The organism is Spirillospora albida, assembly GCF_000718255.1.
GTDB lineage: Bacteria > Actinomycetota > Actinomycetes > Streptosporangiales > Streptosporangiaceae > Spirillospora > Spirillospora albida.
This window is the reverse complement of record NZ_JOFJ01000005.1, coordinates 230,687-286,158: the sequence shown is the minus strand read 5'-3', so window position 1 is coordinate 286,158 and position 55,472 is coordinate 230,687. Positions and strand designations below refer to the sequence as shown.

Annotated in this window: 52 protein-coding genes and 2 tRNA genes (2 of these 54 running past the window's edge); 28 read left to right on the top strand and 26 right to left on the bottom strand. The window is 72.7% G+C overall.

Translation table 11 applies throughout. The features are described from left to right. Nucleotides 1–223 carry the beginning of a TIGR02452 family protein gene (locus IE99_RS0109290; protein ID WP_030166751.1) on the bottom strand. 599 nt of this gene lie to the left of the window's left edge, so 223 of the gene's 822 nt are visible here — the first part of the coding sequence; the start codon lies at nt 221–223; its stop codon lies off the left edge, out of view. A gap of 107 nt (nt 224–330) precedes the next feature. Between IE99_RS0109290 and IE99_RS0109285 the strand changes: the two genes are divergently transcribed. The 3 genes from IE99_RS0109285 to IE99_RS0109275 are packed head-to-tail and all read left to right on the top strand — an operon-like array spanning nt 331 to nt 5,141. Next, nucleotides 331–1,254, top strand: a complete 924-nt coding sequence (locus IE99_RS0109285) for a DUF3152 domain-containing protein (protein WP_157610166.1) — start codon at nt 331–333, stop codon at nt 1,252–1,254. A 42-nt stretch (nt 1,255–1,296) separates the two neighbouring features. After that, nucleotides 1,297–2,670 carry a 3' terminal RNA ribose 2'-O-methyltransferase Hen1 gene (locus tag IE99_RS0109280; RefSeq protein ID WP_030166744.1) on the top strand — a complete coding sequence of 458 codons (1,374 nt, stop codon included), beginning with the start codon at nt 1,297–1,299 and terminating at the stop codon, nt 2,668–2,670. Beyond that, a complete protein-coding gene (locus IE99_RS0109275; RefSeq protein WP_030166741.1) occupies nt 2,667–5,141 on the top strand; it encodes a polynucleotide kinase-phosphatase in 2,475 nt (824 codons plus the stop codon). The genes IE99_RS0109280 and IE99_RS0109275 overlap by 4 nt, the downstream gene beginning before the upstream one ends. 124 nt (nt 5,142–5,265) lie before the next feature. Here the strand turns inward: IE99_RS0109275 and IE99_RS0109270 are convergent, their stop codons facing one another. From IE99_RS0109270 to IE99_RS0109255, 4 genes are all read right to left on the bottom strand, one after another. Continuing rightward, nucleotides 5,266–5,532, bottom strand: coding sequence for a TFIIB-type zinc ribbon-containing protein (locus IE99_RS0109270; RefSeq protein WP_084219393.1), 267 nt, complete (start codon nt 5,530–5,532; stop codon nt 5,266–5,268). Nucleotides 5,533–5,599: 67 nt separating this feature from the next. Next, complete coding sequence (locus IE99_RS0109265) at nt 5,600–6,472, bottom strand: phosphotransferase family protein (RefSeq protein WP_030166729.1); 873 nt, start codon at nt 6,470–6,472, stop codon at nt 5,600–5,602. Between the two features lie 41 nt (nt 6,473–6,513). Beyond that, a complete protein-coding gene (locus IE99_RS0109260) occupies nt 6,514–9,138 on the bottom strand; it encodes a PQQ-dependent sugar dehydrogenase (RefSeq protein ID WP_157610164.1) in 2,625 nt (874 codons plus the stop codon). 330 nt (nt 9,139–9,468) lie between these two features. Continuing rightward, nucleotides 9,469–11,076: an AMP-binding protein gene (locus tag IE99_RS0109255; protein ID WP_245623126.1), complete on the bottom strand. Its 1,608-nt coding sequence runs from the start codon at nt 11,074–11,076 to the stop codon at nt 9,469–9,471. Between the two features lie 244 nt (nt 11,077–11,320). On the opposite strand from IE99_RS0109255, the gene IE99_RS0109250 reads away from it, so the two are divergent. Further along, nucleotides 11,321–12,151 (top strand): MBL fold metallo-hydrolase, encoded by an 831-nt coding sequence (locus tag IE99_RS0109250; protein ID WP_030166720.1) that lies wholly within the window; start codon nt 11,321–11,323, stop codon nt 12,149–12,151. A 16-nt stretch (nt 12,152–12,167) separates the two neighbouring features. On the opposite strand, the gene IE99_RS0109245 is transcribed toward IE99_RS0109250, so the two are convergent. Then, nucleotides 12,168–12,737 carry an NADPH-dependent FMN reductase gene (locus tag IE99_RS0109245; RefSeq protein WP_030166717.1) on the bottom strand — a complete coding sequence of 190 codons (570 nt, stop codon included), beginning with the start codon at nt 12,735–12,737 and terminating at the stop codon, nt 12,168–12,170. Nucleotides 12,738–12,858: 121 nt separating this feature from the next. On the opposite strand from IE99_RS0109245, the gene IE99_RS0109240 reads away from it, so the two are divergent. The 6 genes from IE99_RS0109240 (at nt 12,859) to IE99_RS0109220 (ending at nt 14,925) form a co-directional block, all read left to right on the top strand. Then, nucleotides 12,859–13,701: a helix-turn-helix domain-containing protein gene (locus tag IE99_RS0109240; protein ID WP_030166705.1), complete on the top strand. Its 843-nt coding sequence runs from the start codon at nt 12,859–12,861 to the stop codon at nt 13,699–13,701. A 104-nt stretch (nt 13,702–13,805) separates the two neighbouring features. Further along, a complete protein-coding gene (locus IE99_RS0109235; RefSeq protein WP_030166703.1) occupies nt 13,806–14,057 on the top strand; it encodes a sigma factor-like helix-turn-helix DNA-binding protein in 252 nt (83 codons plus the stop codon). 56 nt (nt 14,058–14,113) lie between these two features. After that, nucleotides 14,114–14,186: transfer RNA gene (locus IE99_RS0109230), tRNA-Arg, on the top strand. A 1-nt stretch (nt 14,187) separates the two neighbouring features. Further along, a tRNA-His gene (locus IE99_RS31785) sits at nt 14,188–14,261 on the top strand. Nucleotides 14,262–14,359: 98 nt separating this feature from the next. Then, entirely contained in the window at nt 14,360–14,641 is a 282-nt protein-coding gene (locus IE99_RS0109225) for a hypothetical protein (protein WP_030166700.1), read from the top strand. Further along, the gene (locus IE99_RS0109220; protein ID WP_030166697.1) at nt 14,638–14,925 is read left to right on the top strand and encodes a hypothetical protein; all 288 of its coding nucleotides are present in this window, start codon (nt 14,638–14,640) and stop codon (nt 14,923–14,925) included. Before IE99_RS0109225 ends, IE99_RS0109220 begins: the two co-directional genes overlap by 4 nt. A gap of 55 nt (nt 14,926–14,980) precedes the next feature. On the opposite strand, the gene IE99_RS0109215 is transcribed toward IE99_RS0109220, so the two are convergent. Genes IE99_RS0109215 through pdhA form a run of 5 tightly spaced genes read right to left on the bottom strand, consistent with a single transcriptional unit; the run spans nt 14,981 to nt 20,199 of the window. Next, a complete protein-coding gene (locus tag IE99_RS0109215; RefSeq protein WP_030166694.1) occupies nt 14,981–16,096 on the bottom strand; it encodes an AAA family ATPase in 1,116 nt (371 codons plus the stop codon). Beyond that, nucleotides 16,093–16,737 (bottom strand): nicotinamide riboside transporter PnuC, encoded by a 645-nt coding sequence (gene pnuC / locus IE99_RS0109210; protein WP_030166691.1) that lies wholly within the window; start codon nt 16,735–16,737, stop codon nt 16,093–16,095. Before pnuC ends, IE99_RS0109215 begins: the two co-directional genes overlap by 4 nt. A 54-nt stretch (nt 16,738–16,791) precedes the next feature. Then, nucleotides 16,792–18,003: a dihydrolipoamide acetyltransferase family protein gene (locus IE99_RS0109205; protein WP_030166688.1), complete on the bottom strand. Its 1,212-nt coding sequence runs from the start codon at nt 18,001–18,003 to the stop codon at nt 16,792–16,794. Beyond that, on the bottom strand, nt 18,000–19,013 hold the full coding sequence (locus IE99_RS0109200; protein ID WP_030166685.1) for an alpha-ketoacid dehydrogenase subunit beta: 1,014 nt from the start codon (nt 19,011–19,013) through the stop codon (nt 18,000–18,002). Before IE99_RS0109200 ends, IE99_RS0109205 begins: the two co-directional genes overlap by 4 nt. Nucleotides 19,014–19,023: 10 nt before the next feature. After that, nucleotides 19,024–20,199, bottom strand: a complete 1,176-nt coding sequence (pdhA, locus tag IE99_RS0109195) for a pyruvate dehydrogenase (acetyl-transferring) E1 component subunit alpha (protein ID WP_084219408.1) — start codon at nt 20,197–20,199, stop codon at nt 19,024–19,026. Nucleotides 20,200–20,336: 137 nt separating this feature from the next. Between pdhA and IE99_RS0109190 the strand changes: the two genes are divergently transcribed. From IE99_RS0109190 to IE99_RS0109180, 3 genes are all read left to right on the top strand, one after another. After that, on the top strand, nt 20,337–20,969 hold the full coding sequence (locus IE99_RS0109190) for a GntR family transcriptional regulator (RefSeq protein WP_030166681.1): 633 nt from the start codon (nt 20,337–20,339) through the stop codon (nt 20,967–20,969). An 18-nt stretch (nt 20,970–20,987) separates the two neighbouring features. Further along, nucleotides 20,988–22,346: a protein kinase domain-containing protein gene (locus tag IE99_RS0109185; RefSeq protein ID WP_051712309.1), complete on the top strand. Its 1,359-nt coding sequence runs from the start codon at nt 20,988–20,990 to the stop codon at nt 22,344–22,346. A gap of 61 nt (nt 22,347–22,407) precedes the next feature. Next, a complete protein-coding gene (locus IE99_RS0109180) occupies nt 22,408–23,772 on the top strand; it encodes a GH1 family beta-glucosidase (protein WP_030166677.1) in 1,365 nt (454 codons plus the stop codon). A gap of 43 nt (nt 23,773–23,815) precedes the next feature. On the opposite strand, the gene IE99_RS0109175 is transcribed toward IE99_RS0109180, so the two are convergent. The 10 genes from IE99_RS0109175 to IE99_RS0109130 all read right to left on the bottom strand — a co-directional run bounded on the left by IE99_RS0109175 (nt 23,816) and on the right by IE99_RS0109130 (nt 35,581). Then, nucleotides 23,816–24,826: a LacI family DNA-binding transcriptional regulator gene (locus IE99_RS0109175; RefSeq protein WP_030166676.1), complete on the bottom strand. Its 1,011-nt coding sequence runs from the start codon at nt 24,824–24,826 to the stop codon at nt 23,816–23,818. A 14-nt stretch (nt 24,827–24,840) separates the two neighbouring features. Then, nucleotides 24,841–26,295, bottom strand: coding sequence for a GH1 family beta-glucosidase (locus IE99_RS0109170; RefSeq protein ID WP_051712308.1), 1,455 nt, complete (start codon nt 26,293–26,295; stop codon nt 24,841–24,843). After that, nucleotides 26,292–27,173, bottom strand: coding sequence for a carbohydrate ABC transporter permease (locus IE99_RS0109165; RefSeq protein WP_157610162.1), 882 nt, complete (start codon nt 27,171–27,173; stop codon nt 26,292–26,294). Before IE99_RS0109165 ends, IE99_RS0109170 begins: the two co-directional genes overlap by 4 nt. Continuing rightward, nucleotides 27,170–28,156, bottom strand: coding sequence for a carbohydrate ABC transporter permease (locus tag IE99_RS0109160; RefSeq protein ID WP_051712306.1), 987 nt, complete (start codon nt 28,154–28,156; stop codon nt 27,170–27,172). Before IE99_RS0109160 ends, IE99_RS0109165 begins: the two co-directional genes overlap by 4 nt. A gap of 120 nt (nt 28,157–28,276) precedes the next feature. Next, the gene (locus tag IE99_RS0109155) at nt 28,277–29,566 is read right to left on the bottom strand and encodes an ABC transporter substrate-binding protein (RefSeq protein WP_245623125.1); all 1,290 of its coding nucleotides are present in this window, start codon (nt 29,564–29,566) and stop codon (nt 28,277–28,279) included. 181 nt (nt 29,567–29,747) lie between these two features. After that, complete coding sequence (locus tag IE99_RS0109150) at nt 29,748–30,794, bottom strand: LacI family DNA-binding transcriptional regulator (protein WP_037558946.1); 1,047 nt, start codon at nt 30,792–30,794, stop codon at nt 29,748–29,750. Nucleotides 30,795–30,804: 10 nt separating this feature from the next. After that, the gene (locus tag IE99_RS0109145; protein ID WP_030166657.1) at nt 30,805–32,427 is read right to left on the bottom strand and encodes a glycoside hydrolase family 13 protein; all 1,623 of its coding nucleotides are present in this window, start codon (nt 32,425–32,427) and stop codon (nt 30,805–30,807) included. Nucleotides 32,428–32,460: 33 nt separating this feature from the next. Further along, nucleotides 32,461–33,294, bottom strand: coding sequence for a carbohydrate ABC transporter permease (locus IE99_RS0109140; protein ID WP_030166655.1), 834 nt, complete (start codon nt 33,292–33,294; stop codon nt 32,461–32,463). Then, on the bottom strand, nt 33,291–34,283 hold the full coding sequence (locus tag IE99_RS0109135; protein WP_084219391.1) for a carbohydrate ABC transporter permease: 993 nt from the start codon (nt 34,281–34,283) through the stop codon (nt 33,291–33,293). The genes IE99_RS0109140 and IE99_RS0109135 overlap by 4 nt, the downstream gene beginning before the upstream one ends. After that, a complete protein-coding gene (locus tag IE99_RS0109130; RefSeq protein ID WP_030166648.1) occupies nt 34,280–35,581 on the bottom strand; it encodes an ABC transporter substrate-binding protein in 1,302 nt (433 codons plus the stop codon). The genes IE99_RS0109135 and IE99_RS0109130 overlap by 4 nt, the downstream gene beginning before the upstream one ends. 203 nt (nt 35,582–35,784) lie before the next feature. Between IE99_RS0109130 and IE99_RS0109125 the strand changes: the two genes are divergently transcribed. From IE99_RS0109125 to IE99_RS0109085, 9 genes are all read left to right on the top strand, one after another. Further along, the gene (locus tag IE99_RS0109125; protein ID WP_245623124.1) at nt 35,785–36,474 is read left to right on the top strand and encodes a nucleotidyltransferase domain-containing protein; all 690 of its coding nucleotides are present in this window, start codon (nt 35,785–35,787) and stop codon (nt 36,472–36,474) included. Then, on the top strand, nt 36,468–37,223 hold the full coding sequence (locus IE99_RS0109120; protein ID WP_030166642.1) for a nucleotidyltransferase domain-containing protein: 756 nt from the start codon (nt 36,468–36,470) through the stop codon (nt 37,221–37,223). Before IE99_RS0109125 ends, IE99_RS0109120 begins: the two co-directional genes overlap by 7 nt. Nucleotides 37,224–37,402: 179 nt before the next feature. Beyond that, the gene (locus tag IE99_RS0109115; RefSeq protein ID WP_030166639.1) at nt 37,403–38,029 is read left to right on the top strand and encodes a GTP cyclohydrolase II; all 627 of its coding nucleotides are present in this window, start codon (nt 37,403–37,405) and stop codon (nt 38,027–38,029) included. Beyond that, nucleotides 38,026–38,808, top strand: coding sequence for a CDP-alcohol phosphatidyltransferase family protein (locus tag IE99_RS0109110; protein WP_425423807.1), 783 nt, complete (start codon nt 38,026–38,028; stop codon nt 38,806–38,808). The genes IE99_RS0109115 and IE99_RS0109110 overlap by 4 nt, the downstream gene beginning before the upstream one ends. After that, nucleotides 38,765–39,775 (top strand): zinc-dependent alcohol dehydrogenase, encoded by a 1,011-nt coding sequence (locus IE99_RS0109105; RefSeq protein ID WP_030166633.1) that lies wholly within the window; start codon nt 38,765–38,767, stop codon nt 39,773–39,775. Before IE99_RS0109110 ends, IE99_RS0109105 begins: the two co-directional genes overlap by 44 nt. Further along, on the top strand, nt 39,742–40,140 hold the full coding sequence (locus IE99_RS0109100) for a 6-pyruvoyl trahydropterin synthase family protein (protein WP_030166628.1): 399 nt from the start codon (nt 39,742–39,744) through the stop codon (nt 40,138–40,140). Before IE99_RS0109105 ends, IE99_RS0109100 begins: the two co-directional genes overlap by 34 nt. Continuing rightward, on the top strand, nt 40,137–41,189 hold the full coding sequence (locus IE99_RS0109095) for a glycosyltransferase family 4 protein (RefSeq protein ID WP_342666197.1): 1,053 nt from the start codon (nt 40,137–40,139) through the stop codon (nt 41,187–41,189). The genes IE99_RS0109100 and IE99_RS0109095 overlap by 4 nt, the downstream gene beginning before the upstream one ends. Continuing rightward, nucleotides 41,186–41,947 carry a class I SAM-dependent methyltransferase gene (locus tag IE99_RS0109090; protein ID WP_030166625.1) on the top strand — a complete coding sequence of 254 codons (762 nt, stop codon included), beginning with the start codon at nt 41,186–41,188 and terminating at the stop codon, nt 41,945–41,947. The genes IE99_RS0109095 and IE99_RS0109090 overlap by 4 nt, the downstream gene beginning before the upstream one ends. Next, the gene (locus tag IE99_RS0109085) at nt 41,944–42,918 is read left to right on the top strand and encodes a lysylphosphatidylglycerol synthase transmembrane domain-containing protein (protein ID WP_084219390.1); all 975 of its coding nucleotides are present in this window, start codon (nt 41,944–41,946) and stop codon (nt 42,916–42,918) included. The genes IE99_RS0109090 and IE99_RS0109085 overlap by 4 nt, the downstream gene beginning before the upstream one ends. Here IE99_RS0109085 and IE99_RS0109080 read toward each other — a convergent pair. Beyond that, nucleotides 42,808–43,518: a creatininase family protein gene (locus IE99_RS0109080; protein ID WP_030166622.1), complete on the bottom strand. Its 711-nt coding sequence runs from the start codon at nt 43,516–43,518 to the stop codon at nt 42,808–42,810. The two genes, IE99_RS0109085 and IE99_RS0109080, sit on opposite strands and share 111 nt — an antisense overlap. Beyond that, entirely contained in the window at nt 43,493–44,161 is a 669-nt protein-coding gene (locus tag IE99_RS0109075) for a TetR/AcrR family transcriptional regulator (protein ID WP_084219389.1), read from the bottom strand. The genes IE99_RS0109080 and IE99_RS0109075 overlap by 26 nt, the downstream gene beginning before the upstream one ends. Before the next feature lie 85 nt (nt 44,162–44,246). Here IE99_RS0109075 and IE99_RS0109070 point away from each other — a divergent pair, with 85 nt between their 5' ends. Beyond that, nucleotides 44,247–45,242, top strand: coding sequence for an oxygenase MpaB family protein (locus IE99_RS0109070; protein ID WP_030166620.1), 996 nt, complete (start codon nt 44,247–44,249; stop codon nt 45,240–45,242). Nucleotides 45,243–45,430: 188 nt separating this feature from the next. After that, nucleotides 45,431–46,027: a hypothetical protein gene (locus tag IE99_RS0109065; RefSeq protein ID WP_245623123.1), complete on the top strand. Its 597-nt coding sequence runs from the start codon at nt 45,431–45,433 to the stop codon at nt 46,025–46,027. 18 nt (nt 46,028–46,045) lie between these two features. Here the strand turns inward: IE99_RS0109065 and IE99_RS0109060 are convergent, their stop codons facing one another. Then, a complete protein-coding gene (locus IE99_RS0109060; protein WP_051712305.1) occupies nt 46,046–46,963 on the bottom strand; it encodes a LysR family transcriptional regulator in 918 nt (305 codons plus the stop codon). Nucleotides 46,964–47,034: 71 nt separating this feature from the next. Here IE99_RS0109060 and IE99_RS0109055 point away from each other — a divergent pair, with 71 nt between their 5' ends. Next, nucleotides 47,035–47,442 (top strand): nuclear transport factor 2 family protein, encoded by a 408-nt coding sequence (locus IE99_RS0109055; protein WP_030166613.1) that lies wholly within the window; start codon nt 47,035–47,037, stop codon nt 47,440–47,442. A 15-nt stretch (nt 47,443–47,457) separates the two neighbouring features. Here IE99_RS0109055 and IE99_RS0109050 read toward each other — a convergent pair whose 3' ends face one another. Together IE99_RS0109050 and IE99_RS0109045 are read right to left on the bottom strand one after the other, a co-directional pair. After that, nucleotides 47,458–49,296 carry an ATP-dependent nuclease gene (locus IE99_RS0109050; protein WP_030166611.1) on the bottom strand — a complete coding sequence of 613 codons (1,839 nt, stop codon included), beginning with the start codon at nt 49,294–49,296 and terminating at the stop codon, nt 47,458–47,460. A gap of 20 nt (nt 49,297–49,316) precedes the next feature. Continuing rightward, on the bottom strand, nt 49,317–51,452 hold the full coding sequence (locus tag IE99_RS0109045; RefSeq protein WP_245623122.1) for a 3'-5' exonuclease: 2,136 nt from the start codon (nt 51,450–51,452) through the stop codon (nt 49,317–49,319). A gap of 166 nt (nt 51,453–51,618) precedes the next feature. Here IE99_RS0109045 and IE99_RS0109040 point away from each other — a divergent pair, with 166 nt between their 5' ends. The 3 genes in view from IE99_RS0109040 to IE99_RS31080 are tightly spaced (at most 22 nt apart) and all read left to right on the top strand, a layout consistent with a single transcriptional unit that may run on beyond the window. Next, nucleotides 51,619–52,938, top strand: a complete 1,320-nt coding sequence (locus IE99_RS0109040; RefSeq protein WP_425423812.1) for an RNA-guided endonuclease InsQ/TnpB family protein — start codon at nt 51,619–51,621, stop codon at nt 52,936–52,938. A 22-nt stretch (nt 52,939–52,960) separates the two neighbouring features. After that, nucleotides 52,961–55,402: a type I restriction-modification system subunit M gene (locus IE99_RS0109035; protein WP_030166586.1), complete on the top strand. Its 2,442-nt coding sequence runs from the start codon at nt 52,961–52,963 to the stop codon at nt 55,400–55,402. Beyond that, nucleotides 55,395–55,472, top strand: partial view of a restriction endonuclease subunit S gene (locus tag IE99_RS31080; protein ID WP_084219388.1) — the beginning only. Its footprint extends 1,116 nt past the window's final position; 78 of the gene's 1,194 nt are visible here — the first part of the coding sequence; its start codon is at nt 55,395–55,397; the stop codon falls past the right edge of the window. The genes IE99_RS0109035 and IE99_RS31080 overlap by 8 nt, the downstream gene beginning before the upstream one ends.

Sequence of the window (55,472 nt, the reverse complement as noted above, 5' to 3'; positions counted from 1 at the left end):
GCGTCGTCTCGCCGGTGACCTCGATCCGCGTGCCCGGCCGCCCGGACGGCAGGTCCGCGAGGAGGCGGTCCAGCTCGTCCGGCCGGTACAGGACGGTGCCGCGCACCGCGCGCCCGAGCGCGGCGGAGATGGGGACGGTGCGCCCGGAGGGCGCGGTGTAGGAGCCGCGTTCGAGGATGGCGACGGTCTCCTGGGCGGTCATCCGGCGGGGGTGTCTGCTCATGATGGTCTGCGATTGTGGCCGCGCCCCTGCGGCATCGGCAACCGCTTTACCTGGCACATTGTCGGTAATGATCGTTTTTCTCCCGGTTTCTGGGATGCTGGGACGCGATGCAGCCGCCACGATCACGGCAGGGACGCCGCCGAAGAAGCTCCCATTCCCGGCGCGGCGCACCCCCCTCACCGCGTTCCCCGCACGGCGCGGCGCCGCCCCGGACCCGGACCGTCGCCCCCGACCTCGACCGGGAGTTCGAGAACGCCCGGCGCGGCCGGCGGCGCGGCATGATCCTCGGGCTGGTCTCCCTCGTCCTGGCGGCGGTGGTGGCCGTGGGCGCGCTGGTCATGTGGCGCCCGACGGCCGGCTCCCCGTTCGCCGAGCCCACCCCCGGCCCCGTCGCGACGGGCGGGCGCGCCGACGCCGAGCCGTCCGACCCGCCCATCGTCAAGCCCAAGGTGACCCCCTACATCCCCGCGCGCGGGACGGGCCGCTTCACGCGCCCCCCGGCGAGCGGCGACCGCACGTACGGCCGGGGCAGGCTGATGCGGTACATGGTCGAGGTGGAGGGCGGCCTCCGGCAGAGTCCCGCCGCGTTCGCCCGCAGCGTGGACGCGATCCTCGCCGACGAACGCGGCTGGACGGCCGGCGGGAAGTGGGCGTTCCGGCGCGTCGACTCGGGCCCGTACGACTTCGTGGTGAAGCTCGCCTCGCCCGGCACGGTGGACAGGATCTGCGCGGCGTACGGGCTGGACACCGAGGGCAAGGTCAACTGCGCCGGCGGCAAGCAGGTCGTCGTCAACCTGAGGCGCTGGCTGCTGCTCACGACCTACTACAGGGGCCGTCCGGACGACTACCACGCGCTGACGATCAACCACGAGGTCGGGCACCGGCTCGGCCACCGCCACATGACCTGCGGCGGGCGCGGCAGGCCCGCCCCCGTCATGCAGCAGCAGATCTTCGGGCTGAAGGGCTGCGTGATCAACGGCTGGCCCTACGACCGGCGGGGGCGCTTCGTGAGCGGCCCGTCCGTGCCCTAAATCCCGGTGCGAGCACGGCGTCCGGTCGGTCACACTCTGTCCGTGCTTCTGACCATCACCACCACCACGGACCAGGCGACCGACCTGGGCTTCCTCCTGCACAAGCACCCGGAGAAGGTGCAGCGGTTCGAGCAGTCCTTCGGCACGGCGCACGTCTTCTACCCCGACGTCGGCGAACGGCGCTGCACGGCCGCGCTGCTGCTGGACGTCGACCCGGTCAAGCTCGTCCGGACGCGCGGCAGGGGCACCCCCGACTTCGCCCTCGGCCAGTACGTCAACGACCGCCCGTACGCGGCGTCGTCGCTGCTGGCGTCCGCGATGGCGAACGTGTTCCGCACCGCCATGCGCGGGCGCTGCGACGCGCGCCCCGGCCTCGCGGAGGCCCCGCTCCCGCTGGAGGTCGTCCTGCCGGCGCTGCCGTGCCGGGGCGGGCCCGCGCAGGCGGAGCGCTTCTTCGGCCCGCTCGGCTGGGACGTGTCCGCCGAGCCCGTCCCGCTCGACCCGGAGTTCGGCGACTGGGGCGACTCCCGGTACGTGACGCTGACGCTGACCGGGCAGGTCCGGCTCGCGGACGCGCTCAACCAGCTGTACGTGCTGCTGCCCGTCCTGGACGACGCCAAGCACTACTGGCTCGCGCCGGACGAGGTCGACAAGCTGATCCGGTCGGGGGAGGGCTGGCTCGCCGCGCACCCCGACCGCAACGCGATCACCCGCCGCTACCTGGCGAACCGGCGCGGACTCGTCCGGGCCGCGCTCGGCCGGCTCGCCGACACCGAGGACGCGCCGGAGGACGCCCTCGACCCGGTGGAGCAGGAGCCCGAGGGCGAGGTCCGCGTGTCGCTCGCGGAGCACCGCGCCCAGGCGGTGATCCAGGCGCTCCGCGACGAGGACGCCCGCCGCGTCATCGACCTCGGCTGCGGCTCCGGCAAGCTCCTCGCCCGCCTCGTCCAGGACGACTTCTTCACCGAGGTCACCGGGACGGACGTGTCGTACCGGGCGATCGAGCACGCGACCCGCCGCCTGGAGCGGAGCCGCCGCGCCGGCGCCCCCTTCCAGGGCGCGCTGACCTATGCCGACGAGCGGTTCCAGGGCTACGACGCGGCCGTGCTGATGGAGGTGGTCGAGCACATCGACCCGCCGCGGCTGCCCGCCGTCGAGCGCGTCGTGTTCGGCCACGCCGCGCCCCGGGTCGTGGTCGTGACCACGCCGAACGCCGAGCACAACGTCCGCTACGACGGGCTGGCCCCGGGCGCGATGCGCCACCCCGACCACCGCTTCGAATGGACCCGCGCCGAGTTCCGCGCGTGGGCGGACCGGGTCGCCGCCGCGCACGGCTACCGCGTCCGGTACGTCCCCGTCGGCGACGACGACCCCGAGGTCGGCGCCCCGACGCAGATGGGAGTGTTCACCCGATGACCGAGATCAAGCTGCCCGCGATGGGCCTCGTCGTGCTGGTAGGCGTGTCCGGCTCGGGCAAGTCGCACTTCGCGCGCAGGCACTTCCGCCCGACGCAGGTCATCTCCTCCGACTTCTGCCGGGGCCTCGTGTCGGACGACGAGAACGACCAGTCCGCGAGCGGCGACGCGTTCGACCTGCTCCACACCATCGTCGCGACCCGGCTGCGGCGCGGCCTGCTCACCGTCGTGGACGCGACGAACGTGCAGAGCAAGGCGCGGCAGGCGCTGCTGCGGATCGCCAAGGACCACGACGTCCTGTCGGCCGCGATCGTCCTGGACGTGCCCGAGCACGTCGCGGCGGAGCGGAACGCCGCCCGCCCCGACCGGGACTTCGGCCCGCACGTCATCCCCCGCCAGGGCCGCGAGCTGCGGCGCGGCCTGCGCACCCTCGGCCGCGAGTTCCGCCGCGTGCACGTCCTCAAGGGCGTGGACGAGATCGACGCGGCGACCATCGTCTATGAGAAGGCGTGGAACGACAAGCGCGAGCTGACCGGCCCGTTCGACGTCATCGGCGACGTGCACGGCTGCCGCGCCGAGCTGGAGGACCTCCTCGCGTCGCTCGGCTACGAGATCGACCGGGACGCTGAGGGCCGGGCCGCCGGCGCGCGCCACCCGGGCGGCCGGACCGCCGTGTTCGTCGGCGACCTCGTCGACCGCGGACCCGACTCGCCCGGCGTGCTGCGCCTGGTCATGGGCATGGTCGCGGCGGGTGACGCGCTGTGCGTGTCCGGGAACCACGAGGCCAAGCTCGTCCGGGCGCTGCGCGGCCGGAAGGTGCGGCTCGCGCACGGCCTGGCCGAGTCGCTGGAGCAGCTCGCCGCCGAGCCGGAGGACTTCCGCGCCGCCGCGATCGCGTTCATGGACGGCCTCGTCGCCCACTACGTGCTGGACGGCGGCCGGCTCGTCGTCGCGCACGCCGGGCTGAAGGAGGCCTACCACGGCCGCGCGTCCGGGCGCGTCCGCTCGTTCGCCCTGTACGGGGACACGACGGGCGAGACCGACGAGTACGGGCTGCCCGTCCGGTACCCGTGGGCGCGCGACTACCGCGGCGCGGCGATGGTCGTGTACGGCCACACGCCCGTCGTGGAGGCCGAGTGGGTCAACAACACGATCTGCCTCGACACGGGCGCCGTGTTCGGCGGGAAGCTGACCGCGCTGCGCTACCCGGAGAAGGAGCTCATCTCCGTCCCGGCGCGGCGGGTCTGGTACGAGCCGACCCGTCCGCTGGCGGCCGTGTCCGACACGAGCGCGGGCGCGCGGGCGGAGAGCGACGTCCTGAAGATCGAGGACGTGCTCGGCGACCAGGGCGTGCGGACCCGCCTGATGGGGCGGGTCAGCGTCCGGGAGGAGAACGCCCTCGCGGCGCTGGAGGTGATGAGCCGGTTCGCGATCGACCCCCGCTGGCTCGTGTACCTGCCGCCGACGATGGCGCCCGCCGAGACGTCGCCGCTGCCCGGACACCTGGAGCACCCCGCCGAGGCGTTCGCCGCCTACCGGAAGGCGGGCCTCACTCGGGTGATCTGCGAGGAGAAGCACATGGGCTCCCGCGCGGTCGCGGTCGTGTGCCGCGACGCGTCGGTGGCGTCCGCCCGCTTCGGCGTGGACGACGGGACGACCGGCGCCGTCTACACGCGCACCGGACGGTCGTTCTTCCGCGATCCCGCCCGGACGGAGGAGATCCTCGGCCGCGTCCGCGCCGCGATCGGCGCCGCCGGCCTGTGGGACGAGCTCGGCACCGGCTGGCTCGCCCTCGACTGCGAGCTGCTGCCGTGGTCGGCCAAGGCCATGGACCTCATCCGCGTCCAGTACGCGGCGACGGGCGCGGCGGCCCGCGCGGCCCTGCCGATGGCGGCTGGCGTCCTCGACCGCGCGAAGGCCCGCGGTCTCGACGTCGGCGGCCTGCGCGAGCGCGTCGAGGCCCGCGCGTCCAACGCGGCCCGCTTCCGGGACGCCTACGCCCGGTACTGCTGGCCGGTGGACGGCCTGGAGGGGCTGCGCCTCGCGCCGTTCCAGATCCTGGCCGGCGAGGGCCGCTCGTACGCCGACGCGCGCGAGCACGACTGGCACATGGACATGGCCGGACGACTCGCGGACGCCGACCCCACCGGCCTCGTCCTGCGGACGGGCTCCCGCGTCGTCGACCTGGAGTCGGCGGAGTCGGAGGCCGCCGCGACCGCGTGGTGGGAGGAGCTGACCGCCGCGGGCGGCGAGGGAATGGTCGTCAAGCCGCTCGGCCCGTTCCCGGACGACCGGCCCGCCGGGCGGATCCAGCCGGGCCTCAAGTGCCGGGGCCGGGAGTACCTGCGGATCATCTACGGGCCGGACTACACCGAGCCGGGCAACCTGGACCGGCTGCGCGGCCGCTCCCTCGGCCGCAAGCGGTCGCTGGCCTCCCGCGAGCACGCGCTCGGCATGGAGTCGCTCGAGTGAAGCGGCGCGGGCGTGAAGCGGCGCGGGCGTGAAGCGGCGCGGGCGTGAAGCGGCGCGGGCGTGAAGCGGCGCGGGCGTGAAGCGGCGCGGCCCGCCTCCTCGAGGGGGCGGGCCGCGGCGTGGATCAGGTCGAGAAGAGCATGTGGAAGACGCCGCCGTGGTGCGGGCGGTGCGCGCCGTGGTGGTGATGGTGCACCTGCGCGGCCGGCGCGCCCCACGAGGGAGCGGCGGCCGGGGGCGGGGGAGCCGCCCGGTACTGGGACTCCATCTGGCCCAGGGCCTCGAGCTCGCCGTAGTCCAGGAAGATGCCCCGGCAGCTGTCACATTGCTCGATGTGGACGCCGCTGCGGGTGTAGGTCCGCATCACGCCACGACACTTAGGGCAGTGCATCGCCTTGTCGTCCTTCCGGTATGGATCCCCAGGTAGGGCTAAATGTAGGGCAGGTTCCGCCGCCGCGTCATGCGGCTCCGGTCCGGGAGATTCTGCTACAGGTGTCGATCATCGCCTGCTCCGGTCCGTCCAGTGGCCGATCCTCCCCCCTCGCGGATATGACGCAGGTGGCGGCGATCTGGATCGCCAGACTTCGCGCCGGGACGTCGAGCGCCCCCCAGAGGTCGCGGCCGATGGGGCCGCCCGCCGCGGTGTAGGCGCCCGCGAAGCGGGACCACTCGCCGGCGTGCAGGACGCCCCCGAGGTGGAGGGCGGCCGGGCGGGCGAGGTCCCAGGCCGGGTCGCCCGCGCCGAGGTCCTCGATGTCGAGCAGCCGCCAGCCGTCCGCGGTCCGGACCATCTGGCCGAGATGCCAGTCGCCGTGGATGACGCGGCGGGGGCCGGGCGGCTCCTCGGCCTCGCCCCGGATCCAGGGCGGCAGGGTCGCGAACGCGCGCCGGATCTCGGTCTCGGCGGCGCCGCCGCCCAGCCGCGCCACGAGGCGCGCGACGCGTCCTGGGCGACCCCACGGCGGCGCGTCCGGCGGGACGGGGCACGCGTGCAGCTCCGCCAGCAGGCGGCCCCCCTCCTCCCACGGCAGGTCCGCCGCCGGGTCCACCGGGTCGCCGTAGGGGGTGACGGTGACCGTGCGCCCGTCCACGTCGAGCGGGGGACCGGACGGGGCGAGCAGCAGATGCGGCAGGCCCGCGGCCAGCCGGATCCGGGCGGCGAGCGCCGCGCCGTACTCGCGGTCCGGCTGGTGGGCCTTCACCACGACGTCGCCGACACGGACGACCAGGACGCCGTGCCGGTCGTAGAGCGTCTCCGGCTCGGCGGGGGCGCCGGCCGATCCGCGTCCGATCTCCGCGAGCCGGCCGAACAGCTGGGGGACGGTCTGCACCGGCCCAGTCAACCACCCGGCCGGCATGCGGCCGCCGCCGGTCACCTGTCGTAGATCTCGAACTCCCAGAGCGAGTAGCCCCACTGCGTCCCGCGCTCGGTCCCGTACACGCGGACCCAGCGCGCCTGGCGCGGGGTGAAGGGCGCGACGTCGATGCCGCCGTCGCCGTTCGTCCGGGTGTGGACCGTCGTCCACACGCCGCCGCCCGTGGACGTCTGGATCCGGTACGCCTTGCCGAACGCGGCCTCCCACCGCAGGAGCACGTACCCGACCTGCCGGCTCGAGCCGAGGTCGATCTCGATCCACTGCGGACTGCTCGCCTTGCTGCTCCAGCGGGTCGTGAGGCTCCCGTCGACCGCCTTCGGCCCCTCCGTGCCCGCCTGCTGGTAACTGGAGACCTTCACCGGCCTCTTCAGCGCCAGGTTGGTCTTCAGCCGGTAGTTCGCCGTGAGGGTGACGTCGCCGTTCACCGTGATGTTGTGGGCGGCGGTTCCGCCGTCCGACCAGCCGGTGAACTCGTACAGTCTGCCGGCGACGTACTGCGTCTGCGTCGGCGCGGAGATCGACACCGTCGAGCCGGTGATCACCGTGCCGGTGAACGGCGCGGCCTGCCGGTGCTCCAGCAGTGTCAGCGGGATGCCCGCCGGGTTCGACGCGAGCGTGACGTTCGACGTCTTCGGGTGCAGCTCCACGCTCTTGGTGTCGGTGAGCCCGTCGGAGTCGGTGACGGTCAGCCGCAGCTCGATCCAGGACGGGTGCTCGTGGTCGGGCGCGGCGAACTCGCCGCCGGCGCCGCTGTGCCCGGTGATCGTGTGGGTGTGGCAGTTGCTCGGGCAGTGATGCATGATCGTCTGCCATTTGAGGGCGTCGCCGCTCAGGGCGCCGTCCTCCCCGTCCGTGCCCGTGCCGGTGAACGCGATGCGGTCGCCGACCTTCCAGGTCGTGCCCGCGGCGGGCGAGGTGATCGTCGCGACCGGCGGGGTCGAGCCCGCCGTGATCGTCGTCGTGGCGGTGTCGGCGGCGCCGCGCGTGTCCGTGACCCGCAGCCCGACCGTGTACCGGCCGGCGGCCGTGTAGGTGTGGCTCGGCCGCGCGGCGGCCGAGTCGTCGAACGCCCCGTCGCCGTCGAGGTCCCACGCGTAGGTGAGCGGGACGTCGCCGTCGGCGTCGCTGGAGGTCGTCCCGTCGAACTGCACGGTGAGGGGAGCGGGGCCGCTCGTCACGTCCGGGGTGAACGCGGCGACCGGCGGGTTGTTCACGCCGTGGTAGACGAACCGGACGATCCGGTCGCCGAGGATGTCGACCCCGAACAGGTCGCCGTTCGGGCCCGCCTGGAGCTCGACCATGCCGCCCTGCCCGGCGGAGAACGTCTCGATCTTCGTCTTGTCGGGCAGGCCGTTCGTGCCGGGCTTCATCGCCCACACGCACTTGCGGGAGTAGTCGGCGAAGAACAGCGCGCCCCGGTACTGCGACGGGTACAGGTTCCCCGCGTAGAACGCCGTGCCGCTGCTGGACGAGCTGCCCGCCGTGCAGCTCTCGCCCGGCACCACCGCCGCGTCGTGCTTGTACGTGAAGTACGGCGGGACGACCGCGCCCGCGCCCGCCGCGTACAGGTTCTCGCAGAGCGCGAGGTCGGCGCCGTCGTAGCCGGCGGTGCGGCCCGTCCCCTCGTAGCAGGGCCACCCGAAGTTGCGGGGCGCCGTGAACGGCTCGGTGACGCGGTTGATCTCCTCCCACGAGTTGTACCCGACGTCACCGGCCCAGATCTCGTTCGTGCCGGGGCGGATCGTGAACCGGTACGGGTTGCGGAGCCCGTAGGCGATGACGCGGCGCGCGTTCGCGTCGCCCGTCGTGACCGGGTTGCCGGCCGAGGCGGCGCCGGTGTCCGGGTTCACCCGGATGATCGCGCCGTCGAGGGTGGTGGGGTCGGCGGGCGTCCGCATGTCCTGCGAGCGCAGCGCGCCCCCTTCGGCGGACGGGGCGGTCAGCGGCGTCCCGGCGGGCCTCGGCGGGTCGCCGCAGGCGTTGTCCTTCTGGCCGTAGTCGGCGTACTGGAAGCCCGCGCCGTCGCCGCCGCCCACGTAGAGCTGCCCGTCCTCGCCGAAGGCGAGGGTGCCGATGGAGTGGCTGGAGAACTGCTGGCACCAGTCCTCGATGAGGACCTGCTCGCTCGGCGCGGCCGCCTGCGCCACCTGGGCCTGGACGGCCGGGGACAGCACGGAGACGCGGCCGGCGACGACGCAGCCGGAGTCGTTGGCGCCGGGCGGGGTGGGGCACTGCTCGTTGGTGCCGTCGGAGGACGGCCAGCGCGGGTACCCGCCGCCCATCTGCCCGTTGTAGGTGTAGAGCACGTACACCCGCGGGTCGGCCGGGAAATCCGGATGCAGCGCCATTCCCAGCAGGCCGCGGTCCCAGCCGTTGAACACCTGGGGGCGAAGATCCGCGTAAACGGTCGCGGACGTGTCGGAGAGCGAATCGAAGACCTTGACGATTCCGCTCTTCTCCGCGACGAACACCCGTCCATCGGGGGAGAATTCCACATTTGTCGGCATGTTCAGTCCGGAGAACACGGTCTCCATCTGGAAATTGGCGGGCAGCGCCGCCGCGCGGGCCGTCCGGCCCGGCCCGAGCACCGCGACGAGCGCCGCGGTGAGCAGGAGCGCCACGGCTCCCGCCAGAAATGTCCCCCAACGACGGTCTCGGCCGAACAGTGCACCGATGGCCACGGAATCCTCCCCGTCCCCCGGCGCGGGCCGCGAAACCCGCGCTCTCAAAGCGAACGATGAACCATTTCGAGGACGGTGTGGATACCGAACGCCAATTCCGGCCGCAATCGGCCACCCGCGGCTCCATCTTCGGTCCCGGGTAAACCGGCGGAGCCCCTCGGGCGACGCCGCACTCACCCGGGCGGGCGCCGTCCACCGCCGGCGCCGACCCCGCTCACCTCGGTGGAGAGCGCTCTCCCCGGCACCGTCCCGCCTCCTCGGTGCCGCTCGCTAGGCGGACGTATCGTCCCGCAGCCGCCGCCGGACGATCTTCCCCAGTGCATTTCGGGGCAATTCCGTCCTTTGTCGAAATTCTTCGGGAACCTTGTAATGCGATAGATAGCGCTCGCAATGGCGGCGCAGCTCGTCCGCGGAGAACGGGTAGGCGGGATGCTCGACGACGTGCGCCACGACGCGCTCGCCGCGCCGGTCGTCCGGCATTCCGACCACGGCGCAGTCCAGTACGGCGGGGTGGCGGCGCAGCACGTTCTCCACCTCGGTCGGGCGCACGCTGAACCCGCTCACCTTGATCATGTCGCGGCGCCGGCCGAGGATGGTGACGAACCCGTCCCCGTCCATGACCGCGATGTCACCGGTGCGCAGCCAGCCCTTCGACAGCACCTGCGCGGTCGCCAGCGGGGCGTTCCAGTAGCCCGCGAACACCTGCGGCCCCCGCACCACCAGCTCGCCCGCCGCGCCGGCCGGCAGCACGCGCGTCGGCCGCTCCGCGTCCACGATCACGGCGTCCGTGCCGGGCAGCGGCACGCCCACGGTCGGGTGCCGGGGCGCGCCGATCGGGTTCGCGGTGACGGCCGGCGACGCCTCCGTCAGCCCGTAGCACTGGATCAGCCCGCGCGCGCCGAGAGCGTCCAGCCGTTCGATCGTCGCGGCGGGCAGCGGCATCGCACCGCTGATGAACACCCGGACCGACCGCAGGTCGGACGCCCGGAACCGGGGGCTCGCGATCACCTGCTCGTACAGCGGCGGCACCCCCGGGAAGATCGCCGGGCGGTGCCGGCGCAGCGCCCGCACCACCCGGGCGCCGTCGAAGCGCGGCAGCAGCACCACCGCGCCCGCGTTCATCACCGGCGCGACCAGGGAGCTCGTCAGCCCGAACGAGTGGAACAGCGGCAGCACGGCGAGCGTCACGTCCCGTCCCGGCCGCGCCCCGGTGTCCCAGGCGTGCTGCTGGGCGGCGTTCGCGACGAGGTTGCGGTGGGTCAGCATCGCGCCCTTCGCGCCGCCCTCCGCCGAACCCGTGTACGCGATCACCGCGATGTCGCGGCGCGGGTCCACGGCCGGGTACCGCGCGCGGCCCCGCGACCCGCGCCCGAGGTCCCGCCACCGGATGACGCCCGGGTCGGGCGGCACGTCCGCGGTGATCCTGGCGCGGCTCCGCTGGCTCTGCACCAGCGGCAGCCGCAGCACGAACCGCCGCCACAGCGGCAGGTGCCCCGTCAGCGACGTGACGATGACGTGCTCCAGCGCCGTCGCGTCCCGGACGGCGCGGACCGCCGCGTACGAGCGGTCCAGCACCACCGCGACGCGGGCGCCGCAGTCGGTGAGCTGGTGCAGCAGCTCCGCCTCCGTGGCGAGGGGGTTGTGCGGGACCGCGATCGCGCCCCGCCGCAGCACCCCGAAGAACGCGGCAGCCAGCTGGGGGCAGTTCGGCAGGATCAGCGCGACCCGGTCGCCCGGCTGGACGCCGAGCCGGTGCAGACCGGCCGCGACCCGGTTCGCGGCCCTCCGCAGCCGCCGGTAGGACGTCCGGCGCCCGAAGAAGAGGAGCGCGGTCCGCCGCGGGTGGCGCGCGGCGGCGTCGTCGAGGAGCCGTGTCACCGGGATGCCGGGGATCTCCGGCTCGAAGGGAACGCCGGGCTGGTACCACCGCCGCCACGGTAAGGAGCGTCGTGACGAGGGCCACATGGTCGCAGATTCAACCACTTATCGGACGTTCGCGCGCGCCTGCCGGGCGGCCGGCCCGTCGCGCCGCTTCCGGAGCCATCCACATCATCCGCTCATCCTGCATGGTGAGCCCGCCGCAGGGTAAGGGGGCGGCCGGAAGCACCACCGGGGGGACGACATGGCGGACGACGCGGCCACACTGACGTTCGTGGGCAACGCGACCACGATCATCCGGTACGGCGGGATGACCCTGCTCACCGACCCGAACTTCCTGCGCCGGGGGCAGCGCGCCTACCTCGGCCACGGCCTGTCCAGCAGGCGCCTGAAGGACCCCGCGATCCCCGTCGAGGAGCTGCCCGAGCTGGACGCCGTCGTCCTGTCGCACCTCCACGGCGACCACTGGGACCCCGTCGCCGAAGGGCACCTCGACCGCCGCCTCCCGATCCTCACCACCGATGCCGCGGCGCGCGCCCTGTCCCGGCGCGGCTTCCGGTGGGCGGAGGGGCTGCCCACCTGGGACGCGCAGCCGATCCTCAAGGGCGACCACAAGATCACCGTGACCGCGCTGCCGGCGCGGCACGCCCCCGGGCCGTTCGGGGCGCTGCTGCCGCCCGTCATGGGCTCGCTGCTGGAGTTCGGCCCCCGCCAGGGCGATCCCGTCCTGCGCGTCTACATCAGCGGCGACACCGTCATGTACGACGGCCTCGCCGAGATCCCGCGCCGCTTCCCCGGCATCGACGCCGGGATCGTCCACCTCGGCGGGACCCGCCTCCTCGGCCTCCTCACCGTCACCATGGACGGCCGGCAGGGCGCCGAGTGGCTCGACACGGTGGGGTGCGCCACCGCCGTCCCGATCCACTACGACGACTACACGGTGATGAAGTCGCCGCTCACCGACTTCGAGCGCGAGGCGCGCCGCCGCGGTCTCGCCGACCGCCTGCGGTTCGTCGCGCGGGGCGCCACGATCTCGCTGCGGCGCCCCGCGCGCTCGCGCGTCGAGGTGCCTTAGACGGCGCGTCCGTCGGCTACGCCGCGTACGGGCGCGTCCGCCGGGCGTCGCGCAGGACGGACGCCCACCAGTCGAGCCGGTCCAGCAGCGTCTTCGCCGCCGTGTCCGCGCCCTCGGTGCGGGTGAGGTTCCCGTCGGCGTCGAACCGCTCGAAGTGGTTGTCGAAGGACACCCCGTCGCGGATCGCGACAGCGTGCAGCTCCGCGAACACCAGCCGGAGATGCTCGACGGCCCGCAGGCCCCCGCTCACCCCGCCGTACGACACGAACCCGACCGGCTTCGCGCGCCACTCCTCGTAGTGCCAGTCGACGAAGTGCTTCAGCGCCGCCGGGTAGCTGTGGTTGAACTCGGGCGTGACCACGATGAACGCGTCCGCCGCGTCCAGCCGCCGGGCGAGCGCGGCCAGCGGCTCGGGGCGGTCCCCGAACGGCGCGACGGACGCCGGCAGCGGAACGTCGGCGAGGTCGACGACACCGGCCTCGAACGCCCCCTGCCGCCGGACGTGGGCGGCGATCCAGTCCGCGTAGCGCGGCCCGTGCCGGCCGTCCCGGACACTGCCGATGATGATCTCGAGTCTGAGCGCCATGGTGGTCTCCTTCGTTGCGGTGCCTCCAACCTCGCGCGCCGCGGGCGCCGCAGGGAGGCCGCCGTTATACAGGCCCTGACAGGGCCACCCTCCCGAGCGCGGCCGCGGGTAGATTCCGACCGTGAGCGACAGAGAGCTGGGCGCGTTCCTGCGCGCGCGACGCGAGGCCGTCACCCCCGCCGAGGTCGGCCTGCCGTCCGGGGGCCGCCGCCGGACGCCGGGCCTGCGCCGGTCCGAGCTCGCGACCCTGGCCGGGATCAGCGTGGAGTACCTCACCCGGCTGGAGCAGGGCCGCGACCGGCACCCGTCCGCCGAGGTGCTCGGGGCCCTGTCGGACGCGCTGCTGCTGCCCGCCGACGCCCGCGTCCACCTGCGCATCCTCGCCAAGGGCCGGGGTCTCGGCGCGTGCTGCGCGGGGGTGCCCCCGACCGTCGCGGTGCGGCCGTCCGTCCGGGCGCTGGTGGCCCGCCTGGAACCCGCGCCCGCTCTCCTGGTCAACCGGCTCGGCGACATCCTCGCCTGGACGGGCGGCTACGACCGCCTCGCCCGCCCCGTCGGGCTCCTGGACGGCGCGCCGCCCAACCTCACCCGCTTCCACTTCACCGACGAGCGCGCCAGGACCGCCTACCCCGACTGGGAGCACGTCGCCGACGAGCGCGTCGCCGCCCTCCGCGCGGGCTTCGCCTCCGACGACCCGCACCTGCGCGACCTCGTCGACGAGCTGACCATCACCGCGGGCGCCCCGTTCGGCCGCCGCGCCGGCGGGCCGCCGCGGCTCCCGAACCGCAATGGGGCCGAGCGGTTCGTCCATCCGTCCCTGGGCGAGCTGCGGCTCGTCTACGAGACGCTGGAACTCCCGGTCGCCGACGACCAGCAGCTGATCGTCTACCTGCCGGGCGACGAGGCGACCGCCGAGGCCCTCGACCGGCGCGAACCCGTCCGGCTGCGGGCCGTGCCGGGCTGACGGTGCGGGCCGCCCTGCGCGCTTGCTCAACGCCGCCTTAAGCGAGGTATAAACGGGCAGCCAGACGTGCCCCGGGATGCGAAGTTCGTGGCGTGGAACTGCGAATGAGCAAGAACACCGGTTCGTTCCTCCCCGCCGCGCCGGGCCGGCGGGAGCGCCCGCCGGCGGTCGCGCGGGCCTTCCGGTCGCTGCGGCCCGCGCACCGCGAGATCCTCACCGAGACCGTCCTGCGCGACCGCTCCGTCAACGAGGCCGCCGCCACCCTCGGGGTGCCGGTCGACGTGGTCAAGCTCCGCGTCTACGAGGCGCTCCGCGAGCTGCGCAGCGTCCTGGACGCGCCGCGCCCCGTCCGCTGAGCGGCCGGAAAACCCGTTGCCCGAGGTCGTCCCGTCCGGCACCTTGGGTGGTGCGGGTCTTCGTGGCGCAGGGGAGAGCGCGCCTGGTTGCGGACCAGGAGGTCGCAGGTTCGAATCCTGCCGAAGACACGGCGTTCGCGGTGTGGAGGTCCGCACGCCGGGCTGTGGCCCCGGAGGTTCCGGTTCGATCCCGGACGATCGCCCTGACTCCGGCGTGTTCGCCGGGCCCATCGTGTCGGTGGGGGCGAGTATGGTCTCGGTGGACGCGAGAGCGATGACCGCACCGGACCGTCGGGAGGGACATGAGCGCACAGGCCGTCGAACCGTTCGGCTGTGAGCCTCCCGAGGTGCCGCGGACGATCGGGGCGATCAGCGAGGCGCTGCCCGACGATCTGCGCAGGCTCTTTCTCGAGCAGGTCATGACGGCCCGGCAGGGGCCCGAGCTCGACGACGTGATCACCGCGTGGTGGGCGCAGGCGACCCTGGAGCGCGATCCGGACCACGCGCGCCGGCTCGCCGACGCGATGGCCGGGCGCGACCGCGTGCCGCTCGCCGAGACCCTGCGGCGTCGCTCCTCCGGGTGAGCGGATTCGAGCGCGGCTGGACGGTCTTCTGCACCGAGAGCGTGTCGGACGTGCTCACGTCCCTGCCCGAGCCCGTGCACGACGAGCTCGTCGAGAGGCTGTGCGCCCTGGCGGAGATCGGCGGGGGCGCGATCGCCGTGGGCCTCCCGCCCCCGGGCGCCCCGCTGGACGATGTGGGGGTCCACTACTCCTACGCCCTGCACGGCCTCCCCGCGATCGCCGAGTACCTGGTGATGGCGGACATCCGCGAGTTCCGCATCGTCTCGCTCACCTGGGCGGGCTGAGCCGGGTCGGGGATGTGCGTCGCCTCGGGCGGCGAGGGGCCGTCGGGCGGCGCGGTCATGGAGGGGTGAGCGGCGCGGCGAACGCCCAGCCCTTCGCGAGGAGGTCCTCGGTCGCGGCGACGGCCGCGGCGAGGCGCCGCTCGTGGGGGCCGGTCACGGTGATGTGCGGCAGGCCGCGCTCCTCCAGTTCCTCCTGGAAGCGGGAGGACATCCACGTGCGGATGGCCTCGCCGTCGCGCCAGCCGTCCTGTTCGAACGGGACGCCGTCGGGTGAGGTCAGAATCCACAGATGGTGCGGGGTGCGGGCGTGGACGGCCTCCACCTCGGGGGCGGGGGAGCCGAGGTACCGCTCGTGCCACAGCGCGGTCGCGAACGCGTCGGTGTCGCAGACCAGCAGGGGCGAACCGGAGCGGGCGGCGGCCTCCTCGAGCGCCGCGTGCCGCTCGGCGATCAGCGTGAACTCGGGGGACTCCCAGGTCAGGTCGTCCAGCCACAGGTCCGGGTCGGCGGCGGCGCGGCGCGCGGCGGCGAGCTTCTCCTCGGTGTAGGTGCGGCCGTACTCCGGCACCCAGCGGGTCGGCGCCCAGACGCCGCCGCGCCCGGCGAAGTGCGCGGCGAGGGCGCGCGCGAGCGTCGTCGTCCCGGTCGACTCGGCGCCGACGACCACGACGCGGCGGGCGAGGTGCCCTCGGACGGGCGGCGCGAGCCACTCCCAGGCGCCGGCCGGGTCGTCGCGGACGGCGGTGCCGCTGACCGGGAACCGGGCGCGCGGCGGGTCGACGGGCACGTGCGCGGCGGAGAACCGGGCGGCGAGCTCCGCGCCGTACGCCTCCGAGCTGAACACCGCGTCCACCGGCGGGACGGACACGCCGAGGCCGGAGCGGAGCGCGAGCCCGGCGCGGAACGCGGCGACGTGCGCCGACCACGCCTCACCCGAGTCGTAGTCGATCTCCGCGTCGTCCACGACGGGCACGATCTCGACGTTCGGCTGCCGGTGGACCTCGCGCAGCCAGGCCGTCCGCAGCGCGAGGGGGATGCTCTCCACGCTGGACGCGGCGGCCACGACGGTGACGCGGTCGCACACCGCCGCGGCGCTGTCGATGAGGTGGTGGTGGCCGGCGTGCGGCGGGTAGAACTTCCCGACGACGAGGCCGTGCGCGTACCGGGTCATGCCGCGGCTTCGGCGGCGGCGCGCGTCCGCAGGTCCTTGCGCCACGCGGACAGGCCGAGGACGCAGAGGGTCAGGAAGACGATGTAGAGCGCGCTCGTCAGCTTGAGGTCCTTGGAGAAGTACAGCGGGATGTAGACGAGGTCGGCGGTGATCCAGATCCACCACGACTCGACGAGCTTCTTCGACTGGCCGTAGACCGCCATGAGCGAGAGGCATGTGGTGAGGGCGTCCCAGAAGGGGACGGTGGAGTCGGTCCAGACCGACAGCATCCAGGTCAGGAAGGCGGTCCCCGCCACGCCCGCCGCGACGAGCGCGCCCCATTCGCGGGACGTGGTGCGCCGGACGGGCAGGGTGTCGCGGCCGTCCCCGCCGTAGAGCCACACCCACCAGCCGTAGCACTGCAGGCCGATGTAGACGACCTGGAGCCCGGAGTCGGCGTAGAGCCCGCTGTCCAGGAAGACGAGCCCGAGCAGGATCACGTTCGCGATGCCGATGGGCCAGTTGAGGATGTTCTGCCGGACGACGAGCCAAACGTTCACGGCGCCCGTGGCGAAGCCGAGGAGTTCGGCCCAGGTGGTGGGGACGCCGCCGAGGTGGAAGGCGGGCTCCATGAGCGGACCGAGCGGGATATCTACCGACATGCCAGCAAGGATCACATATCGTCAGTCAGACGACAAGTCGAAGCCCGCCCTCCTTCACGCGACGATGAGCAGCGGGTTCTCCAGGAGTTCCGCGAGGCGGGCGAGGAACTTCGCGGCGGTGGCGCCGTCGCAGGCGCGGTGGTCGACCGACAGGGTCACCGCCATCCGCTTGCCCGGGACGACCCGGCCGTCCCGCACCACCGGCTCGTCGCGGACGGCGCCGACCGCGAGGATCGCCGCCTCCGGCGGGTTGATGACCGCCGAGAACGAGCCGACCCCGAACATGCCGAGGTTGCTCACGCTGAACGTCCCGCCCGACATGTCCTGCGCGCCCAGCCTCCCCTCGCGGGCCCTGACCGCCAGCTCGCGGGTCTCCGCGCCGATCCGCGACACGCTCTTGCGGTCCGCGTCCCGGACGACGGGGACGACCAGGCCGTCCGGGACGGCGACCGCGACGCCGACGTGCACGCGCCCGTGGAACAGCAGCGCGTCCTCGGTGTAGGAGACGTTCACCTCCGGGTGCTCGCGCAGCGCCGTCGCGACCGCCTTCACGACCAGGTCGTTCACGCTGACCCGTGCGGGGGCGAGGACCTCGTTGAGCGTGGCGCGGAACGCCGCCAGCGCGCCCGCGTCCACCTCCCGGTTCAGGTAGAAGTGCGGCGCGTCCCGCTTGCTCTCGGTGAGCCGCCGCGCGGCGACCTTGCGGAACCGGTTCAGCGGGACGGCCTCGACGTCCGGATCGTCCTGCGCCCGGGTCCGGACGGGCTCGGGCGCGGCGGGGACGGCGGACGCCTCGGCGCGGATCGCGGCCTCGATGTCGGCGCGGACGATCCGCCCGCCCGGACCTGAGCCGGTCAGCGCGGCGAGGTCCACCCCGTGGTCGCGGGCGAGGCGCCGGGCCAGCGGGGACGAGGGCGGACGCGCACCGTCCGGACGCCGCACCGCCAGGGGCGCGGACTCCGGCTCGGATTCGGGTTCGGGTACGGGTGCCCGCGCGGGGGCCGGAGCCGGATCGGGTGCGGGGACGCCGCCCGCCGGGGCGATGACCGCGATGGGGGCGCCGATCGCCGCCGTCTCGCCCTCCGCCACCAGGATCCTGTCGAGGACGCCGTCCTCGTACGCCTCGTACTCCATGACGGCCTTGTCCGTCTCGATGTCGCACAGGACGTCGCCGGCCCTGACCTCGTCGCCGGGCCTCTTCTGCCAGGAGCTGACGACGCCCTCCTCCATCGTGTCGGAGAGGCGGGGCATGAGGATCTCGGTCATGAAGCGGGCTCCAGGGCGCGGCCGGTCGCGGCGAGGGTGGCGCGGACGGCGGTGAGCAGGGAGCCGGCGGACGGCAGCGCCGCCGTCTCCAGGGACTTCGCGTAGGGGAGGGGCACCTCGGCCATCGCGACGCGGCGGACGGGCGCGTCCAGCCAGTCGAAGGCGCCCTCCTGGACGGTCGCGGCGATCTCGGCGCCGATGCCGTAGGTCAGCCAGTCGTCCTCGGCGACGACCGCGCAGCCGGTCCTGCGCACGGACGCGACGATCGTCTCCCGGTCGAGCGGACGCAGGCTGCGCAGGTCGACGACCTCGGCGGAGATCCCCTCGGCGGCGAGTGTGTCGGCGACCTCGGCGGCGACCCGCGCCATCCGCGAGTAGCCGATGATCGTGATGTCGGTGCCGGGCCGGGTGACGGCCGCGCGGCCGATCTCGGCCGGTTCGACGGCGTCGATCGCGTCCGGCAGCTCGCCCTTGGTGTTGTAGAGCGCGAGGTTCTCCAGGAACAGGACGGGGTCGTCGTCCCGGATCGCGGCCTTCAGCATCGCGGACGCCTCGGCCGGCGTGCTCGGCGCGACGACCTTCAGGCCGGGGATGAACGCGTAGAACAGCTCGACGTTCTGCGAGTGGGTGGCGCCGAGCTGCTGCCCGCCGCCGCCCGGCGTGCGGATGACCAGCGGGACGCTGGCCTGCCCGCCGAACATCCCGTAGATCTTCGCGGCGTGGTTGACGATCTGGTCGAGCGCGAGCAGCGAGAAGTTGATCGTCATGATCTCGACGACCGGGCGGAGGCCGAGCATGGCGGCGCCGATGGCGGCTCCGACGAAGCCCTCCTCGGCGATCGGGGTGTCGCGGACGCGGCGCGGCCCGAACTCCTTCAGCAGCCCCTCGGTGATCTTGTAGGAGCCCTCGAAGAGGCCGATCTCCTCGCCCATGAGCAGGACGTTCTCATCGCGCAGCATCTCGGCGCGCAGCGTGTCCCGGAGTGCCTGGCGGTAGGTGACGGTTGCCAACGGACGCTCCTCAGGACCGGAACACGGGGTCGGCGGGCAGCCGGCGCTGCTCGCCCGCGACCGGGGTGGCGTAGGTGTAGTCGAACAGCGTGGAGACGTCCGGCTGCGGGCTGGCGTCGGCGAACGCGGCGGCGGCCTCGACCTCGGCGGTGACCTCGGCGTCGATCCGGTCGCGGTCCTCGGGGGACAGGATCCCGGCGTCGGCCAGCCGCCGCGCCGTCCGCGCGACGGGGTCGGCGTCCTTGAGGGCGTCCTTCTCCTCCTTCGACCGGTACCGCGCGGGGTCGACGACGGAGTGGCCCTTGAGGCGGGGGCTGACGGCCTCCAGCAGGTACGGCCGGCTCTCGCTGCGGGCCCGCTCGACGGCGAGGCGGGCGGCGTCCCGGACGGCGACGACGTCGGTGCCGTCCACGCGGGCGCTCGCCATCCGGTACGCGGCGCCGCGCTTCCACAGCTCGGGCTCGGCGGCGGACCTCTCCACGGCGGTGCCCATGCCGAGGCCGTTGTTCACGACGACGAAGACGGCGGGCAGGTCCCAGAGGGCGGCGATGTTCAGCGCCTCGTGGAAGCCGCCGATGGCGGTCGTCCCGTCACCCATCTGGCACATGACGACGTCGTCGCCGCCCTTGTAGGAGACGGCGAGGGCGGCGCCCGCGGCGAGCGGGACCTGGCCGCCGACGATGCCGTACCCGCCGAGCAGCCGGGCCTCGGCGTCGAACAGGTGCATCGACCCGCCCCAGCCCTTGGACACGCCGGTCGAGCGGCCGTACAGCTCCGCCATGACGCGGTCGGCGCCGATGCCCTTGGCGAGCGCGTAGCCGTGCTCGCGGTAGTTGGTGAACAGGTAGTCGGTGGGGCGCAGCGCCGCCATCAGCCCGACGACGGTCGCCTCCTCGCCGAGGTTGAGGTGGCAGTACCCGCCGATCTTCGCCTCGGTGTAGGCGCGGGCCGCGCGCTCCTCGAACCGCCGGACGAGCAGCATCTGCCGGTAGAAGCCGACGAGCGTCCCGGCGGTGTCGGGCGCCGCGGGGACGGCGGTGTCGGGCGCCTCCGCCCCGGCGGTGTCGGGCGGCTGCGGGAGCCCGGGTCCGGGACGCGGCGTGCGCGGCCCGCGCGACCTGCGGGCGCGGGCCGGTGCGGCCTCGCCTGCGGACCGGGCGGCGGACCGGGTGGGGGTCTCGGCCATCTCGGCGACCTTCCTGTTTCCGGGCGGGCGCCGTAGGATCGCCACGACACCCACCGATCATCATTGATCAATGATCGATCAAATCATATTCAGGTCCCCGGTCACTTACAAGAGCGCCGCATCTACCATGGGATGCCGTGACCACGCCCAGCACCGCCCAGCTCGTGCGCACCGGGCTCGCCGAGCAGATCCGCGAGTTCCTGGTGGAGGGGATCAGCGCGGGCCGCTGGGAGCCGGGCGAGCGCATCGTCGAGCGCCGCATCGCCACCGAGCTCGGCGTCAGCCAGGGGCCGGTGCGCGAGGCGCTCCGCCAGCTGGAGGCGCAGCGGCTCATCGAGACGCTGCCGAACCGGGGCGCCCGCGTCCGCAAGTTCACCGAGGAGGACCTCGCGGAGATCTTCCCCGTCCGGGCCGGGCTGGAGCGCACCGCCGCCGAGCTGGCCCTCCCGCGCATCGAGCAGCGGCTGGACGCCCTCACCGAGCACAACCGGCGGCTCGCGGAGGCCGCCCGGCACGACGACCGGCACGAGCAGACGCGGCTGAGCATCGCCTTCCACCGCGAGATCGTCGCGTCGGCCGGGAACCGGCTGCTGGTCTCCGTCTGGGAGGGCCTGGACATCGAGTTGTGGACGACGCTGTCGCTCCGCCTCCACAACACCGAGATCTACTCCAAGTCGGCCGAGCACGCCGAGCTCATCGAGGCGTTCCGCCGCCGCGACCCGGACGCCCCCCGGATGCTGCACGACCATGTCATGAACTACGCCCCCTGACGCCCGTATCCTGCGTGCATGCCCGCCATGCCCGCGCCCGGCGACCTGCTCGGGAACCGCTACCGCATCGACTCCCCCCTCGGCTCCGGGGGGATGGCCGAGGTCTGGCGCGCCCGCGACCTCGTCCTGAACCGGGCGGTCGCGGTGAAGGTGCCGCGCTCGGACTGGCCTGAGGAGCTCACCGCGCGGCTGCTGCGCGAGGCGCGGGCCGCCGCCGGGCTCGGCCATCCGAGCATCACCGGCGTGCACGACTTCGGCGAGTCGGACCTGCACGGCGCGCGCATCCCGTACGTGGTGATGGAGCTGCTGGACGGCGAGACCCTCGCGGCCCGCCTCGCGCGCGGGCCGCTGCCGCTCCAGGAGGCGGCCGGGGTCTGCGCCCGCATCGCGGACGCCCTCGCGGCCGCGCACGCCGCCGGGGTCGTGCACCGCGACGTCAAGCCCGAGAACGTGTTCCTGACGCCGGTCGGCGTGAAGGTCCTCGACTTCGGGATCGCGTTCACCGGCACGTCACCGGGCTCCGGCCGAGTCATCGGCACGCCCGCGTACGTGGCGCCCGAGCTGCGGGCGGGCGCGGAGCCGACGCCGGCCGCCGACGTGTACGCGCTCGGCGTCATCCTGCGGCAGGCGCTGCTCGGCGGCCCGCCCTCCGCCGAGTTCGGCGGTCTGCACGAGCTTCCGGACGGCATCGGTCGGCTGCTGCGCAGCGCCCTGGCGACCAGCCCGGACGCGCGTCCGGAGGCCGCCGAGACGGCCCGCGTCCTGGCGGACGCCGCCGGGATCGACCTCGCGCCGCTGCCGACCGCGCCGCCGCCGGCGGCCCCCGCGCCCGAACCGGAGCCGAACCCGACGCGGGTCCTGGACGAGCCCGCGCCGCGCCCCTCCCCGAAGAGGCCGCTCATGGTCGTGGGCGCGGCCGTCGGCGCGGTGACCCTGGTGGGACTCCTGCCGGCGGCGCTGTCCTCGGAGGGGGAGCGTCCGGCCGCCGCCCCGCCGGAGACCCCGTCCGCGAAACCGGCCACTCCATCGCCGACGGCGTCGCCGACCGGGGCGCGCACCCGCTGCTCGGTCACGTACACGCTCGACGGCAGCTGGCCGAACGGGTTCCAGGCGACGGTCCGCATCACGAACCTCGGGGACGCGCCGGTCGACGGGTGGCGGCTGGCGTTCGCGTTCCCGGACGGCCAGCGCGTCACGCAGATCTGGAACGGCGGCCAAGAGCAGCAGGGGCCGGCCGTGACGGTGACGGCGGCCCCCTACAACCGGTCGATCGCGCCGGGCGGCACGGTCGAGTTCGGGTTTCTCGGCAGCCGGGACGGCGGCGACGGGGAGCCGTCCGGATTCACCCTCAACGGCGGGCGGTGCGTCCGGGGCTGACGCTCGTGGGAGCGCTCCCATAGACTGCCCGGGACCACTTTTCCGGACAGATGGGGCACGCATGGGCTTCCCCGAGGGATTCCTGTGGGGCGCGGCCACGGCCGCGTACCAGATCGAGGGCGCGGCGGCCGAGGACGGGCGGACGCCCTGCATCTGGGACACCTTCAGCCGCGTCCCCGGCAAGGTCCTCAACGGCGACACCGGTGACGTCGCCGCCGACCACTACCACCGCCGCCGCGAGGACGTCGCCGCGATGGCCCGGCTCGGCCTCTCCGCCTACCGCTTCTCCATCTCCTGGTCGCGCGTCCTGCCCGGGGGGAGGCCCAACCGGAAGGGCCTCGACTTCTACTCGGCCCTGGTCGACGAGCTCCTCGAAGCGGGCATCGCGCCGGTCGCGACCCTCTACCACTGGGACCTGCCGCAGGAACTGGAGGACGCCGGAGGCTGGCCCGTCCGCGACACCGCCCGCCGGTTCGCCGACCACGCCGAGCGGATCGGCCGCGTCCTCGGCGACCGCGTGCACACCTGGACGACGCTGAACGAGCCGTGGTGCTCGGCGTTCCTCGGCTACGCCGCCGGCGTGCACGCCCCCGGACGCGTCGAGCCGGAGGCCGCGCTCGCCGCCGCGCACCACCTCAACCTCGCGCACGGCCTCGCCGTCCGGGCGCTGCGCGGCGTCGTGTCGCCGACCGCGCGGCACTCGATCACGCTCAACATGCACCAGCTGCGCGGCGAGCCGGACGCCGTCCGCCAGGTGGACGGCATCGCGAACCGCGTGTTCCTCGACCCGGTCCTCGGACGCGGCTACCCCGAGGACGTCATCGCCGACACCGCCTCGGTCTCGGACTGGTCGTTCGTCCGCGACGGCGACGACGCCGTGATCGCCGCCCCCCTCGACGTGCTCGGCCTCAACTACTACTCGCCGACGCTCGTCCGCCGCTGGGACGGGACCTCGCCCCGCGTCCACGCCGACGGCCACAAGCAGGGCGCAGCGTCGCCGTTCGTCGGCTGCGACACGGTCGAGTTCCTCCGGCAGCCCGGTCCGTACACCGCGATGGGCTGGCCGGTCGACGCGAACGGCATGGAGGAGATGCTGCTGCGCGTCCACCGCGACCATCCCGGCGTCCCGCTGATGATCACAGAGAACGGCGCCGCGTTCGACGACGAGATCGACGCGGGCGGCCGCATCGGGGACGCGGACCGCATCGCCTACCTCCGCGACCACATCGCGGCCGTGGAAAGCGCCATCGACGCGGGCGCCGACGTCCGCGGGTACTTCGCCTGGTCGCTGCTCGACAACTACGAATGGGCCTACGGCTACGCGAGGCGCTTCGGCCTGATCCACGTCGACTACGCCACCGGGAACCGCACCTGGAAGGACAGCGCCGCCTGGTACCGCGACCGGATCGCGCGCGCCACCGCCTGACGTCCTGAGCGGGCGTGCCACGGGTTCCCGATGGCGCGCCCGTTCAGGACGAGTCGCGGAGGACCAGGTGGGGCTTCAGGATGATTACCGGGTCGTCCAGGGTCTCGCCCTGGATGCGCGAGATGAGGAGGCGGGCCATCTCGACGCCCATCTCCTCGGGGGACTGGTGGACGCTGCTCAGCGGCGGGTCCGCCAGGGGCGCGGCGGCGGAGTCGTCGAAGCCGATCACGGCGACATCGTGCGGGACGCGTCGGCCGAGGCGGCGCAGGACGCGCAGCGCGCCGAGCGCCATCGGGTCGCTCGCGGCGAACACCGCGTCCAGTTCCGGCTCCCGCGCGAGCAGCTCCTCGGCGGCGGCGATGCCGCCGGCCTCGCCGAAGTCGCCGTAGGCGACGAACTCCGGCAGGCCGGCGTCCGCGAGGGCCTCCCGGTAGCCGGCCAGGCGGTCGATGCCGACCCCCATGTCCTGCGGTCCGGCCAGCGTCCCGATCCGCCGCCGGCCGCCCTCGATGAGGTGGCCGACGGCCTCGCGGGCGCCGCTGCGGTTGTCGACGTCGACGTAGCTGACCGGTGACACGCCCGGCGGCCGGCCGCCGAGGACGGTCGGCACGCCGTTGGCCTCCAGCTTCGCCGGCAGGGGGTCCTCCGCGTGCAGGGAGGTGAGGAGGACCCCGTCGACGTGCTGGGTGGTGAGGTAGTTCTCCAGCCGGGCGTACTCGTCCGGCGTGCGGGCCAGGGCGAGCAGGAGCTGCAGGCCGGTGCCGGCGAGCCCGTTGCCGATGCCGCGGATGATGCCCGCGAAGTACGGCTCGCCGAACAGCCGCTGGTCGGACTCGGCGACGACGAGCGCCACCGTGTCCGTGCGGTTGGTGACGAGGGCGCGGGCCGCGCGGTTCGGCACGTATCCGAGCTCCTCGATCGCCCGCAGCACCGCCTCCCGGGCCCGCGCGCTCACCCGCGGCGACCCGTTGACGACCCGCGACACGGTTCCGCGTCCGACCCCCGCCCGCGCCGCGACCTCCTCAAGGGTCGGGCGCGTGCTCCTGCCCGCCATCGGGCCCCCTTCTCTCACGGTTGTCCGGTTCCCTCGCCGTGCCCGGCGCGCTGGCCGCGTCCGGGCAGGCCGCCCCGCCCGATCACGCCGGCGTACCAGCGCGCGCTGTCCTTCGGGACGCGGCGCTGGGTGGCGTAATCGACGTGAACGAGCCCGAACCGCTTCGAATAGCCCCACGCCCATTCGAAATTATCCAGGAGCGACCAGGTGAAGTAGCCGCGAAGCGGAACTCCCTCGGTGATCGCCTCATGACAGGCGCGCAGGTGCCCGTCGAGGTACGCGATCCGCGCGGCGTCCCGGACGGTGCCGCTCTCGTCCAGGACCTCGTCGTAGCCCGCGCCGTTCTCCGTGATGTACAGCGGGACGGACGGGTACTCGCGGCGCAGCCGGGTGAGGATCTCGTGCAGCCCGGACGCGTCGATCTCCCAGCCCATGCCGGTGACGGGGCGTCCCGCGGGCACGAACCGGACATGGTCGCTGCCGACCCACGGCGACTGCGTGGAGAACGGCGACGACGCGGTCTGCGCGGCCTCGCCGGGGGTGCCCGCGACGGTGTGCCGCGAGTAGTAGTTGATGCCGAGGTGGTCGATCGGGCGGCCGATGACGGCCAGATCCGCGTCCGACGGCGCGAACCCGTACGGCCCTGTGTCCGCGAGGACGTCCTCGGGGTAGCGGCCGAGCAGCAGCGGGTCGAGGAAGAGCCGGTTCTGCAGCCCGTCGATGCGGCGGGCCGCGTCGACGTCCGCCGGGTCGCCGGTCGCGGGCGACACCGCGTAGAGGTTCACCGCGGCGCCGAACCCGTTGTCGGGTGTGCGCGCCCGCATCGCCTCCACCGCGAGCCCGTGCCCGAGCAGCAGGTGGTGTGCGGCGCGCAGCGACCCGGCGGGGTCGATCCGGCCGGGCGCGTGCTCCCCGGACGCGTAACCGAGGAACGCCGCGCACCACGGCTCGTTGACCGTCGTCCAGTTGCGGACGCGGTCGCCGAGCGCGGCGTGGACGAGGTCGGCGTAGTCGGCGAACCTGTGCGCGGTCTCGCGCTCCGGCCAGCCGCCGGCGTCCTCCAGGGGCTGGGGGAGGTCCCAGTGGTAGAGGGTCGGCCACGGCTCGATGCCCGCCGCCAGGAGGGCGTCCACGAGCCGGCGGTAGAAGTCGAGCCCCTCCTCGTTGGCCCTGCCGGCCCCGGCGGGTTGCACGCGGGGCCAGGAGATGGAGAACCGGTAGGCGGTGAGCCCCAGGTCGGCCATGAGGGCGATGTCGTCGGCGAACCGGTGGTAGTGGTCGACGGCTATGTCCCCGTTCTCGCCGTTGAGCACCTTGCCGGGAGTGCGGCAGAAGGTGTCCCAGATGGACGGGCCGCGCCCGCCCTCGGCGGCGGCGCCCTCGATCTGGTAGGCGGCCGTGGCGGCGCCCCAGCGGAACCCGGCGGGGAACCGGATCTCCGTGCTCGTCTCGTTCCGCAGCGACGTCACGCCTTGATCGCACCTTCCATGATTCCGCCGATGATCTGGCGTCCGAACACGATGAACACGACGAGCAGCGGCAGGATCGCCACCGTGGTCCCCGCGAACATCAGCGTGTAGTCCTTGAAGTAGGCGTTGGCCAGGTTGTTGATGGACAGCTGGACGGTCGGGTTGTCCGGGCTGAGCACCGCCAGGGGCCACATGAACTCGTTCCAGGTCTGCATGAACGTGAACAGGCCGAGGACGCCGGCGGCGGGCCGCAGCGCGGGCAGGACGACGCGCCAGTAGATGCCGAACGTGGTGCAGCCGTCGACGCGGGCGGCCTCGATCAGCTCGTCCGGGACGGCCTGGTCGGCGTACTGCCGCATCATGAACACGCCGAACCCGGTGACCAGGAACGGGATGATCACGGCCTGCAGCTGGTTCTGCCAGCCGAGCTTCACCATGATCATGTAGAGCGGGATGATGCCCATCTGAACCGGGATCATCATCGTCGCGATGATCGTCAGGAGCAGGGCGTTCTTGCCGCGAAAGCGCAGCTTCGCGAACGCGAACCCGGCCAGCGAGGCGAAGAACACCGTCGAGACCGTCACGCACCCCGACGCGATGAACGAGTTCAGCAGGCCCTTGGCGAAGTAGGCGTCGGGGTTGTCGAACAGCCGGCCCATGTTGTCGGCGACCTGCCCGCCGGGCAGGACCGGCGGCGGGACGTCCGAGACGACGTCGTTGCTCCGGGTCGCCACGACGATCATCCAGTAGATCGGGAAGATCGACATGAGGAGCGCGGCGATCAGTGTGAGGTAGGTCAGCGGGCTCGCGTTCCACAGCCCCCGGAACCTGCCGGGCCGCTTTCCGGCACCCGCGGAGCGGGTCAGCAGCATGCTCATTTCGCGCCCCCCGTACGGCGGATGAAGAGGAAGTTGAGCAGGGAGAACACGATGATCATGAGGAACAGGGCCCAGGCGACCGTGGCGCCGTAGCCGTAGCGGTCGTCGCCGAACGCGTTGTCGAACATGTACATCGTGATCGTCTGGAACTGGTGCAGCGCGCCGCCGTCCATCTTGTTGGGCGTGTCCACGCTGAACAGGACGGGCTCGGTGAACAGCTGCAGCCCGCCGATGGTCGAGATGATCACCGTGAAGATGATCGTGGGACGCAGCAGCGGCACGGTGATCTGCCAGAACTGCCGGATGCGGGACGCGCCGTCGATCGCGGCGGCCTCGTAGAGGTCCTTCGGGATCGCCTGCATCGCGGCGAGGAAGATGAGCGTGTTGTAGCCGGTCCAGCGCCAGTTGACCATGGTGGCGATCGCGGCCCACGACCAGCCGCGGGAGACCTGCCAGTCGATCGGGCCGATGCCGATCAGGTCGAGGCCCCAGTTCACGAAGCCGTAGTCGTGGTCGAACAGCTGGGCGAACACGATCGCGACGGCCGCGGTCGAGGTGATCAGCGGCGCGACCATCCCGATCCGGAACAGGGTCGGCGCGCGCATCGTCCGGTTCAGCTGGCTCGCCAGGAACATCGCGATGATCAGCTGCGGGATCGTCGACAGGGCGAAGATGCCGAGCGTGTTGACGGTGGCGTGCCAGAAGTCGCCGTCCGTCAGCAGGTACTCGTAGTTGTCGAGGCCGACCCACTCGCGCTCGCCGGAGGCGAGGCCCCAGTCGTGCAGCGACACCCAGAGCGTGTAGACGAGCGGGAACGCGCCGAAGATCAGGAAGACGAGGTAGAACGGCGAGATGAAGGCGTACGGGGCGCCCTTCACATCGAGCCGGGCGAGGCGGGCGCGCCAGGTGCGGCGGGCCGCCGGCGGGCCGTCCGGCGGTGCGGGCCGGCGGCCTTTCCGGCCGGGGCGCAGATCGGTGGCCATGCGCCTCCTTCCGAGGTGGACGGGTCGGAACGGGGAACGGGGGCGGTGCCGCGTCGGGAGGTACGGGACGCGGCGCCGCCCCCGTGTCTTGCGAGGAGTGGTACTAGAGGGGGACCGGGGTCACCGGGCGGCCTTCTCGGCCTCCTCGACGGCCTTGCTCCATGCCTCTTCCGGCTTGACCTTGCCCTGGCCCACGGCGATCAGAACGTTCTCGACGGCCTGCCGGACGTCCTCGTTCTTCGGGCCGAGGTGGACGGGCTTCACCTGGGCGGCCATGTCACTGAAGATCTTGCCGGTGGGGGCGTCGTTGAAGTACGGGGACTTCGCCTCGGCGACCGCCGGGTCCTGCGCGGCCTGCGGGGAGGACGGGAAGGTGTTCTTGTCCTTGAAGGCGCCGATCTGGCCCTGCGGGGACGACAGGAACTTCGCGAGCTCCGCGGCCTCCTTCGGGTGCTTGGTCTGCTTGGGGACGGCGAGCCACGAGCCGCCCCAGTAGCCGCTGCCGCCCGGGACCGTCGCGACGTCCCACTTGCCCTTGCCGTGTTCGCCGGAGAACTCCTCGATGCCCCCGAGCATCCAGGACGGGCACGGGAGGGTGGCGAAGGTGTCGCGCTTCAGCGCCGTCTGCCACGGCGGGGTGAAGATCGACATGTCGGCGGTGAGCTTGGCCTGCTCGAACTTGAGCACGGTGTCGAAGGCCTGCTTCACCGAGGGGTTGGTCTCGAAGACCAGATTGTTGCTCTTGTCGAAGTAGCTGTAGCCGGGGCCGGAGCCGGCGCCCTGCAGGACGGTGGCGCGCAGCAGGGCGGTGGGGCCGTCCAGCCACTTGGTCTTGGGCTGCTTCTGCTGGAACTTCTGGCCGGTGGACAGGAACGCGTCCCAGGTCGGCCAGAGCTTGGAGACCTCGTCGCGCTCGGTGGGCAGGCCGGCGGCCTTGAAGAGGTCCTTGCGGTAGCACATGCCGAGGGGGCCGATGTCGGTGCCGAGGCCGACGAGCTGCTTGCCGTCCGGGGTGACGCCCATCTGCCACTTCCACGGCAGGAAGTTCTTCTCGAGCTCCTTGCCGCCGTGGTCGAACAGGTTGACGAACTTGCCGCTCTGCTGCATGTAGGTGGGCAGCAGGCCCTCCTCGATGCCGACGACGTCGCCGGCGCCGCTGCCGGTCGCGATCCACTGCTGGAGGCGCGGCTTGTAGTCGTCGAGCGTGGAGACCTTGCGCTGCTTGATCTTAATGTTCGGGTGGGACGCCTCGTACTGCTTGTACAGCTGGTCGTACCCGAACTCGCCGAAGACGTCGACGGTCAGCTCGATCGTGCCGGAGCCGGAGTCGTCCCCGTCGTCGCCGCCGCACGCGACGGCGAGGCCGCCGACGAGCAGTGCGGCAACCGCCGTGCTCAGTCCGCGCCGCATGGTGGCCCTCATTGGCGGACCCCTCTCAGTCGTACTATCCGGTGGGTGGGTGTGGGAGCGCTCCCACGGATAAAAGACCGTGACGAGGTTCACTGTCAATGCGTCGCAACACAACCGTTACACGCAGGTGAACACCGGCCGTCGCCCGGACTGATCGTAGGGCACGGAGTCAGTGTCGATGTCAGGTGGTGTCCGCGCCGGTCAGGCGGGCGGCGACGGGAGCCGGCCCGGTCGAGTTCCGGACGACGAGTTCGGGCCGGTAAAGAAGTTCCGTCCGGGACACCGGAGCGCCCCTGATCTCGTCCAGGATCGTTCCGACGGCCGCGAGGGCCATCTCCCGGACGGGCATCCGGACGGTCGTCAGCGGCGAGTCGAGGTAGGCGGTGAGCAGCGAGTCGTCCATGCCCGTCACCGACACGTCCTCGGGGACCCGCAGCCCGCGCTGGCGGGCGGCGCGGATCGCGCCGAGCGCCATGATGTCGTTCCCGCCGCAGATCGCCGTGCAGCCCGCGTCCAGCAGCTCCGCCGCCGCCGCCTGGCCGCCCGCCACCGTGTACATCGTGTTGACGATCAGCGACTCCACCTCGTCCGGGGCGATGTCGGTGTGCGCCGCCATGCCGCGGCGGAAGCCCTCCGTCTTGCGCCGCGTCGGGACGTACACCTCCTGGCCGATCGCGAGGCCGATCCGGCGATGGCCCATCGCGGCGAGGTGCCCGACCGCCGACTCCAGGGACGCGACGTCGTCGCTGGAGACGAACGGCGCCGCGATGTCGGGCCGGTGCCCGTTGACCAGCACGATCGGGAGCTGCTGCTCCAGCAGCCGGACGTACCGCGCGCGGTCGGAGTTGGCGTTGGCGTGCAGGCCGCTGACGAAGATGATCCCCGCGACGCCGCGCTCCAGCAGCATCTCGATGTACTCGTCCTCGGCGACGCCGCCGGGCGTCTGCGAGCACAGCACCGCCATGTACCCGTGCCGGGCCAGGGCGCTCTCGATGATCTCGGCGAAGGCCGGAAAGACCGGGTTGGTCAGCTCGGGGATGATCAGCCCGATCAGCCCGGCCCACCGCTGCCGCAGCCGGGCCGGGCGCTCGTAGCCGAGCACGTCCAGCGCGGTCAGCACGGCCTGGCGGGTGGCCGCGGACACGCCCGGCTTCCCGTTCAGCACCCGGCTGACCGTGGCCTCGCTGACCCCGGCATGGGCCGCGATGTCCGCCAGGCGCGTCGTCATGGGTCTCAACCTACTTCTCCTCCCACAGGGCCGTGTCCGCCGGCAGCTCGACGGCGCCGCCGTCCACGCGCACGGGGCCGCTCGCGAGGAGCGGGGTCCCGGACAGGGGCAGCCGGACGGGGCGGTCGCCCAGGTTGACCGCGCAGACGACGGCGGCCGCGCCGCTCTCCCGGACGAAGATCATTGTGCCGTCGGGGCCGGGCGTCCAGCGCAGGGTCCCGTCGCCGAGCGCGGGATGCCCGCGGCGGATCCGCAGCGCGGCCCGGTACAGCTCCAGCATCGATCCGGGGTCGGCCTCCTGCGCCTCGACGGTGAGGGCGCGCCACGCGTCCGGGATCGGCAGCCAGGACGCGTCGCCGGACCCGAACCCGAACGGCGGCGCCTCGCCCGACCAGGGCAGCGGGACGCGGCAGCCGTCGCGGCCCGCGTCGTTGCCGCGCAGCCGCTGCGGGTCGTGCAGGAACTCCTCCGGCAGGTCGAGGACCTCGGGGAGGCCCAGCTCCTCGCCCTGGTAGACGTACGCCGAACCGGGCAGCGCGAGGGTCAGCAGCGCCGCCGCGCGGGCGCGCCGGAGCCCCTTCTCGCCGCCGCCGTAGCGGGTGACGTGCCGCTTGACGTCGTGGTTCGACAGGACCCAGGTGGGCGCCGCGCCGACGATGTCCGCCGTCCGGATCGACTCCTCGATCACCTCGCGCAGCGCGGCGGCGTCCCACGGGGCGGTCAGGTAGTGGAAGTTGAACGCCTGGTGCAGCTCGTCGGGGCGGGTGTAGGCGGCGAGCCGCTCGGGGGACGGCGCCCACGCCTCGGCGACCCCGATCCGCTCACCGGGGTAGGTGTCGAGGAGCCGGCGCCACTCGCGGTGGATCTCGTGCACGGCGTCCTGGTCGAAGTACGAAAGGACGGCCGTGCCGAGCATCTCGACCTGGCCGGCATGGCCCACGTCGGGCAGGCCGGGCGCCTTCTTCATGCCGTGCGCCACGTCCACCCGGAAGCCGTCGACGCCGAGGTCGAGCCAGAACCTCAGGACGTCCAGGAACTCGGCGTGCACCTCCGCGTCGTCCCAGTTCAGGTCGGGCTGCTCCGGCGCGAACAGGTGCAGGTACCACTGGCCGTCGGGGCCGCGCGTCCAGGCGGGTCCGCCGAAGACCGACTCCCAGTCGTTGGGCGGCCGCGACCCGTCCGGGCCCCGCCCGTCCCGGAAGACGTAGCGGCCGCGCTCGGGGGAGCCGGGCCCGGCGGCCAGCGCGTCCCGGAACCAGGGGTGCCGGTCGGACGTGTGGTTCGGCACGACGTCCACGATGATCCGCAGCCCGTGCGCGTGCGCGTCCGCGATCAGGTCCCGGGCGTCGTCGAGGGTGCCGAACAGCGGGTCGACGTCGCGGTGGTCCGCCACGTCGTAGCCGAAGTCGGCCATGGGGGAGACGTAGAACGGGGTGAGCCACAGCGCGTCCACGCCGAGCCGCCGCAGGTACGGCAGCCGGGACCGGACGCCGGGCAGGTCGCCGACGCCGTCCCCGCCCGAGTCGGCGAAGCTCCGCACGTACACCTGGTAGATGACGGCGTCACGCCACCAGCGGGAGGTCGTCCCGGACGGCTCGTGGGCGGCGGGCACGGCGAGGGCTTCCTGCGTCATCGAGGTCCTTCGTGGGTCAGGAGGAGGGAAGGGCTACTTGACGCCGCCGGCGGTGAGCCCGGCGACGATCCGGCGCTGGAAGACCAGCACCACGACGATCAGCGGCACGGTCACGATCACGCCCGCCGCCATCTGCGTGCCGAACGGCTGGTCGAAGCCGGACACGCCGGTGAACTTGGAGATCGCCACGGTCGCGGTCTGCATCTCCTTCCGGTTCACCATCGACAGGGCGATGAGGAACTCGTTCCACGCGGCGATGAACGTCAGGATCGCGGTGGTGAACACGCCCGGCGCCGCCAGCGGCACGATGACCTTGCGGAACGCCTGGCCGCGGGTGCAGCCGTCCACCATCGCGGCCTGCTCCAGCTCGAACGGCAGCTGCCGGAAGAACGCGGTGAGCAGCCAGACCGACAGCGGCAGCGCGAACCCGAGGCCGGGCAGCACCATCGCCTGGTAGGTGTTGATCCACTCGATGTCGGTGAACAGCTTCAGCAGCGGGACGAGCTGCGAGATCCCGGGGAACATCGTGGTCGCGACGATCAGCCCGAGCACGGCGTTCTTGAACCGGAAGTCGAGCCGGGCGAGGGCGTACGCGGTGAAGACGCCCACGGTCAGCGTCAGGACGGTCGTGGTCCCGGCGACGATGACGCTGTTCAGCAGCGCCCGCCCGAACCCGTTGTCGCCCGCGAACACCGCCGTGAAGTTCTCCATCGACCAGCGCGACGGGACGACCGAGTTGTCGAACTGGTCCTGCGGGCGCCGGAACGCCGAGATCGCCATCCAGTAGAACGGGGCGAGGCAGTACACCGCGACGAGCGCGATGCCCAGGGAGGAGAGCGCCCGCCTGAGCGCGGAGCGGCCGTTCATGCGGTCACCTTCCTCGCGCGCCTCTTCACCTGGCGGGCCTCGCCGATGATGTCGGCGCCGAGCAGCTTCACGAACAGGTAGGCGATCAGCGCGATGTAGAGGAACAGGATCGTCGCGTACGCCGCCGCCGACCCGTACCGCAGGTTCGACGCCTCGAACCAGGCGATCATCGTGAGCGTCTCCACCGACTTCTGGTTGACGCCGATCAGCACCGCCGGCAGGTCGAACATGCGCAATGCGTCCAGCATCCGGAATAGGACGGCGACCAGCAGAGCGGGCTTCACCAGCGGCAGCGTGATGTGCCGGAACTGCTGGAAGGCGCTCGCGCCGTCCACCCGCGCCGCCTCGTACACGTCGCGGGGGATCATCTGGAGCCCGGCGAGGACGAGCAGCCCGATGAACGGGGACGTCTTCCACACCTCGGCGATGACGACGGCCATCTTCGCGGGGAACCCGTCGGCGGTCCACAGGATCTGCTGCCGCAGGACGGCGTTGGCCGCGCCGTCCGCCTGGAAGATCCACTTCCACAGCAGGCCGGAGATCGCGGTCGGGATCGCCCACGGCACGAGGATGGACGCCCGCACGAGCGCCCGGCCGCGGAACGCCTGGTGCATGATCAGCGCCATCGCGACGCCGATCACGGTCTCCAGCACAACGGTCGTCACGGTGAAGAACGACGTGTTGCCGAACGCGTTCCAGAACGCGTCCGCGCGGTCACCGGAGAAGATCGCCGTGTAGTTGTCGAGACCGGTGAACCGCTCGCCCTCGACGACGAAGCCGTCCGCGTCCAGGGTCTCGCCGCGGGTGAACAGCGACTCCCGGAAGCCGGCGAGGACCGGGTACCCGATGACCAGCGCGAGCACGAGCAGCGTGGGCGACAGCAGCAGCGCGGCGAGCCGCCGCGTCCCCTGCGCGTCCCGCTTCGCCCCGCGGGTTCCGCCCGCCGCCTTCGCGGTGGGCGGAACCTCGCGCGTCCTCGTCTCGGTCACTGGGCCGTGAGGGGGGTCAGCTTCGCCTGGAGGTCGGAGAGCGCCCGGTCGACCGGGGTCTTCCCGGTCACCGCGTCGTACACCGAACCCTGGATGGCGGCGGTGACGTCGCCGTACTTGACGGCCACCGGACGCGGCCTGGCGTTGCCGATCGCGGCCTTCAGCACCGGCAGGTACGGGAACCTCTTCACCATCTCCGGGTCGTCGTACAGCGCGGCGACCGTCGGGGCCTGGGAGGTGGCGAGGAGGTTGGCGCGCTGCGACTGCTCGCCGGTGAGGTACCGGATGAAGTCCAGCGAGGTCGCCTTGTTCTTCGCGAACGCGGAGATCGCGAGGTTGTGGCCGCCGAGGTTCGCGACGCCGGGGCCGGTCGGTCCGGGCAGCGGAGCCACCGCGAACCTGCCCGCCACCTTCGACGAGCCGTCGCCGGAGTTCGCGAGCGCGTACTGGTACGGCCACTGCCGCTGGAAGAGCAGCTTGCCGGACTGGAAGTGGCGGCGCCCGCCCTCGGTGTCGAGGGTGACGGCCTCCTTCGGCATCCGCTCCGCCTTGGCCTTGGCGAGGAACTCCAGGCCCGCCTTGGCCTGCGGGGTGTTCAGCGCCGGCCGGCCGTCCGGTCCGACGATGGAGCCGCCGTGGCTCTCGATCGCCTCGACCGCGCTGATCGTCAGGCTCTCGGTCTTGTTGACCTCGGTGAACCAGCAGTCCAGGCCCTTGCCCTCGGGCAGCTTCGCGACCTTGTCGCAGGCGTCCCACATCTCGGCGTACGTCTTCGGCGGCGTGGAGATCCCGGCCTTGTCGAGCAGGTCCTTGCGGTAGTAGAGCATCCCGGCGTCGGAGGTGGACGGCACCGCGAACAGCCGGTTCCGGTACTGCCCGGTCGTGATGGTGGCGGGGAGCATCTTCGACAGGTCGATCTGGTCCTTGGGCAGCTCGGCCAGCCAGCGGTTCGCGGCGAACTCCGCGGTCCAGACGACGTCGAGGTTCAGGACGGAGTAGGCGTCCGACCTCGTCGTCGCGTTCTGGATCATCTGCTGCCGCTGGTCGTTCGGCTCGTCCGGCAGCTCGATGATCCGGACCTGCTCCTTCGGGTGCTCGGTGTTCCAGTTGTCGATCTGCTTCTGGAGGTAGCCGGAGCGGTCCTTGCCGGTGACGAACGTGATGGGGCCGCGGCCCCGCAGGGCTCCGGCCGAGGTGCCGCCCTCCGTGCCGCCCTTCTCGTCGCCGCCGCAGGCGGCCAGGGAGAGCACGAGGGCGGCGCTGAGGACGGTGCCGCCGATGAGGGGGATACGCCGCATGGGGTCCTCCTTCGCGGGACGCCCGCGGGCGGTCCCGCCGTTCCGGATAAACGGGGTGGTGGGCTGCGAGGCTAGCAACGCGTTGCAGATGCGTAAACCATTTGCAGAAACTTTCAGCAAGGACGTGCTCGATCTGTAATCCGTTGCGGTCGCGGGCGGGAAAGGTGCTGGTGCCGCGCCGCCCGCTGCGCCAGGCTTCCGTGGTGATCTCCGAGCACCACGCCCTCGTCCGCGACCACACGATCCTGTCGGTCGTCACCGGGTCGCGCGCGTACGGCCTCGCGACCGGCGCCAGCGACACCGACCGGCGCGGCGTCTTCGCCGCCCCGGCCCCGCTGTTCTGGCGTTTCAGCAAGCCGCCGACCCATGTGGACGGGCCGCTGCCCGAGCAGTTCTCATGGGAGCTGGAGCGGTTCTGCGAGCTGGCGCTCGCCGCGAACCCGACCGTCCTGGAGACCCTGTGGTCCCCGATCGTCGAGGTCGCGACACCCGCCGGGGAGGACCTTCTCGCCGTCCGGTCGGCTTTTCTCTCCCGTCATGCGCACCGCACGTTCTTCCGCTACGCCGACTCCCAGTTCCGCAAGTTGCAGGCCGACTTGCGCAACCGGGGCGAGCCGAACTGGAAGCACGTCATGCACCTTCTGCGGCTGCTGCACAGCGGCGCGCACCTCGTCCGGGAGGGCGTCCCGCTGGTCGACGTCGGCGGCCTGCGCGACCGCCTCCTCGCCGTCCGGCGCGGCGAGGTCGGCTGGGACGCGATCGACGCGTGGCGCGCCGCCCTGACCGCCGACCTGGACGAGGCACTCGCCCGCAGCCCCCTTCCGCCCGAACCCGACCGCGACCGCGTCGAGGACCTCCTCGTCTCGATCCGTGAGAGGAGCCTGACATGGTGACCGTCCCGGAGGACATCCTCGCCCGCCTCGACGCCGACCACCCGTACCACCGCGCGTTCGTCACCGTGAGCGGCGCGCACCTGTACGGGTTCCCCTCGCGCGACTCCGACCACGACCTGCGCGGCGTCCACCTGCTGCCGCTGGAGGAGATCGTCGGCCTGGAGACGGGCGAGGAGACGGTCTCGCTCATGTGGTCCGACACCTCGGCCGAGGCGGACATCGTCACCCACGACCTCGCGAAGTTCTGCCGCCTCCTGCTGCGGCGCAACGGCTACGTGCTGGAGCAGCTGACCTCGCCCCTGGTCGTGGCGACCTCGCCGGCGCACACCGAGCTGCTCGGACTCGTCCCGGGGCTGCTGACCTCGAACCACGCGCACCACTACCTGGGGTTCGCGCGGACGCAGTGGGGCGCGTTCGAGAAGTCCGGCGAGCTGAAGCCGCTGCTCTACACGTTCCGGGTGCTGCTCACCGGCATCCACCTGATGCGGGCGGCGGAGATCCAGGCCGACCTGACACGGCTGTACGAGCACGGTCCGTCCTACCTGCCCGACCTGGTCGAGGCGAAGCGGGCGGCCGAGCACGGGCCGCTGCCACCGGACGCGCCGGAGCGCGACCGCCTGCGGGCCGACGTCGAGGCGCTGACCGCCCGCCTTGAGGACGAGCGGTCCCGCACCTCTCTTCGCGCGGAGCCCTCGGTTCGCCGGGAAGTTCACGAATTCGTTGTCCGGATGCGGCTCTCCGCGCGCTGAACTCTCCCGGCACGCGCGTCGTGTCATTCAGTGACGACCGAAAAGTGATCTCCGGATGCAACCGCGGGGGCCGGTCGCCACGTATCACCGGGTGATTGCCGAGCCGAGGAGAGGGACCATTGCGCGCCCAGAGCAGGGAACACAGCGGAGACCCCGTCGACGTCGGGTACGCCGCGGACCTGGCGGACACCGACGTCGCGGAGGCGGAGCTGCGGACGCGGCGGGGCGTCTTCCGCGCCGTCGCGTTCCGCGACCCGGTCGACGGGGAGGAGCACCTCGCGCTCGTGCGGGGGGAGGTCGAGGGGCGGCCGGGCGTCCTCGTCCGGATGCACTCCGAATGCATGACCGGTGACATCTTCGGCGCCACCCGCTGCGAGTGCGGCGACCAGCTCGGCGCCGCGCTGGACGCGATCGTCCGGGAGGGCGCCGGCGTGCTGGTGTACCTGCGCGGGCACGAGGGGCGGGGGATCGGGCTGGTCGCGAAGGTCCGCACGCACGTCCTCCAGGACGACCAGGGCCTCGACACCGTCGACTCGGCGACCGCGATCGGGCTGCCGGTGGACGTCCGCGACTACGGTCCGGCGGCGCGCGTCCTGCGGCGCCTCGGGGTCGGGTCGGTGCGGCTGCTGTCGAACAACCTGGACAAGCAGCGGGCGCTGGAGTCCTACGGCGTCGAGATCGCCGCGCGCGTGCCGCTGCTCGCCGCCGTCAGCGACGACAACGTCCGCTACCTGACCGCCAAGCGCGACCGCCTGGGCCACGACCTGCCCCAGCTCGACGCCCTGGTGGGCGAGGTACCGAGTTGACGGCGCAGACGTACGCCGACCCGCGGGCGGCCGTCCGCCCGGTGCCGCGCCGGTACCACCGGCCGGTGAGGTGGGCCGTGCGGCGGGACCTCGGCGCCGCGGTCGCGGCGCTGGCCGTCCTGCTGGCGCTGGTGCGGCCGGGCCCGCTGGGATGGGCGGCGGGCGCCGTGTACGCGGTTGCGGCGTGGTGGGTGCTCGCGGGCGCGTTCCGGTTCCGGGCGCTCGGCCCGGCCGACCGGGTCACGCTGGGCCGGGTCGTGCTGGCCGGCGGTGTGACCGCGCTGGTCGCGGACGGGCCGGGCACGGCGGGCTGGGCGCTGGCCGCGGTCGCGTCGGCCGCGCTCGTCCTGGACGGCGTCGACGGGTGGGTCGCGCGCCGCACCGGGACGGCGACCGAGCTCGGCGCCCGGTTCGACATGGAGGTGGACGCGTTCCTGATCCTGGTGCTGAGCGTCGAGGTCGCCGTGTCGGACGGGGCGTGGGTCCTCGCGATCGGCGCGATGCGGTACGTGTTCGGCGCGGCGGCGTGGGCGCTGCCGTGGCTGCGGCGCGCGCTGCCGGCGTCGGTCGCCCGCAAGGCGGTGGCCGTGGTCCAGGGCATGGCCCTGACCGCGGCGGCGCTGCTGCCGCACCCCTTCGCGATCGCCGTGGCGGCGGCGGCCCTGGCCGCGCTGGCCTGGTCGTTCGGCCGCGACGTGCGGTGGCTCGCGGGACGCCGGGAAAGGAGGACGGCCGATGCCGCGCGAAGCCCGCGCCTTCTGGATCCCGTCGCCAGGTGAGGGCGAGATCCGCGTCGCGGACCTGCCCGAGCCGGGGCCGGGCGAAGTCGTCGTCCGGACGGTCTGCTCGGGCGTGAGCCGCGGCACGGAGACGCTCGTCTTCCAGGGCCGGGTGCCCGAGAACCAGCGCGAGATCATGCGGGCGCCGTTCCAGGACGGCTCGTTCCCCGGCCCGGTCAAGTACGGCTACCTGAACGCGGGCGTCGTGGAGCACGGCCCGCCGGACCTGCTGGGCCGCACCGTGTTCTGCCTGTACCCGCACCAGACCCGGTACGTCGTCCCGGCGGACGCGGTGCGCCCCGTCCCGGACGGCGTCCCGGCGGGCCGCGCGATCCTCGCCGGGACGGTCGAGACCGCGGTGAACGCGCTGTGGGACGCGGCTCCGCTCGTCGGCGACCGCATCGCCGTCATCGGCGCGGGGATGGTCGGCTGCTCGGTCGCCGGGGTGCTCGCCGGGTTCCCGGGCGCGTCCGTCCAGCTCATCGACATCGACCCGGCGCGGGCGAAGGTCGCCGCCGCGCTCGGCGTCGAGTTCGCGTCCCCGGACGAGGCCCGCGACGGCTGCGACCTGGTCGTGCACGCGAGCGCCACCGAGGCCGGGCTGGCCCGCGCGCTGGAGCTCCTCGCGCCGGACGGCGAGGTGATCGAGCTGAGCTGGTACGGCGACCGGCGCGTCACGCTGCCGCTCGGGGAGTTCTTCCACTCCCGGCGGCTGACCGTCCGCGGCAGCCAGGTCGGCGCGATCTCCCCGGCCCGGCGCGGCCGCCGCTCCTTCGCCGACCGCGTCGGCCTCGCGCTCCGCCTGCTCGCCGACCCGAAGTACGACGCCCTGGTCACGGGCGAGAGCCCGTTCGCCGACCTGCCGCGCCTCATGCCGCGCCTCGCCGCCGACGGCGCGGCCCTCTGCCACCGCATCACCTACGAGGAGGACCGATGTTCAGCGTCACCGTCCGCGACCACGTCATGATCGCGCACAGCTTCACCGGCGAGGTGTTCGGGCCGGCGCAGCGGCTGCACGGCGCGACCTACGTCGTGGACGCGTCGTTCCGCCGCGCCGGCCTCGACCCGGACGGCCTCGTCGTCGACATCGGCCTCGCCGCCCGGGAGCTGAACGCCGTGCTGGGGGAGCTGAACTACCGCAACCTGGACGACGATCCGGCGTTCAAGGGCGTCAACACGTCCACGGAGTTCCTCGCGAAGGTCGTCGCCGACCGGCTCGCCGACCGGGTCGAGGCGGGGGCGCTCGGGGAGCACGCGGGGGGCCTCGCGGGGATCACGGTCACGCTGCACGAGTCGCACGTGGCGTGGGCGAGTTACGAGCGTGCGCTGTGACGGTGTTCATCGTCCCCGGAGACATGTCGGTCCCGTCCGGTGGCAACCGCTACAACCGGCGCGTCTGCGACGAGCTGGCGGCGAAGGGGCGCCCGCTGCGCGAGGTGCCGGTGCCGGGCGGCTGGCCGCGCCCGGACGCCGATGCCCGGCGCCGCCTGGCGCGGGCGCTGGACGCCGTCCCGGACGGCGGGACCGTCCTGCTGGACGGCCTGATCGCCTGCGGCGTCCCCGGCATCGTCGTCCCCGCGGCCCGGCGGCTGAAGGTCGCCGTGCTCGTTCACCTGCCCCTCGCCGACGAGCCTGGGCAGGCCGACCTGAACGCACCCGAACGCGAGACCCTGCGGGAAGTCCAGGCGGTCGTCGCGACGAGCGCGTGGGCGCGCGGCCACCTCATCGCCCACCACGGCCTGGAACCGTCCCGGGTGCACGCCGTCCCGCCCGGCACCGACCCCGCGCCCCTCGCGAACGGCACCGAAGGCGCGTCCCACCTGCTGTGCGTCGCGTCCGTCACGCCCCGCAAGGGCCACGACCTCCTCGTGGAGGCCCTCGCCTCCCTCACCGACCTGCCCTGGACGTGCGAATGCGCGGGGCCGCTCGACCGCGACCCCGACCACGTCGCCCGCGTCCGGGACCTCGTCGCCCGGCACGGGCTCGCCGACCGCGTCACCCTGGAGGGACCCCTGACCGGCAAACGCCTCGACGACGCCTACGCCGCCGCCGACCTGCTCGTCCTCCCGTCCCGCGCCGAGACCTACGGCATGGTGGTGACGGAGGCCCTGGCCCGCGGCGTCCCCGCCGTCGCGACCTCCGTCGACGGCGTCCCCGACACGCTCGGCTGGGACCCCTCCGGCGCCGTCCCCGGCCTGCTCGTCCGCCCCGAGGACCCGGCCGCGCTCGCCGCCGCGCTCCGCCGCTGGCTCACCGAGCCCGGCCTCCGCGACGGCCTGCGCGCCGCCGCGCGGAACCGCCGCGAGACGCTCCCGGGCTGGGACGACACGGCCCGCCGCATGTCCGTCGTGCTGGGCCGGCTCCGGCGGGCGGCGGCATGACCGGCTTCGACGCGTCCTGGCTCGCGCTCCGCGAACCCGCCGACGCCGCCGCCCGCGCCGGCGACCTCCTCTCCCCGCTGCGCGCTGCCCTCCCGGACGGCCCGCTCGTGATCTGCGACCTCGGCTGCGGCACCGGCTCCCTCGGCCGCTGGCTCGCGCCCCGCCTGCCGAACCCGCAGCGCTGGATCCTGTGCGACGACGACCCCGCGCTGCTGGCCCGCGCCGACGTCCCCGCCCCGTTCGAGACCCGCGCCGCCGACCTCGCCGCGCTCCGCGCCGACGACCTCGCGGACGTCTCGCTCGTCACCGCGTCCGCCCTCCTCGACATCCTCGACCCCGGCCGGCTCGACGGCCTCGTCACCGCCATCACGAAGGCGGGGGTGCCCGCCCTGCTGACCCTGTCGGTCACGGGCCGCGTCCGCCTGACCCCGCCCGACCCCCTCGACGCGGAACTGGCCGCCGCGTTCAACGCCCACCAGCGCCGCGGCGACCTCCTCGGCCCGGACGCCGCGAGCGCCGCCGCCGTCGCCTTCACCCGGCGCGGCGCCCGCGTCCGCACGAGCCCCAGCCCGTGGCGCCTCGGCCCGTCCGACGCGGCCCTGACCGCCGCCTGGCTGGAGGGCTGGGTCGGCGCCGCCGTCGAGCAGCGCCCCGACCTCGCCGACCCCGCCTACCTGGCCCGCCGCCGCGCCGAGTGCGAGGCGGGCGCCCTCCGGGCCGAGATCGCGCACACCGACCTTCTGATCGAGACCCCATGATCCTCGACATTCCCCTCCGAACCGCCCCGCGCCGCCGCGTCGGCTGGGCCGCCGGCCGGGCATGGCCGCGGACGCTCGGCGGCGCGGCGATCATCGGCGGGCTCCTCTGGTGGCAGAGCACGGCCGCGTTCACCGCCGCCTTCGCCGTGATCGACGGGTTCGCGGTCGCCGCCGCACTCGCGATCGGCCTGGTCAGCACCGTGTGCAGCGCAGTCCGCTGGCGGGTCGTCGCCGGGCGGCTCGGGCTGCGGATGGCGCCTGGCAGGGCCGTCGCGGACTACTACCGGGCGCTGTTCCTGAACGCGGTGCTGCCCGCCGGGGTCCTCGGCGACGTGGACCGGGCCGTCGACCACGGGCGGCGGGCGGGCCAGGTGGCGCAGGGCGTCCGGGCCGTGTTCTTCGAGCGGGCCGCCGGCCAGATGGTCCTCGCCGGGACGGGCCTGCTCGTCCTGGCGACCCGCCCCGACCTGCTGGGCGCGCTCGCCCCGGCGGCCGTGCCCTGCGCGGTCGTGCTCGGCGCCGTCGCGGGGGCGTTCGTCCTCGCGCGGCGGCGCGTCCGGGCGTTCACCGGCGTCCGCGACGTGCTGGGCGCGTGGCCCGCCGTCGCCGCCCTCTCGCTCGGCGCGCTCGCCGGGCATCTCGCCCTCTTCGTGACGGCGGCCCGCCTCGCCGGCTCCGCCGCGCCGCTCGCCGACCTGGTCCCGCTCGCCCTGCTCGCGCTCCTCGTGATGGGCCTGCCCCTCAACGTCGGCGGCTGGGGTCCGCGCGAGGCCGTCATGGCGGTCGCGTTCGGCGCCGCCGGCCTCGGCTCCGCGCAGGGCCTCACGATCTCCGTCGTGTACGGGGTGCTGGCGCTGCTCTCAAGCCTGCCCGGCGCGGCCGTCCTGCTGGTCCAGCGCCGCCAGGCACCCGCCGAACGCGCGGATGAGGTGCCCGAGCGCGTCCCGGCCCTTGCCTGCGGACGCCAGTGACGGCCGCCCGATCACTCCCGACTCCGTGTAGGGGGCCATTCCGGTCGTGAGGAGCCGCCGCCGGTCGTCGGCGACGTGGTCGGCCTTCTCGTACCCGTCCCGGACGAGCCCGGGGTGCGCGTGCAGCAGGATCGACGTCTCCAGCTCACCGGCGTGCATGTCGGTGATCCCGTCCGTCTCCATCCCGGCCGCCGCGCGCGCCTCCTCCCACTCCTCGGGCCCGGGGAACAGCGCCATCGCGCCGTGCGCCTCCTGCACGATGTTGCCGAGCACGTAGTTGCCGCCGTGCCCGTTCACGAGCACGAGCCGCGGCACGCCCTCGCGGCGCAGGGACTCCGCGACGTCCCGGACGACGGCGTGCAGCGTCGCCGCCGAGATGCTGACCGTCCCGGGCCAGCCCGCGTGCTCGTGCGAGCACGAGATCGCCACCGGCGGCAGCAGCCGCACCGGGTACTCCTGCGCGACCGCCGCCGCGACCGTGCACGCGATCACCGTGTCGGTCGACAGCGGAAGGTGGGGCCCGTGCTGCTCGTGGCTCCCGATCGGCAGCAGGGCGACGGGGACGTCCGGTTCGTCAGCGCTCGTGTGCGTCGGGATCATTCCGCAACCGTGCCACATCCAGGTGCGCGACGGTCGAGTCGTGCAGGGCCAGCGACAGCGCGACGGCCCGGTCGACGACGGCGTCCAGGTCGTCGCCGAGCCGCCCGTCCGCCCACTGCTGCGCCAGCTCCGCCATCGCGCCGGTGAACATCGTCGCGGCGATGACGACGGGAAGCCCCGTGACGGAGCTCTCGATGCGGGTCAGCTCCACGAGGCCCTCCAGCAGCCCGGTCTGGGCCGCCCGCCGCCGCGCCGCGAGGACCTCGTTGCCGCGCGCCTCGGCGAACAGGACCCGGCCCCGGCGCGGATCGTCGCTGATGAACCGCAGGACGCCCTGGATGCCCGCCCGCGTCCGGGCCTCCGGATCCTGCCCGCCCTCCGCGACGGCGCGCGCCAGGACGTCGCCGAGCGCGGTCGCCTCCCGGTCGTAGACGGCCGCGAGCAGCTCCCCGGTGTCGGCGAAGCTCTCGTAGAAGTACCGCGTGTGCAGCGCGGCCTCCCGGCACACGGCCCGGACGGTGAGCGCCGCCTCGCCCTCGTCCCCGAACAGCCGGTACGCGGCCCGCACCAGCATGTCGCGGCGCTCGTCCCTGCGCCGGTCGGCGGGCACTCCCGCCCACCGCGTGGACGCCGTGTGAGCCATGCGGCCAACCCTAGCAAGTCTGGACACACTCGTAACCAAACACTTATTCTGGATACACCTGTAGCCAAACCGCCGGGAGCACCGGATGCCGAACCCCATCGCCACCCGCTTCGAGAAGGACTTCGACCGCGAGATCCGCGCCCGCTTCTTCAAGGGCCTCGACTTCGCCGGCCCGGAAGGCGACCCCGGCTGGTTCGGGCCCGGCAGCGCCACCTGGTACGTCCACTCGCACCTGCCGACCCTGATCCTCGGCCTGGTCGCCGCCGCCTACATCGAAGGGCTCGACCCGAGCATCAGCTGGATGGCCTACGACCACTCCCGCATCCCCGAACGCGACAAGAATGGCATCCCGACCGGCGGCGTCGACCCCGAGGGCGCCGCCGTCCGACTCGGGCACTCCGTCTCCTTCTTCATCGGCACCGCCTACGGCTCCACCCCGACGGCCGAACGCCTGGCCCGCACCGTCCGCGCCATGCACCACACCGTCAAGGGCACCCGCCCCGACGGCCTGGCCTACGACGCCGACGACCCCGAATGGCTCCGCTGGAACTACGCCACCGTCGTCTGGGGCCTCGCCACCGCCCACGAGCGCTACCACCGCCGCCCCTTGCCGGACATCGACCGCTACTACCAGGAGTTCGTCCGCGTCGGGGAGGCCCTCGGCGGCACCGACCTGCCCGCCACCAAGGCCGAGACGCTCGAGTGCCTGGAGTCCTACCTGCCGCGCCTGGCCGTCACGCCCATCAAGGCGTTCCAGACCGGCCCCAACCTGCGCGGCAACGGCGTCAAGCCATGGCAGCCCGGCAGCGCCTTCTTCGACTGGGCGGCCCGCGACATGCTCCCGGAATGGGCCCAGAAGCTCGCCATGTACCAGCGCCCCAACCCGGTCACCCTGCGGGCCCGCCGCGCCATCCTCTGGACGGCCGTGAACGCCCTCCACGACTCCACGGGCCCCATCCAGGAGTACCGCCAGGCCAAGGCCCGCGTCGCCAAGGGCGTCACGGCCGCTCCGGCCCCCTCCACCGCCCCCGCGGCCCCCGACCCGGTCCTCACCCGTGACGAGGTGGAAGCGATCGCCTGACCCCCGGCACACCGCCACGTCTGGCGGCGTACCACTCCGGGCGTAGCGGCGGTGTCCCCGTGCGGGGGACGACGTCCGCCCCGTCCGCGAGGGACCTTTGTCGCACGTGGACCGCCGGCCGATGCGATCGCATCGGCCGGCGAGGGGCCATAGATCGTGGTCCGTCCAGAACGCGAGAAGGACCCGAAATGGCGTCACACGAGAAGGACCGCACACGGGACGCGCGGCCGCCGGGGACGGGCCGGGCCACGACACGCCGGCGGGAACCACCCGTGTTCGAGCTGGGCAGGGGGTGGCGCAAGACGGTACTCGTCGCCCATGTCGTCTCCGCCGGGGCCTGGATCGGCATCGACGTCATCGTGGCGGTCCTGGTCCTCAGCGGGCGCTTCGCAACGACCGACGCGGTGCGCGGCCTGGCGTACCAGGCGCTGGCGACCTTCGTCGTGTGGCCCATGCTCGCCTCCGCGCTCGTCTGCCTGGCCACCGGGCTCGTCCTCGGCCTCGGCACGAGGTGGGGGCTGCTGCGCTACTGGTGGGTCGCGGTCAAGCTCGTCCTCAACCTCGTCCTGTGCGTCCTCATCGTCCTGGCCCTCCAGCCGGGAATGGACGAGGTCGGCGCCTACGGCCGTGATCTGCCCGCCGGGGCCGCCGCGCCGCCGACGATCGACAACCTCTTCTTCCCGCCCGCGGTGTCGCTGACCGCGCTGACCTTCGCGACCGTGCTCGCCGTGGCCAAGCCCTGGGGACGGCTCCGCCGCGACCGCTCGGGAAGCACCCGCCGTTGACTCCTTTGCCGTGACGCCTCAACGGAGCCGTTGACGGAGGTGCGCGGAGAGGTCGGCCGCGCGGTCGCGGAGCGCTTCGGTGAAGGCCCGCCGCACGTGGTCGTCCGGCGCGCCCTCCCGGCGGGCGAGCAGGGTCGGCCGGACGGCGGCGGAGTGGTCGATGCGGGCGAGGGCCACGTCCGGTGGAAGCGCGGGGACCACGAGGCCCGGCACGACGGTGATGCCGAGGCCCGCCGCGACGAGGCCCACCTTCGCCACCCAGTCCCGCGCGACGAACGCGACCTCGGGCGGCCGGGACGCGTCCTCCCACGCCCCGAGGAGCGTCGTGCCCGGCTCCGCGCTCCCCGCGATCCACCGCTCGTGCCGGAGCATCGAGGGTGTGACGCTCGCCAGCCCGGCGAGGGCGTGGCCGGGCGGGAGGGCGACGAGGAGCGGATCGTCCAGCAAGGGGACCGCGCCGACGCCGTCCGGCGGACGTCCGGAGCCGGTGACCACCGCCACGTCGAGGCGGCCCCGCGCGACGGCGGCCAGCAGGCGCGGGCTCAGACCTTCCCGCAGCGGCACCCGGACCTGGGGCTCCTGCTCCCCGAGAGCGGCGATCGCCCGCGGGACCAGCGCCGCCATGGCGGTCGGGAAGGCGCCCACCCGCAGCCGTGCGGGCGTGCGCGCGCCCAGGTCGTCGAGGTCGTGCCGGACGGCGTCGAGTTCGCCGAGCACCGCCTCCGCGCGGCGGAGGACGACGCGTCCCGCCTCGGTCGGCCGTACTCCGCGGGCATGGCGTTCGAAGAGCGGCCGACCGGCCGCCTGCTCCATCAGGGCGATCTGCCGCGAGACGGCCGACTGCGTGTACCCGAGCCGCTCGGCGGCCGTCGAGAAGGAACCGTGCCGGGCCGCCTCCCGCACCACGCGCAACCCCGTCACCGTGAACTCACCCATGCGCAGAAGTGATACCACATATGAAAGATAGTTGATTGTGGAATATCAAACCCGCGCCTAGCCTCCCTTCCATGAGTGCTGAGGCGAACAAGAAGCTGCTTCGCGGGATCTTCGAGGAAATGGCGCGCGGCAACACCCGCCCCATGGGCGACGCGATGGCCGACGACTTCCGATGGGTCTTTCCGGGGAACTGGTCATGGGCCGGGACCTGGGAACCGAAGAAGACCGTCCTGGAAGGGCTGCTGCGCCCGCTGATGGCGCAGTTCGCCGAGTACCGCAGCGAGGCGCACCACATCCTCGCCGAGGGCGACCGCGTCATCGTCCAGGCCAGAGCGGACGCCGTCACCCACCGCGGCGACCGCTACGACCAGAACTACTGCTTCATCTACCGGGTCGCCGAGGGCCGGCTCACCGAAGTGATCGAGTACTGCGACACCGCCCTGGTGGAACGAGTCCTCGACCACCCCACCCAGAACTGACCGGGTCCAACCGCGCTACCTCGCCGCCCCCAGGCACACGCACCGTGGCTGGGGAGGAAAGGCGGCGAGGTCGCGGGACGGTTCGGGCAGGTCGAGCCGGATCATGGCCTGGTCGAACTCGGGCTTCTTGCGATGCTCATCAGGATCGGCACCGTCGAACAGGTCACGGATGAGCTCGACGAGCGCTTCGGCTCGCCGGAGCGCCGGGGCGCCCGGACCGCTGGACGCGAGCGCTCCGCCGACGTTCGCCGCCTTCCACGCCCCGACGCCCTCTTCCTTGATGCCGAGCCACCGTTCGATCGTCCCTGGCAGCCGGACGGCGCCGGCGAACGCGGAGCCGGGATCGTGGGCCGCGGCGCACAGCGTCTCCATGACGGCGCTGTCCCGGCAGTGCTTCGTCCGATACCCGTCGGTTCCCTGCACCGCCATGGCGGCGTCCTCATCCCAGACGACGACGTGCGGGATACCGAACAGCGACAGCGTCCGCGCGGCACGGTGCAGGTCGAATTTGCCGCCGGCGTCGAGGAATCCGACGTTGGGACCGACCGCCGCCATGTACCCCTGCCGTTCGAGCCACTCGAAGAACACCACGTCGCTGAACCCCTCGACGATGATGACGCGGTCGGCGAAGAACGCGGCGGCGCGGCGCGCGTCGAGGTCGTACAGGACGCGGCGACGCCGCTGCTCCTCGGGACGCGGCGCCGGAACCTTTTGGAAGCAGCCGCTCGAGGAGCCGATGTACGCCGAACGCACATGGATGTCGTCGAGCGCCTGCCGTACCGTTTCGGGTTCCGGGGAGACCGCCTCGACCGCGCTGCCGCGCCGCTGGACGCGCGTGATCCCCTCCGGCGAGGTCTCGGACGCCGCGAGCGTCGTCGGGTCGTGGGTGGTGATGGTGACGGTGGCGTTTCCGGACTCGGTGAGCCTTCGCAGGTCCTGGGCGAGCCGTGTCACCTGCGCGGGGTGCAGGAACGCCTCGGGTTCCTCGAACAGCACCCAGCGGAAGTCGTTCTCCTCGGCTTTCGCGCGCACCCGCGCCGCGGCCTGGATGAGCGCGGCGACCAGGGCCCGCTGGACCCCCGACCCCTGCGCCTCCATCGCGCGCCGGGTGCCCTCCTGCTTGACCTGCAGCTCGATCAGGTTCTGGACGATGAAGTCGGCGGACAGCGTGCCGACGCCGACCTCGGCGGACAGTCCCCATGGGTGCAGCGCCTCGTCCAGTTCGTTCTCCAAGTCGGCGATGGGCCCGTCGGACAGGGCGGTCTGAAGCACGCTCAGCGCGCCCCGGACCCCCATCAGCAGGCCGTCGATCTTGGACTGGGAGAACGCCAGCAACAGCACTTCCCGCAGCGGCGAGTCGGTCGCCACGGACGTCTGGTCGCGGAGCTGTGCCAGCGTCGGCACGTAGACGCACACGCCGAGGCTTCCGGTCGCGTCGTCCCAGCCGGTGGCCTCCTCGTCGCCGCCGGGGGAGACGTAGCGGTACTCGCCCGGATGGTTGCCGGTGAAGTACCGCCGGATCCGCAGGGTCCCGTTGTCGAGCAGGCCGAGCCCGGTCACACCCTCGGCCACGTCGACATCGCTCGGGTCGACCTGCGGGAAGAAGAACGCCGCCGCCTCGTCCTGCGACATCTCGTACACGATCTCGATCCAGGACGGCTCGTCGGCGGGCACGTCCCAGGGCCGGTCGCGCACGGGATCCCAGGCGAGCGATCCGTAGAAGAGCCGGACGGCGTCGAGCAGCGTCGTCTTGCCCGCGTTGTTGGGGCCGACCAGCGCGCTGAACGGCCGGAGGTTGAGCCGGACGTCCCGGGCGCCGCGGACGTTCCGCACGGTCACCTGCAGGGGGCGCATCTGGGGTCTCCTCGGTCGGGTCAGCGCGGCAGGAAGGGGCTGGGGGCACCGTGATAGGACACGTGCAGCCGGTCACGGGCGCGGGTGCACGCGACGTACAGGACGCACCGTTCGCGCTGGAGGCTCTCGCGGTGCGCGGCGGGGTCGACGTCCTCGGCGACGATCTCCCGGGGGTGCGGCACCAGGCCGGCGCGGACGCCGACGACCGCGACGCACTGGAACTCAAGGCCCTTCATCGCGTGCATGGAGCCGACGCGGACTCCGGCGTCGTGTGCGCCGGCCTTGGTGGTCTCGATCCCGGCCCGGTGCAGATGGTCGGCGACGCGGTCTGCCAGCCTGTTCTCGCGGGCGGCGACGGCGATGGCGCCCGGTTCGACACCGTCGGAGATCCATGCGCGGACCTGCTCCGTCACCGCCTCGCATTCGGCGTCCTCCGTCGGGAACCGCCGGACGAGGGGGCGCCGCCCGTGCATCGGGGACTCGTAGCCGTCCAGGCTGTCGGGCCACCCGTCGAGCTCGTCGGCGGGCGCGAGGCCGAGCAGCCGCACCGCCCAGGTGAGGATCTCCTGGGTGGTGCGGTAGCTCATGGTGAGGCGGCGGGTCCGGCCGCCGGTGATGTTCACGCCGGTGCTGCGCATCGACACGCGGTGCTGCCAGACCCGCTGGTGAGGGTCGCCGACGACGAACAGGTCGTCGGGGCCTTTGGGGACGGCGGCGCGCAGCAGCCGCCAGTGGACCGGGTGGAGGTCCTGCGCCTCGTCCACGATGATGTGCCGGTAGGGATGCCCGGCGTCCTCTGCGAGGTACCGCGCGGCATCGTCCGCGATCTGCAGAAACGACCATTGCCCGGCAGCGGCCAGCCGTTCCCGCAGCTGCTCCAGTGCGGCCCACACGTTCGGCCGTTCCGCGGGTGGCAGCACCTGATGCCGCCCCTTGCGCCTGGCCTTCAGATAGCCGTCCAGATCTCGGATGTCCTGGGCCAGGAGCACCTGCTCCCATTCGTCCACGAGGAAGCGGCCGCCACGGGAGGTGCCGATCGTGTCGGCGAGCCCGACGAGGTCGCGCTTGTTCAGGACGTCGGGCTGCCGTCCGATCCGTTCCCGGACGATCCGGGACGCCACCCGGTCGATGTTGGTGACCTCGACCCGAGGCCGGACGGCGGGATCGTCGATCAGCTGGTCGAGCTGCCGACCGAGTTCGGCGGTGAGCAGCGTCATGGACGTGGTCATGAGGATCGGCGGCGGGCCGTCCGAATCCGCGTAGCGCCGGGCGAGATGGGCCGCCCGGTGCACCGCCGTCACCGTCTTGCCCGTCCCGGCCCCGCCCGTCACCATGATCGATCCCGGGTAGGAGTCGCGGTAGGCGATCCGGCGCTGCATCGGGTGCAGGAAGATCCGCCACAGCATGAACGGCGGCTGGAGGATCTTGGCGAGTTCCTCGGGGCCGTCGACCAGCGCGACCTGGTTCGGGGTGCGGCTGATCGCGGCGGCGAGGTCGTCGGGCTCGACCGCGGACGGACGCTCCTGGTCGACGAGGTTCTTGCTGATCTCGTCCCAGGTCTGCTCGACGGTCAAGCCGGCGGCGAGCGCGACGAGCACGTCGTACTGGAGCGGCGGCAGCATGTGCTGGAGCGCGTCGAGGTGCGCCTCCCGGGTCAGCAGCCGGACGATCGGGAGGATCTCCTCGTCGATCCCGAGGGCCTTGAGTTCGCGGTCACCGACGTGTCCGAACAGCCGCTTCGGCGTCTGCTCGGCGGCGGACTCCAGGGCGCGTTCCATCGGCTCGAGCGCCGCTTCGTCCCGGACCTCCAGCACGCCCATCACCTGGTTGACGGTGAACTTGCGGCTCGTCGCCCACGCGATCGCCTCATCGTGGGGGAGAACCCGCAGCAGGCAGTACAGGTCGCCGGACTCCGGGGCCAGGACGACGCCGCGCCAGAACCGGTCGATGCGGATCGTCCTGATGCGCGGGTCCCGCGCGTTCCGCAGCTTCTCCAGGTGGGCGCCCGCGTGGGTGTGCTCGGCGAACTTGGTGATGGCCGCCGCCACCGCCTTCTGGACGCGTTTCTCCAGCCGCGCGTGCTCGTCGAGGAAGTCCTTCGCGATCGCGAGCTGCGGCACGGCGACCCTCCCCGTGGAGACTAGACGTCGGGTCATCAGATTACTTCTGGTACCCCTGCCTTCAGGCTGGGGAGGAAACAGAGTTCTTGCGGGGCGGGTCAGGGATGGCCGGTGGGCCGCGCGGGGCGGGGCGGCGGGGAAATTCGGAACACGCAGACCCGGCTCGAACAGGTGTGCTAGTTTGCGGTCCGTGACCAGGTGTGTGCAGCGGGCGTTCAAGTTCCGCTTCTATCCGACGCCGGAGCAGGCGGATCTGCTGAATCGGACGTTCGGGTGTGTGCGCAAGGTCTACAACCTGGCCCTGGAAGCCCGCACCACGGCCTGGCACCAGCGGCAGGAGCGGGTGAACTACAACGCCACCAGCGCGATGCTGACCGGCTGGAAGAAGACCGAGGAGCTGGCCTTCCTCAACGAGGTGTCGTGCGTGCCGCTGCAGCAGGCGCTGCGGCATCTGCAGGGCGCGTTCACCGCGTTCTTCGACAAGCGCGCCGGCTACCCGCGGTTCAAGTCCAAGCACAAGTCCCGGGCCTCGGCCGAGTTCACCCAGTCGGCGTTCCGCTGGACCGACGGTCGGCTCACTCTGGCCAAGATGACCGAGCCACTGAAGATCATCTGGTCCCGGCCGCTGCCCGACGGGCAGGCACCCTCGACGGTGACCGTGTCGCGCGATGCGGCCGGCCGCTGGTGGGTGTCCCTGCTCTGCCAGGACACAATCACGCCCCTCCCGGCCACCGGGCACGCCATGGGTATCGATGCCGGCCTGCACCATCTGGTGACGCTGTCGAGCGGGGAGAAGGCCACCAATCCCCGGCATGAGTGCGCCGACCGGGACCGGCTCGCCCGCGCCCAGCGTGAGCTGGCCCGTAAGGACAAGGGGTCGGCGAACCGGGCCAAGGCCCGGCTCAAGGTGGCCCGCATCCACGCGCGGATCGCCGACCGGCGCCGGGACACCCTGCACAAACTGTCCACGAGGCTCGTGCGTGAGAACCAAACGCTCGTGATCGAGGACCTGTCGGTGCGCAACATGGTGAAGAACCGTTCGCTGGCCCGTGCGATCAGCGACGCGGGCTGGCGCGAGCTGCGGAACATGCTGGAGTACAAGGCCGACTGGTACGGCCGGGAGCTGGTGGTGGTCGACCGCTGGTTCCCCTCGTCCAAGACCTGCTCGGCCTGCGGTGCGGTCGCTAAAAGGATGCCGCTGAACGTTCGTTTGTGGACTTGTCCCTGCGGGGCGGTTCACGACCGTGATGTCAACGCGGCGCGCAACATTCTGGCCGCCGGGCTGGCGGTGACGGCCTGCGGAGCCGGTGTAAGACCTCAACGGGACTCCTCCCGGACGGGGCGGTCGGCAGTGAAACAGGAACACCCGAGGGCGACCAAGGGAATCCCCGCTCCTCGTGACGGGGAGGATGCCAACGTACGGTCAAGATCTTTCCAGTGCAGGGTGTTCGCGAAGTCTCATGCAACTCTCGGGCATCGTTATGCGAACGCGCCCCCGGATCCACTACCGTGCTTTAGCTGATCATCGGGGAGGGGTCTAAGGCATGACGCTGACGTTGCCGCAGCTGGAGACGCATCTGTTCGCGGCGGCGGACATCCTCCGTGGCAAGATGGACGCCTCGGAGTTCAAGGAGTACATCTTCGGGATGCTGTTCCTGAAGCGCTGCTCGGACCAGTTCGAGGTGCTCCGGGAACGCGTGATCGCCGAGCAGATGGCGGCGGGCAAGGCCCGGTCGGCCGCCGAGACCCTCGCCGACAACCCGATCTTCTACCAGGTCGGCGACTTCTATGTCCCTCTCGAGGCCCGCTGGCGGTACATCGTCGACGAGTCGCGGAAGAGCGGTGTCGGCGACCTGCTGAACCGCGCCCTGGGCGCCCTCGAAGAGGCGAACTCGCCCGCGCTGGACGACGTCGTCCAGCACATCGACTTCAACCGCAAGGCGGGCAAGACGTCGCTGCCCGACAAACGGCTCCAGGAGCTGATCAAGCACTTCGGCCGGTACCGGCTCCGCAACGACGACTTCGAGTTCCCCGACCTCCTCGGCGCCGCCTACGAGTACCTGATCGGCGAGTTCGCCGACAGCGCGGGCAAGAAAGGCGGCGAGTTCTACACGCCCCGCGCCGTCGTCCGCATGATGGTCCGCCTCGTCGACCCGCAGGCCGGCATGCGCGTCTACGACCCGTGTGCGGGTTCCGGCGGCATGCTCATCATGGCGAAGGAGTACATCGCCGAGCGTGGGGACGATGACCTCGCCCTGTACGGGCAGGAGGCCAACGGCGGCACCTGGGCCATGTCGAAGATGAACATGATCCTGCACGGCATCGTCGACGCCGAGCTGCACAACGAGGACACCCTCGTCGAGCCGATGCACTACGAAGAGGACGACACCCTCATGTCGTTCGACCGCGTCCTCACGAACCCGCCGTTCTCGCTGAACTACGACGCCCAGGCCATCACCAAGGAGCGGGAGCGGTTCGAGTACGGCTGGACGCCCGACACGGGCAAGAAGGCCGACCTGATGTTCGCGCAGCACGTGCTGGCCGTCCTGCGCCCGGACGGCATCGCCGCGACCGTCATGCCGCACGGCGTCCTGTTCCGGGGTGGCAAGGAACGCGACATTCGTCAGGCGGTCATCGAAGCCGACCGCCTCGAGGCCGTCATCGGCCTCGCCCCGAACCTCTTCTACGGGACGGGCATCCCCGCCTGCATCCTGGTCCTGCGCGGGACGGAGCAACGCCCGCCCACCCATCGCGGCACCGTGCTGTTCATCAACGCCGACCGAGAGTTCACGTCCGGCCGCGCTCAGAACTACCTCGACCCCGAGCACGCGGAGAAGATCGTCTCCGCCTACCGGCAGTACAAGCGCGACCCGGAGATGGAGATCCCCGGCTTCGCCCGCGTGGTGCCCGTGACAGAGCTGGCGGAGAACGACTTCAACCTGAACATCCGCCGCTACGTCGACAACACGCCGCCTCCGGAACCGCAGGACGTCCGCGCCCACATCCACGGCGGCGTCCCCAAAACCGAGGTCAAGGAGCATGAAGCGGCGTTCGCCGCCTATGGCGTCAACGTCCACGACCTGTTCGTCGAGAAGAACGAGGACTACTACGGCTTCCCGCCGGAGGGCTGGCAGGCCGCGATCGACCGCATCCCGGAACTCGCCGCACCCACCGAAGAGCGGCTGCGCGACGCCTTCGACGAGTGGTGGGACCGCCACAGCAAGCGCCTGTCGGAACTGCCGCGGACCCACCGCGTCATGGACACCCGCGCCGAGCTGCTGGACTCGTTCGTCGGTGAGCTCGAACCACTCGGCCCCCTGGGCCGCTTCCAACTCGCCGGCGCCGTCGCGTCCTGGTGGGGAAGTGTCCAATACGACATCAGGTCGCTGTCGTATCACCAGTTCAGTGGGGTCGTGCAGAACTGGCTGACCACGATCAAGAGCGCATTTGACGACACGAGCCCCGCAGCCACTCTCAACGCCCAACGTCGCAACACAGAGAAGCGGAAGGCCAGGGAGCATCGACTCGTCCCGTACGTCCTGGCGGACTATCTGAAGCAGTTGGAGGAGGCCGAGAACTTCCGCGCCGAACTCGACGCCAAGGTCAAGGCCGCAACCGCGATTCCGGACGAAGACGCAGAGGACGTCGAAGAGATCGACCCGGTCGAGCTCAAGCGCCTCAAGGCCCAGCTCACGGCGGCGAAGAAGAACATCCGCACCCTCGAAGCAGAGTTCGTTACGAAGCTGGGCGCGGGCGTCCGCGCACTCCACCAAGAGGGAACCGAAGAAGCCCTCGTCATGCGGATCTTCAAGGCCGACCTGCAATCACGCATCGACATCCGCCTCACAATCGGCCGCCGAGCCCTCGCCGACCGATACCGAATGTGGGCCGACAAATACGCGATCACCCTCCCCGAAATAGAGGCCCAACGCGCCGCCGCCTCCGCCCGTGTGAACGCCATCCTCAAGGATCTCGGCTATGCCTGACCTCCCCGAAGGCTGGCGCCTCCTCAAGCTCAAGGATTGTGGGACGTGGCTTTCTGGCGGGACGCCGGCC

Bases quoted from the DNA above. Each gene is read 5' to 3' on its own strand.
- IE99_RS0109285 (WP_157610166.1), top strand. From the start codon at position 331: ATGCAGCCGCCACGATCACGGCAGGGACGCCGCCGAAGAAGCTCCCAT.
- IE99_RS0109275 (WP_030166741.1), top strand. From the start codon at position 2,667: ATGACCGAGATCAAGCTGCCCGCGATGGGCCTCGTCGTGCTGGTAGGC.
- IE99_RS0109270 (WP_084219393.1), bottom strand. From the start codon at position 5,532: ATGCACTGCCCTAAGTGTCGTGGCGTGATGCGGACCTACACCCGCAGC.
- IE99_RS0109250 (WP_030166720.1), top strand. From the start codon at position 11,321: ATGGCGGACGACGCGGCCACACTGACGTTCGTGGGCAACGCGACCACG.
- IE99_RS0109245 (WP_030166717.1), bottom strand. From the start codon at position 12,737: ATGGCGCTCAGACTCGAGATCATCATCGGCAGTGTCCGGGACGGCCGG.
- IE99_RS0109235 (WP_030166703.1), top strand. From the start codon at position 13,806: ATGAGCAAGAACACCGGTTCGTTCCTCCCCGCCGCGCCGGGCCGGCGG.
- IE99_RS0109225 (WP_030166700.1), top strand. From the start codon at position 14,360: ATGAGCGCACAGGCCGTCGAACCGTTCGGCTGTGAGCCTCCCGAGGTG.
- IE99_RS0109215 (WP_030166694.1), bottom strand. From the start codon at position 16,096: ATGACCCGGTACGCGCACGGCCTCGTCGTCGGGAAGTTCTACCCGCCG.
- pnuC (WP_030166691.1), bottom strand. From the start codon at position 16,737: ATGTCGGTAGATATCCCGCTCGGTCCGCTCATGGAGCCCGCCTTCCAC.
- IE99_RS0109205 (WP_030166688.1), bottom strand. From the start codon at position 18,003: ATGACCGAGATCCTCATGCCCCGCCTCTCCGACACGATGGAGGAGGGC.
- pdhA (WP_084219408.1), bottom strand. From the start codon at position 20,199: ATGGCCGAGACCCCCACCCGGTCCGCCGCCCGGTCCGCAGGCGAGGCC.
- IE99_RS0109185 (WP_051712309.1), top strand. From the start codon at position 20,988: ATGCCCGCCATGCCCGCGCCCGGCGACCTGCTCGGGAACCGCTACCGC.
- IE99_RS0109180 (WP_030166677.1), top strand. From the start codon at position 22,408: ATGGGCTTCCCCGAGGGATTCCTGTGGGGCGCGGCCACGGCCGCGTAC.
- IE99_RS0109175 (WP_030166676.1), bottom strand. From the start codon at position 24,826: ATGGCGGGCAGGAGCACGCGCCCGACCCTTGAGGAGGTCGCGGCGCGG.
- IE99_RS0109165 (WP_157610162.1), bottom strand. From the start codon at position 27,173: ATGAGCATGCTGCTGACCCGCTCCGCGGGTGCCGGAAAGCGGCCCGGC.
- IE99_RS0109160 (WP_051712306.1), bottom strand. From the start codon at position 28,156: ATGGCCACCGATCTGCGCCCCGGCCGGAAAGGCCGCCGGCCCGCACCG.
- IE99_RS0109155 (WP_245623125.1), bottom strand. From the start codon at position 29,566: ATGCGGCGCGGACTGAGCACGGCGGTTGCCGCACTGCTCGTCGGCGGC.
- IE99_RS0109150 (WP_037558946.1), bottom strand. From the start codon at position 30,794: ATGACGACGCGCCTGGCGGACATCGCGGCCCATGCCGGGGTCAGCGAG.
- IE99_RS0109145 (WP_030166657.1), bottom strand. From the start codon at position 32,427: ATGACGCAGGAAGCCCTCGCCGTGCCCGCCGCCCACGAGCCGTCCGGG.
- IE99_RS0109140 (WP_030166655.1), bottom strand. From the start codon at position 33,294: ATGAACGGCCGCTCCGCGCTCAGGCGGGCGCTCTCCTCCCTGGGCATC.
- IE99_RS0109130 (WP_030166648.1), bottom strand. From the start codon at position 35,581: ATGCGGCGTATCCCCCTCATCGGCGGCACCGTCCTCAGCGCCGCCCTC.
- IE99_RS0109120 (WP_030166642.1), top strand. From the start codon at position 36,468: ATGGTGACCGTCCCGGAGGACATCCTCGCCCGCCTCGACGCCGACCAC.
- IE99_RS0109105 (WP_030166633.1), top strand. From the start codon at position 38,765: ATGCCGCGCGAAGCCCGCGCCTTCTGGATCCCGTCGCCAGGTGAGGGC.
- IE99_RS0109100 (WP_030166628.1), top strand. From the start codon at position 39,742: ATGTTCAGCGTCACCGTCCGCGACCACGTCATGATCGCGCACAGCTTC.
- IE99_RS0109090 (WP_030166625.1), top strand. From the start codon at position 41,186: ATGACCGGCTTCGACGCGTCCTGGCTCGCGCTCCGCGAACCCGCCGAC.
- IE99_RS0109085 (WP_084219390.1), top strand. From the start codon at position 41,944: ATGATCCTCGACATTCCCCTCCGAACCGCCCCGCGCCGCCGCGTCGGC.
- IE99_RS0109080 (WP_030166622.1), bottom strand. From the start codon at position 43,518: ATGATCCCGACGCACACGAGCGCTGACGAACCGGACGTCCCCGTCGCC.
- IE99_RS0109075 (WP_084219389.1), bottom strand. From the start codon at position 44,161: ATGGCTCACACGGCGTCCACGCGGTGGGCGGGAGTGCCCGCCGACCGG.
- IE99_RS0109070 (WP_030166620.1), top strand. From the start codon at position 44,247: ATGCCGAACCCCATCGCCACCCGCTTCGAGAAGGACTTCGACCGCGAG.
- IE99_RS0109065 (WP_245623123.1), top strand. From the start codon at position 45,431: ATGGCGTCACACGAGAAGGACCGCACACGGGACGCGCGGCCGCCGGGG.
- IE99_RS0109060 (WP_051712305.1), bottom strand. From the start codon at position 46,963: ATGGGTGAGTTCACGGTGACGGGGTTGCGCGTGGTGCGGGAGGCGGCC.
- IE99_RS0109055 (WP_030166613.1), top strand. From the start codon at position 47,035: ATGAGTGCTGAGGCGAACAAGAAGCTGCTTCGCGGGATCTTCGAGGAA.
- IE99_RS0109050 (WP_030166611.1), bottom strand. From the start codon at position 49,296: ATGCGCCCCCTGCAGGTGACCGTGCGGAACGTCCGCGGCGCCCGGGAC.
- IE99_RS0109045 (WP_245623122.1), bottom strand. From the start codon at position 51,452: ATGACCCGACGTCTAGTCTCCACGGGGAGGGTCGCCGTGCCGCAGCTC.
- IE99_RS0109035 (WP_030166586.1), top strand. From the start codon at position 52,961: ATGACGCTGACGTTGCCGCAGCTGGAGACGCATCTGTTCGCGGCGGCG.